Source organism: Cytobacillus gottheilii, from assembly GCF_900166665.1.
In the GTDB taxonomy this organism is placed as follows: Bacteria; Bacillota; Bacilli; order Bacillales; family Cytobacillaceae; genus Cytobacillus; species Cytobacillus gottheilii_A.
On sequence record NZ_LT800494.1, the window covers coordinates 2,797,169 to 2,852,305 of the forward strand.

The 55,137-nt window shown below is 40.0% G+C and carries 52 protein-coding genes and 2 pseudogenes (1 of these 54 running past the window's edge); all 54 read right to left on the reverse strand.

Translation table 11 applies throughout. The features are described 5' to 3' along the window. Nucleotides 1-3,200 carry the 5' portion of a PolC-type DNA polymerase III gene (locus B7E07_RS13815; RefSeq protein WP_080846414.1) on the reverse strand. 1,171 nt of this gene lie to the left of the window's left edge, so only the first 3,200 of its 4,371 coding nucleotides appear in the window; the start codon lies at nt 3,198-3,200; its stop codon lies beyond the left edge, outside the window. A 114-nt stretch (nt 3,201-3,314) separates the two neighbouring features. Then, nucleotides 3,315-3,495, reverse strand: a pseudogene (locus tag B7E07_RS25265) (hypothetical protein). A gap of 351 nt (nt 3,496-3,846) precedes the next feature. Further along, the gene (locus tag B7E07_RS13820; protein ID WP_080846415.1) at nt 3,847-5,556 is read right to left on the reverse strand and encodes a proline--tRNA ligase; all 1,710 of its coding nucleotides are present in this window, start codon (nt 5,554-5,556) and stop codon (nt 3,847-3,849) included. A 377-nt stretch (nt 5,557-5,933) separates the two neighbouring features. Further along, a complete protein-coding gene (rseP, locus tag B7E07_RS13825) occupies nt 5,934-7,196 on the reverse strand; it encodes an RIP metalloprotease RseP (RefSeq protein ID WP_080846416.1) in 1,263 nt (420 codons plus the stop codon). A 52-nt stretch (nt 7,197-7,248) separates the two neighbouring features. Next, nucleotides 7,249-8,391: a 1-deoxy-D-xylulose-5-phosphate reductoisomerase gene (locus tag B7E07_RS13830; RefSeq protein ID WP_080846417.1), complete on the reverse strand. Its 1,143-nt coding sequence runs from the start codon at nt 8,389-8,391 to the stop codon at nt 7,249-7,251. 32 nt (nt 8,392-8,423) lie between these two features. Beyond that, nucleotides 8,424-8,588: pseudogene (locus tag B7E07_RS13835) on the reverse strand (phosphatidate cytidylyltransferase); the annotation flags it as partial. Between the two features lie 83 nt (nt 8,589-8,671). Continuing rightward, on the reverse strand, nt 8,672-9,934 hold the full coding sequence (gene rseP / locus B7E07_RS13840; RefSeq protein WP_080846416.1) for an RIP metalloprotease RseP: 1,263 nt from the start codon (nt 9,932-9,934) through the stop codon (nt 8,672-8,674). A gap of 52 nt (nt 9,935-9,986) precedes the next feature. Beyond that, nucleotides 9,987-11,129 carry a 1-deoxy-D-xylulose-5-phosphate reductoisomerase gene (locus B7E07_RS13845; RefSeq protein ID WP_080846417.1) on the reverse strand — a complete coding sequence of 381 codons (1,143 nt, stop codon included), beginning with the start codon at nt 11,127-11,129 and terminating at the stop codon, nt 9,987-9,989. A gap of 32 nt (nt 11,130-11,161) precedes the next feature. Then, nucleotides 11,162-11,956, reverse strand: a complete 795-nt coding sequence (locus tag B7E07_RS13850; protein ID WP_080846419.1) for a phosphatidate cytidylyltransferase — start codon at nt 11,954-11,956, stop codon at nt 11,162-11,164. A 20-nt stretch (nt 11,957-11,976) separates the two neighbouring features. After that, nucleotides 11,977-12,753: an isoprenyl transferase gene (locus B7E07_RS13855; RefSeq protein ID WP_080846420.1), complete on the reverse strand. Its 777-nt coding sequence runs from the start codon at nt 12,751-12,753 to the stop codon at nt 11,977-11,979. A 678-nt stretch (nt 12,754-13,431) separates the two neighbouring features. Beyond that, a complete protein-coding gene (gene frr / locus B7E07_RS13860) occupies nt 13,432-13,989 on the reverse strand; it encodes a ribosome recycling factor (protein WP_080846421.1) in 558 nt (185 codons plus the stop codon). A gap of 2 nt (nt 13,990-13,991) precedes the next feature. Then, nucleotides 13,992-14,714, reverse strand: coding sequence for a UMP kinase (gene pyrH / locus B7E07_RS13865; protein ID WP_080846422.1), 723 nt, complete (start codon nt 14,712-14,714; stop codon nt 13,992-13,994). Nucleotides 14,715-14,828: 114 nt separating this feature from the next. Next, nucleotides 14,829-15,710 carry a translation elongation factor Ts gene (gene tsf, locus B7E07_RS13870; RefSeq protein ID WP_080846423.1) on the reverse strand — a complete coding sequence of 294 codons (882 nt, stop codon included), beginning with the start codon at nt 15,708-15,710 and terminating at the stop codon, nt 14,829-14,831. A gap of 290 nt (nt 15,711-16,000) precedes the next feature. Then, nucleotides 16,001-16,702 carry a 30S ribosomal protein S2 gene (gene rpsB, locus B7E07_RS13875; protein WP_080846424.1) on the reverse strand — a complete coding sequence of 234 codons (702 nt, stop codon included), beginning with the start codon at nt 16,700-16,702 and terminating at the stop codon, nt 16,001-16,003. Between the two features lie 144 nt (nt 16,703-16,846). Beyond that, complete coding sequence (locus tag B7E07_RS13880; RefSeq protein WP_080846425.1) at nt 16,847-17,638, reverse strand: hypothetical protein; 792 nt, start codon at nt 17,636-17,638, stop codon at nt 16,847-16,849. Nucleotides 17,639-17,650: 12 nt separating this feature from the next. Then, on the reverse strand, nt 17,651-17,992 hold the full coding sequence (locus B7E07_RS13885) for a hypothetical protein (protein ID WP_257391455.1): 342 nt from the start codon (nt 17,990-17,992) through the stop codon (nt 17,651-17,653). Between the two features lie 153 nt (nt 17,993-18,145). Then, nucleotides 18,146-18,901, reverse strand: coding sequence for a FliA/WhiG family RNA polymerase sigma factor (locus B7E07_RS13890; RefSeq protein ID WP_373886056.1), 756 nt, complete (start codon nt 18,899-18,901; stop codon nt 18,146-18,148). A gap of 81 nt (nt 18,902-18,982) precedes the next feature. Further along, nucleotides 18,983-19,480, reverse strand: coding sequence for a chemotaxis protein CheD (locus B7E07_RS13895; protein ID WP_080846427.1), 498 nt, complete (start codon nt 19,478-19,480; stop codon nt 18,983-18,985). Continuing rightward, nucleotides 19,473-20,114, reverse strand: coding sequence for a chemotaxis protein CheC (locus tag B7E07_RS13900; RefSeq protein WP_080849197.1), 642 nt, complete (start codon nt 20,112-20,114; stop codon nt 19,473-19,475). The genes B7E07_RS13895 and B7E07_RS13900 overlap by 8 nt, the downstream gene beginning before the upstream one ends. Beyond that, a complete protein-coding gene (locus tag B7E07_RS13905; RefSeq protein ID WP_080846428.1) occupies nt 20,114-20,587 on the reverse strand; it encodes a chemotaxis protein CheW in 474 nt (157 codons plus the stop codon). Before B7E07_RS13905 ends, B7E07_RS13900 begins: the two co-directional genes overlap by 1 nt. A 285-nt stretch (nt 20,588-20,872) precedes the next feature. Further along, nucleotides 20,873-22,942: a chemotaxis protein CheA gene (locus B7E07_RS13910; protein ID WP_080846429.1), complete on the reverse strand. Its 2,070-nt coding sequence runs from the start codon at nt 22,940-22,942 to the stop codon at nt 20,873-20,875. Nucleotides 22,943-22,961: 19 nt separating this feature from the next. Continuing rightward, on the reverse strand, nt 22,962-24,062 hold the full coding sequence (locus B7E07_RS13915) for a protein-glutamate methylesterase/protein-glutamine glutaminase (protein ID WP_080846430.1): 1,101 nt from the start codon (nt 24,060-24,062) through the stop codon (nt 22,962-22,964). An 8-nt stretch (nt 24,063-24,070) separates the two neighbouring features. Beyond that, nucleotides 24,071-24,937 (reverse strand): MinD/ParA family protein, encoded by an 867-nt coding sequence (locus B7E07_RS13920; RefSeq protein ID WP_080846431.1) that lies wholly within the window; start codon nt 24,935-24,937, stop codon nt 24,071-24,073. Further along, complete coding sequence (gene flhF, locus B7E07_RS13925; protein WP_080846432.1) at nt 24,930-26,084, reverse strand: flagellar biosynthesis protein FlhF; 1,155 nt, start codon at nt 26,082-26,084, stop codon at nt 24,930-24,932. The genes B7E07_RS13920 and flhF overlap by 8 nt, the downstream gene beginning before the upstream one ends. After that, the gene (gene flhA, locus B7E07_RS13930; protein ID WP_080846433.1) at nt 26,081-28,117 is read right to left on the reverse strand and encodes a flagellar biosynthesis protein FlhA; all 2,037 of its coding nucleotides are present in this window, start codon (nt 28,115-28,117) and stop codon (nt 26,081-26,083) included. Before flhA ends, flhF begins: the two co-directional genes overlap by 4 nt. A 61-nt stretch (nt 28,118-28,178) precedes the next feature. Continuing rightward, entirely contained in the window at nt 28,179-29,261 is a 1,083-nt protein-coding gene (flhB, locus tag B7E07_RS13935; protein WP_080846434.1) for a flagellar biosynthesis protein FlhB, read from the reverse strand. A 1-nt stretch (nt 29,262) separates the two neighbouring features. After that, the gene (gene fliR, locus B7E07_RS13940; RefSeq protein ID WP_080846435.1) at nt 29,263-30,039 is read right to left on the reverse strand and encodes a flagellar biosynthetic protein FliR; all 777 of its coding nucleotides are present in this window, start codon (nt 30,037-30,039) and stop codon (nt 29,263-29,265) included. A 1-nt stretch (nt 30,040) separates the two neighbouring features. Beyond that, nucleotides 30,041-30,310 (reverse strand): flagellar biosynthesis protein FliQ, encoded by a 270-nt coding sequence (fliQ, locus tag B7E07_RS13945; RefSeq protein WP_066446570.1) that lies wholly within the window; start codon nt 30,308-30,310, stop codon nt 30,041-30,043. A 13-nt stretch (nt 30,311-30,323) separates the two neighbouring features. Further along, entirely contained in the window at nt 30,324-30,989 is a 666-nt protein-coding gene (gene fliP, locus B7E07_RS13950; RefSeq protein WP_080846436.1) for a flagellar type III secretion system pore protein FliP, read from the reverse strand. Then, nucleotides 30,986-31,675 (reverse strand): flagellar biosynthetic protein FliO, encoded by a 690-nt coding sequence (locus B7E07_RS13955; protein WP_257391456.1) that lies wholly within the window; start codon nt 31,673-31,675, stop codon nt 30,986-30,988. Before B7E07_RS13955 ends, fliP begins: the two co-directional genes overlap by 4 nt. Before the next feature lie 29 nt (nt 31,676-31,704). Further along, nucleotides 31,705-32,067 carry a response regulator gene (locus B7E07_RS13960; RefSeq protein ID WP_080846437.1) on the reverse strand — a complete coding sequence of 121 codons (363 nt, stop codon included), beginning with the start codon at nt 32,065-32,067 and terminating at the stop codon, nt 31,705-31,707. 30 nt (nt 32,068-32,097) lie between these two features. Continuing rightward, nucleotides 32,098-33,357 (reverse strand): flagellar motor switch phosphatase FliY, encoded by a 1,260-nt coding sequence (gene fliY / locus B7E07_RS13965; RefSeq protein ID WP_080846438.1) that lies wholly within the window; start codon nt 33,355-33,357, stop codon nt 32,098-32,100. Further along, on the reverse strand, nt 33,347-34,345 hold the full coding sequence (gene fliM / locus B7E07_RS13970) for a flagellar motor switch protein FliM (RefSeq protein ID WP_080846439.1): 999 nt from the start codon (nt 34,343-34,345) through the stop codon (nt 33,347-33,349). The genes fliY and fliM overlap by 11 nt, the downstream gene beginning before the upstream one ends. Nucleotides 34,346-34,388: 43 nt before the next feature. After that, nucleotides 34,389-34,820 carry a flagellar basal body-associated protein FliL gene (fliL, locus tag B7E07_RS13975; RefSeq protein WP_080846440.1) on the reverse strand — a complete coding sequence of 144 codons (432 nt, stop codon included), beginning with the start codon at nt 34,818-34,820 and terminating at the stop codon, nt 34,389-34,391. Then, nucleotides 34,810-35,028, reverse strand: coding sequence for a flagellar FlbD family protein (locus B7E07_RS13980; protein WP_080849199.1), 219 nt, complete (start codon nt 35,026-35,028; stop codon nt 34,810-34,812). The genes fliL and B7E07_RS13980 overlap by 11 nt, the downstream gene beginning before the upstream one ends. A gap of 53 nt (nt 35,029-35,081) precedes the next feature. Then, a complete protein-coding gene (locus B7E07_RS13985) occupies nt 35,082-36,251 on the reverse strand; it encodes a flagellar hook protein FlgE (protein ID WP_080846441.1) in 1,170 nt (389 codons plus the stop codon). Nucleotides 36,252-36,330: 79 nt separating this feature from the next. Then, on the reverse strand, nt 36,331-36,717 hold the full coding sequence (locus B7E07_RS13990; RefSeq protein ID WP_080846442.1) for a TIGR02530 family flagellar biosynthesis protein: 387 nt from the start codon (nt 36,715-36,717) through the stop codon (nt 36,331-36,333). Nucleotides 36,718-36,731: 14 nt separating this feature from the next. After that, nucleotides 36,732-37,376 carry a flagellar hook assembly protein FlgD gene (gene flgD / locus B7E07_RS13995; protein ID WP_080846443.1) on the reverse strand — a complete coding sequence of 215 codons (645 nt, stop codon included), beginning with the start codon at nt 37,374-37,376 and terminating at the stop codon, nt 36,732-36,734. 8 nt (nt 37,377-37,384) lie between these two features. After that, nucleotides 37,385-38,674, reverse strand: a complete 1,290-nt coding sequence (locus B7E07_RS14000) for a flagellar hook-length control protein FliK (RefSeq protein ID WP_080846444.1) — start codon at nt 38,672-38,674, stop codon at nt 37,385-37,387. A 33-nt stretch (nt 38,675-38,707) separates the two neighbouring features. Continuing rightward, nucleotides 38,708-39,325, reverse strand: coding sequence for a MotE family protein (locus B7E07_RS14005; RefSeq protein WP_080846445.1), 618 nt, complete (start codon nt 39,323-39,325; stop codon nt 38,708-38,710). A gap of 8 nt (nt 39,326-39,333) precedes the next feature. Next, nucleotides 39,334-39,777 (reverse strand): flagellar export protein FliJ, encoded by a 444-nt coding sequence (gene fliJ / locus B7E07_RS14010; protein ID WP_080846446.1) that lies wholly within the window; start codon nt 39,775-39,777, stop codon nt 39,334-39,336. A 5-nt stretch (nt 39,778-39,782) separates the two neighbouring features. After that, the gene (gene fliI, locus B7E07_RS14015; protein ID WP_080846447.1) at nt 39,783-41,099 is read right to left on the reverse strand and encodes a flagellar protein export ATPase FliI; all 1,317 of its coding nucleotides are present in this window, start codon (nt 41,097-41,099) and stop codon (nt 39,783-39,785) included. Further along, entirely contained in the window at nt 41,099-41,863 is a 765-nt protein-coding gene (gene fliH / locus B7E07_RS14020; protein ID WP_176215206.1) for a flagellar assembly protein FliH, read from the reverse strand. Before fliH ends, fliI begins: the two co-directional genes overlap by 1 nt. Further along, entirely contained in the window at nt 41,856-42,872 is a 1,017-nt protein-coding gene (gene fliG / locus B7E07_RS14025; protein ID WP_080846449.1) for a flagellar motor switch protein FliG, read from the reverse strand. The genes fliH and fliG overlap by 8 nt, the downstream gene beginning before the upstream one ends. A 13-nt stretch (nt 42,873-42,885) precedes the next feature. Continuing rightward, a complete protein-coding gene (gene fliF, locus B7E07_RS14030; protein ID WP_080846450.1) occupies nt 42,886-44,484 on the reverse strand; it encodes a flagellar basal-body MS-ring/collar protein FliF in 1,599 nt (532 codons plus the stop codon). A gap of 138 nt (nt 44,485-44,622) precedes the next feature. After that, entirely contained in the window at nt 44,623-44,931 is a 309-nt protein-coding gene (fliE, locus tag B7E07_RS14035; RefSeq protein WP_080846451.1) for a flagellar hook-basal body complex protein FliE, read from the reverse strand. 15 nt (nt 44,932-44,946) lie between these two features. Further along, the gene (flgC, locus tag B7E07_RS14040) at nt 44,947-45,396 is read right to left on the reverse strand and encodes a flagellar basal body rod protein FlgC (RefSeq protein ID WP_080846452.1); all 450 of its coding nucleotides are present in this window, start codon (nt 45,394-45,396) and stop codon (nt 44,947-44,949) included. Nucleotides 45,397-45,398: 2 nt separating this feature from the next. After that, on the reverse strand, nt 45,399-45,791 hold the full coding sequence (flgB, locus tag B7E07_RS14045) for a flagellar basal body rod protein FlgB (RefSeq protein WP_080846453.1): 393 nt from the start codon (nt 45,789-45,791) through the stop codon (nt 45,399-45,401). A 774-nt stretch (nt 45,792-46,565) separates the two neighbouring features. Then, nucleotides 46,566-47,345, reverse strand: coding sequence for a GTP-sensing pleiotropic transcriptional regulator CodY (gene codY / locus B7E07_RS14050; RefSeq protein ID WP_080846454.1), 780 nt, complete (start codon nt 47,343-47,345; stop codon nt 46,566-46,568). A 196-nt stretch (nt 47,346-47,541) separates the two neighbouring features. Continuing rightward, entirely contained in the window at nt 47,542-48,948 is a 1,407-nt protein-coding gene (gene hslU / locus B7E07_RS14055) for an HslU--HslV peptidase ATPase subunit (protein ID WP_080846455.1), read from the reverse strand. Nucleotides 48,949-48,963: 15 nt separating this feature from the next. Next, nucleotides 48,964-49,506, reverse strand: a complete 543-nt coding sequence (hslV, locus tag B7E07_RS14060) for an ATP-dependent protease subunit HslV (protein ID WP_080846456.1) — start codon at nt 49,504-49,506, stop codon at nt 48,964-48,966. 103 nt (nt 49,507-49,609) lie between these two features. After that, nucleotides 49,610-50,509: a tyrosine recombinase XerC gene (gene xerC, locus B7E07_RS14065; RefSeq protein ID WP_080849200.1), complete on the reverse strand. Its 900-nt coding sequence runs from the start codon at nt 50,507-50,509 to the stop codon at nt 49,610-49,612. Between the two features lie 55 nt (nt 50,510-50,564). Beyond that, complete coding sequence (gene trmFO, locus B7E07_RS14070) at nt 50,565-51,872, reverse strand: FADH(2)-oxidizing methylenetetrahydrofolate--tRNA-(uracil(54)-C(5))-methyltransferase TrmFO (protein ID WP_176215207.1); 1,308 nt, start codon at nt 51,870-51,872, stop codon at nt 50,565-50,567. A gap of 425 nt (nt 51,873-52,297) precedes the next feature. Beyond that, on the reverse strand, nt 52,298-54,373 hold the full coding sequence (gene topA / locus B7E07_RS14075; RefSeq protein WP_080846458.1) for a type I DNA topoisomerase: 2,076 nt from the start codon (nt 54,371-54,373) through the stop codon (nt 52,298-52,300). Nucleotides 54,374-55,137: the final 764 nt, after the last annotated feature.

A 55,137-nucleotide genomic window follows, 5' to 3' on the forward strand; every position in this document is an offset into this window, starting at 1 on the left:
ATAATACCGCCCGGGTGCTGACCAGATGTCCGTTTTACCCCTGTACACCCTGAAGCCAATCGGTCAATCTCCGCACCTCTTAGTGTTAAATTATTATCAGATTGATAGGCCTTCACGTATCCAAAAGCAGTCTTATCCGCAACCGTACCAATTGTACCTGCACGGTAAACATATTCATCACCAAACAGCACCTTTGTATAGTTATGTGCTTTAGGCTGATATTCTCCGGAAAAATTCAAATCAATATCGGGTACCTTATCCCCTTTAAAGCCAAGGAAGGTTTCAAACGGTATATCATGTCCATCTTTTTTAAAGACGCCGCCGCAATTCGGGCAATCTTTATCAGGCAAGTCAAAGCCTGATCCGACAGATCCATCATCAAAGAACTCTGATGTTTTGCAGTTCGGACAAACATAATGAGGCGGCAGCGGATTCACCTCTGTAATTTCGGTCATGGTTGCAACAAACGAAGATCCGACAGATCCCCTTGAACCTACCAGGTATCCGTCATTAAGCGACTTTTTAACAAGCTTATGAGAGATCAGATAAATAACGGCAAATCCATGTCCAATGATACTTTTCAGTTCTTTTTCAAGTCTTGCCTCAACAATTTCAGGAAGCTCGTCTCCGTAAATGCTTTTCGCCATATCGTAACTCATGGTCCGCATTTCTTCGTCGGCGCCTTCGATCTTTGGTGTATACAGATCGTCTTTAATCGGTTTGATTACATCGATCATATCCGCGATCGCATTTGTGTTTTCAACGACAATTTTTTTCGCCTTTTCTTCTCCCAGGAAGGAGAAAGAGTCAAGCATCTCATTTGTTGTCCTGAAATGTACATCCGGCAGATTATGACGATTGAGCGGATTGGCACCACCCTGTGAGTTCACGAGAATTTTGCGGTAAATTTTATCATTTGGATTTAAGTAGTGAACATTACCAGTAGCTGCTACTGGAATATTCAGCTTTTCACCCAGTTCTACTACCTTGCCGATGATTTCCTTCAATGCTTTTTCATCGCGTACAAGCTCAAGCTCAATTAGGTGTGAATACACTTCTTTCGGATGAACCTCTATATAATCGTAAAATTGCGCAGTATCTTCCACTTCATCTGGAGACTTCTGCATCATGCCTTCAAACACTTCACCTTTATCACAGCCAGATCCGACTAATAGTCCTTCCCTATACTTCTGCAGCAGGGACCGCGGCATTCTAGGCACACGATAAAAATAATCAATATGAGAAATCGATACAAGTTTAAATAAGTTTTTTAAGCCTGTTTCATTTTGAGCAAGCAATGTGCAATGATAAGGGCGCGCTCTTTGGAAGGCGTTTCCTTTCCCCATATTATCATTGAACTGGTCATGGTATTCGATGCCTTGTTTTGCGGCGTCTTTTAACATTTTTAAAAGCAAGTATCCTGTCGCTTCCGCATCGTAAATCGCCCGGTGATGCTGTGTTAACTCAACATCGAATTTTTTCGCTAGTGTATTTAAACGGTGATTTTTCATGTCTGGATACAAAAATCTTGCCAGCTCGAGTGTATCAACAACAGGATTTGGTGACTTTCCGAGACCTATTTTTTTGTAGCCGACATTAAGAAAGCCCATATCAAAGGATGCGTTATGAGCAACAAGCACTGCATCCTGTGTCCAGTCATAAAACTTTTTAAGGACATCTTCCACTTCTGGCGCGTTTTCTACTAAGTCATCGGTAATACCTGTTAAATTAATGGTTGTGGCCGATAATTTATGATGAGGGTTTGCAAATGATTCAAAGCGATCAATGATTTCTCCATCACGGATCTTCACGGCTGCCAGCTCAATAATGGTATCGTACACGGCAGAAAGACCGGTTGTTTCAACGTCAAAAACAACAAACGTATCTTCTGCAATCAGACGATGTGCATCATTATAGGCAATTGGCACACCATCATCCACCAGATTAACCTCTACGCCGTATAATATTTTAATATCGTTTTTCTTACCGGCACCAAAGGCTTCCGGAAAGGATTGTACAACCGCATGATCGGTAATCGCGATTGCTTTATGACCCCATTTTTTCGCTTGGGCAACAAGTGTGCTTACTGATGTTACGGCGTCCATCTGACTCATTGGTGAATGCAGATGGAGTTCAACGCGTTTTCCATCTTCCGGTGCCGTATCTTGGCGCTGAACTGGTTTGATTTCATTAATATCATTCCCAATCATTACCAGGTCACGAACAAAGGTATCGTTTTGAATGCTGCCTCGAACCTTTAGCCACATTCCTTTTTGCACCAGCTGGAATAATGCTGCATCTTCTTTATCGCGCGAAAACATTTTAACCATAATGGAGCTAGTATAATCCGTTATTTTAAACGTTAGAAGTGTTCGGCCGCTCCGTAATTCCTTCGTTTCAGCTGCAAAAACATACCCTTCAACCGCTACTCTTCTTTCCTCATCGATAATATCGATGAGCTTGCGGTAATCTGCATCATCTTTAATCGTTAAGCCGATTGTGAGAGGACCTGAAAGTACAGGGGTATCCGAGTTTTCAGCTTCCTGCTCCTTCTTCTGCATTTCAAGAGCAGCCTGCAGGCCTCTCTCTTGATCTTCTTTTTGCTTCGCTTCCAGGAATTTTTCATATTCATCATTCGAAGCGGATTCTTGAACTGCTGTATCAATTGTCAGTAAAGGAAAACCAAAGGATTGAAAAATAGTTGAAAGCAGTGCGGCATACTTGCTTTTAATTGACATTCCTTCCATTTCATTACGGACAGAAATGGTTACTTTGGTACCATGAACAGCGGGAGTTTGTTCATTTAATAGCTTTAATAGCGGCGGAGAGATTCCTTCCAGCTCTTGTACACAATGATTCCAATAATCGAGAACCAATTGTTCGGTATATTGCTGATTGAGTACCTTTATGGAAAAGGATGTATGAGCAATATAAGAAAAATGCTTCGCAAGCTGAGCGGATAATCTGCTATAGACCGTACATGGCAGAATGTTTTCAAATACAAATTGAAAGTGCCATTTGCGTGCTTTTTTCTCGAGAATTACCTTTTCTATTTCAGCATTTTGAAAATAGGGCAAAAGAGCATCTTCAGTTAACTCCAGCTGCTGCATTAACAGCAAAAACTGCTCTTTTGTAGATTTTTGCTCTCCCAACAGTTCACACTCCTCTCTAAATAGATTGTCTCTGTTAGCTTCGGACATTTTTCGACGGTCTTCATTATATCACATGTCCTATATTCTGAATGTATTTTTTATACTGGTAAAATGATTTCATTGACTGTGAAGTAAAAGAACTATGTCATAGCCTTTTTCACTTTACTTAAAGAAAGGCTGTTTTCGTAAACCTTGTTGCTGTGAACTTAAATGAGTAGAAGTTGATTTCCGCTCCAGATGCTCGCTTTCCGCGGGTGGGCGCTGAGCCTCCTCGTCACTTACGCTCCTGCGGGGTCTCACCTGTCCCACTTCTCCCGCAGGAGTCTCGCACCTTCTGCTCCAATTCAAATAGAAAACTTATCCAAAAACAACAAACTTTAGAAAATAGCCTAAAGAAAAGAGATTAATATATCTAAAACACGAATATTCAATATTTTGATTTAGATATGTTCCACCTGCGCTGCGGACCCTGTTTTTTCGTGCGATCACAAACTGAGCCTCCTCGGAGCAAAGTCCTGCCGGGTCTCACCTTTTCCTTTATTGCCACTGGAGTCGACGGTCCTCCCCTCCATTTCACTCATGGTATAAAATTATAAAAAAACCGAATGATTAGAAAGATGACTTCCTAACCATTCGATTCTATGAGAGTGTTGATACATATGTCCCAGCCTCTTTGACTGCAAATAAAAAATGCTTATTTTTTCAGCTCTTTTGTAATTTCTTCGATTTTTGCCAGCAGTTCTGATTGGTGCACTTCGTACATGTCTCCATTGCTTCTTACTTTGATTTCTACGATGCCTTCAGAAGCTTTTTTGCCGACTGTGATTCGAATTGGCAAGCCGATTAAATCAGAGTCTGCAAATTTGACACCTGCACGCTCAGCACGATCGTCGAATAGAACTTCATAGCGTGCTTCTTTTAGCTGTCCGTAAAGTTCTTCCGCCAGGGACACCTGTTCAGCATCCTTCGTGTTTACTGCGATAACATGCAAATCGTATGGAGCAACCTCCACCGGCCAGACGAATCCTTTTTCATCATTATACTGTTCAGCAACAGCAGCGACTAAGCGTGAAACACCAATGCCATAGCAGCCCATAATCATTGGCTGGTTTCTGCCGTTTTCATCTAAATACATCGCATCCATAGCTTCGCTGTATCTTGTTCCAAGCTTAAACACATGCCCTACTTCAATTCCTTTAGCAAATTGAATAATGCCTTTTCCGTCTGGAGAAGGATCTCCCTCTTGGATGAAGCGAATGTCTTCATAAGAAGTTACTTCAAAGTCTCTGCCAGGATTCACATTTTTGTAGTGGTAATCTTGTTCGTTTGCGCCGCAAACAGCATTTACAAGCAATTCAACCGCTTGGTCTGCAATAATTTCCACATCTTTCAGACCCATCGGACCAACAGAGCCAACTGGCGCATTAAAAACTGCCATAGATTCTTCAGCTGTTGCTAATTCGACATCGCTAACATTCAGTACATTTTTCAGTTTAATATCATTCACTTCATGGTCGCCGCGCACAAGGACTGCCACAAACTTTTCATCAGCTTTGAATAAAAGCGTTTTAATGCATTGTTCAGGTGAAACCGATAAGAAGGAAGAAACTTCTTCAATCGTTTTTTGGTTTTCTGTTTTTACCTTTTCCAGCGGCTGTAATGCTTCATCACTCTTTTTATAATGAACAGCAACTGGTGCCATCTCGATATTCGCTGCAAAATCTGATTCGTTCGAATAGGCAATTGTATCTTCGCCGATTTCAGATAAAACCATAAATTCATGTGTATCCTTGCCGCCCATTGCCCCAGAATCGGCAATAACCGCTCTAAAGTTTAATTGCAGGCGTGTAAAAATGCGATTATACGCTTCAAAAAGCTGGTCATACATTTGATCCAGACTTTCTTTTGATGCATGGAAAGAGTATGCATCCTTCATTATAAACTCACGGCCGCGCAGTACTCCAAAGCGTGGACGTTTTTCATCACGGAATTTCGTTTGAATTTGATAAAGAGCAAGCGGCAATCTCTTATACGATTTTACTTCGTCTCTAACCAGGCTTGTGATCACTTCTTCATGTGTTGCTCCTAATGCAAAGTCGCGCTCATGGCGGTCCTTCATCCGCATTAATTCTGGTCCATATGTATACCAGCGTCCTGATTCCTGCCAAAGCTCTGCCTGCTGCATGGCTGGCATCAATAATTCAACAGCTCCTGCATTGTCCATCTCTTCGCGGACAATCTGTTCAATCTTCTGCAGCATTTTACGTGCTAATGGCAAGTAGCTGTATATGCCGCTTGCATTCTGGCGAATATACCCTGCTCTTAAAAGAAGCTGGTGGCTTTTAATTTCTGCATCTCCTGGAATTTCTCTTAAAGTAGGAATTAGTGTCATACTCTGTTTCATCTCAATAGCACCTCTTTTATTATCATAAAGAAGGGTTAAATTCCTTCCCCAAAGCTTAACTGAACGCTTAAAAAGGCGAGGAATTTAACCCAACTCAGTCTTAATTTTTATATTGCTCGAAGGCCATATGCCCCCGTTTTTATAAAAGGCTGTTTTCGTAAACATTGTTGCTGTGAACTTAAATGAGCAGAAGTTGATTTCCGCTCCAGGCGCTCGCTTTCCGCGGGTGGGCGCTGAGCCTCCTCGTCACTTACGCTCCTGCGGGGTCTCACCTATCCCACTTCTCCCGCAGGAGTCTCTCACCTTCTGCTCCAATCAACTAGTCTGTTATCAATAGAAACTTATTCAAAAACAACAAACTTTTAGAGAAAAGAGCTTTATAAAAAGAATCTTTGAATATCGTTCCATGTAACCACAATCATCAGCAGCATCAATAAGGCAAAGCCGACAAAATGGACCATTCCTTCTTTCGTGCGGTCCAAAGGTTTTCCTCTGACTGCTTCAATTGCGAAGAATAATAATCTTCCTCCGTCTAACGCAGGAATTGGCAGGAGATTCATAATACCTAAGTTGATACTTAGAATGCCGGCCCACTTCATTAGATTATAGATCCCTGTTTGAGCAACTGTATCAACTGATACATAGATGCCAACCGGACCCGATAAATCATCAATCGAGAATTGGCCTGTCAGGATTGTTCCAAGGATGACAAAAATTTGTTTTGTCCAATTATATGTTTCCTGTGCACCATAAACAATTGATTTTAACGGTGATTTTTCCATAGGCTGATAAACGCCTATGACACCGCGTGAACCTGTCTCATCCTCTTGAAGAGCTGGTGTAACTGGAACCGTTAGCTCCTCGCCATTCCGGTCGATATGAAAATCAATTTCTTCATTCGGACTTACACGAATAATTTCAACAATATCTTCCCATGTTGATACCTCCGCTCCATCCACACTATGAACAACGTCCCCTTGCATTAAGCCGGCCTGTTGCGCTGCACCATCAGCTGTTAACTTTCCTAAAACCGGGTCGCTTGTTGGCATGCCCTGCAATAAAGCAATAATGACAAACACGACAAAAGCTAGGACAAAGTTCATCATCGGCCCTGCAAAAATGGCCATTGTTCGCTGCGGAAGTGTCTTTGAGGCAAATTGACGATCGTATGGAGCGATGAGCGTTTCAACCGCATCTTCGACGATCATTGCTTTTCGGTTTATTTGGAAGGTTTGCAGTAATTCTTCGTCTTCACCTTCCACATAGCCTTTAATAAAAAGTTTATGCTCAAGATCAGCCTCTTCAACTTCAATAATGCGTGCATCCGGATATTTATCTTTTCTGTTGAGAATCAATTTTTCTACTTCATTTTTATCGTTAAATAAAAGTCCAACCCGATAGCCTGGTTTAATTTCCACCATTTCTGGATCTTCTCCAGCCATTCGGACGAAACCTCCGATTGGCAAAAGACGAATGGTATACACGGTATCATTTTTCTTATGCGTGAACACTTTAGGACCAAATCCAATTGCGAATTCACGGCACAGAATTCCTGCTCTCTTCGCAAAAATCAAATGACCTAATTCATGGAAAAAAACCAATGCTCCAAAAATAACGATAAAGGCAATAACTGTACTCAAGATTTAACCACCTTTTCTATAACGCCCTCAATTGAATCCAGGTGACGTATTTTTAAATGAGAGAAGCCACATATTTTCTTGCCTCAGCATCAGCTGACTTAATCTCAGCCAAATTTGGATTGGCAATATGCTGATGGGCTTGTAATGCCCGATCAATATACTCCTCAATTTGCAGAAATGATATTTTCCCTTCTAAAAAGGCGGCTACTGCTGCTTCATTTGCAGCATTTAAAACTGTTGGCATGCTTCCCCCAGCTTTGCCTGCATCATATGCCAGCTGCAAACAGCGGAACCGGCTGAAATCCATCGCTGTAAAGTGGAGCTGGCCAATTTCAGCTAAATTCAAGCGATTTGCTGAAGCTAGAGGCAGACGATCCGGATACGTCAGCGCATATTGGATGGGCACTCTCATGTCCGGTGTTCCAAGCTGTGCCATAACACTGCTGTCATGAAATTCAATCATAGAATGAATGATGCTCTCTTTATGTAGCAATACTTCAATTTTTTCATATGGCATTGAAAACAGCCAGTGGGCCTCAATGACTTCGAGTCCTTTGTTCATCATCGATGCAGAGTCAATCGTAATTTTTGCGCCCATCGACCAGTTGGGATGGTTTAAAGCTTGTTCGACTGTCACATGCTTAAGTTCTTCCCGGGATTTATCACGAAAGCTGCCGCCTGATGCTGTCAAAATCAGTTTTTCTATATTTTTCTCTTTTTCACCTTGTAATGCTTGGAAAATAGCAGAATGCTCACTATCCACTGGAAGTAAGGACACACCATGCTTCTTCGCAGCATCCATGACAAGATGTCCTGCCGTTACAAGTGTTTCCTTATTAGCAATTGCAATGGTTTTCTTTTCCTCGATCGCTTGCAATGTCGGCTCTAAGCCCACACTTCCCAGGACCGCATTTACTAACACATCCGCTTTATGATAAACGGCCACTTCTGTTAACCCTTGTTGTCCATATGTAAAAGATATGCCGGGAAATTCACTTTTCAGAACTTCTGCATCATTTTTTTCTGCTACTGATACAAGTTCCGGCTGAAAATCAACAATGATTTTTCTAGCCAGATCTATATTTTTGCCGACAGAAAATGCCGATAATCTAAATTCCTCAGGATGCTCTTTTAACACATCCAATGTTTGAGTACCGATTGAACCGGTAGCTCCCATTAAACTAATATGCTTCAACTCTACCTCTCCTATCAATCCATGCTAGCACTTTAAATGAAATGCAGTAAATGTATTAATGGCCAAACAAACAGCAAGCTGTCGAAGCGGTCCAGTACACCGCCATGTCCAGGCATGATTTTGCCAGAGTCCTTCACTCTATAATGACGTTTAAATGCAGACTCTGCTAAATCGCCCACTTGTCCAAAAACAGACAATACANTCACCTTCTGCTCCAATCAACTAGTCTGTTATCAATAGAAACTTATTCAAAAACAACAAACTTTTAGAGAAAAGAGCTTTATAAAAAGAATCTTTGAATATCGTTCCATGTAACCACAATCATCAGCAGCATCAATAAGGCAAAGCCGACAAAATGGACCATTCCTTCTTTCGTGCGGTCCAAAGGTTTTCCTCTGACTGCTTCAATTGCGAAGAATAATAATCTTCCTCCGTCTAACGCAGGAATTGGCAGGAGATTCATAATACCTAAGTTGATACTTAGAATGCCGGCCCACTTCATTAGATTATAGATCCCTGTTTGAGCAACTGTATCAACTGATACATAGATGCCAACCGGACCCGATAAATCATCAATCGAGAATTGGCCTGTCAGGATTGTTCCAAGGATGACAAAAATTTGTTTTGTCCAATTATATGTTTCCTGTGCACCATAAACAATTGATTTTAACGGTGATTTTTCCATAGGCTGATAAACGCCTATGACACCGCGTGAACCTGTCTCATCCTCTTGAAGAGCTGGTGTAACTGGAACCGTTAGCTCCTCGCCATTCCGGTCGATATGAAAATCAATTTCTTCATTCGGACTTACACGAATAATTTCAACAATATCTTCCCATGTTGATACCTCCGCTCCATCCACACTATGAACAACGTCCCCTTGCATTAAGCCGGCCTGTTGCGCTGCACCATCAGCTGTTAACTTTCCTAAAACCGGGTCGCTTGTTGGCATGCCCTGCAATAAAGCAATAATGACAAACACGACAAAAGCTAGGACAAAGTTCATCATCGGCCCTGCAAAAATGGCCATTGTTCGCTGCGGAAGTGTCTTTGAGGCAAATTGACGATCGTATGGAGCGATGAGCGTTTCAACCGCATCTTCGACGATCATTGCTTTTCGGTTTATTTGGAAGGTTTGCAGTAATTCTTCGTCTTCACCTTCCACATAGCCTTTAATAAAAAGTTTATGCTCAAGATCAGCCTCTTCAACTTCAATAATGCGTGCATCCGGATATTTATCTTTTCTGTTGAGAATCAATTTTTCTACTTCATTTTTATCGTTAAATAAAAGTCCAACCCGATAGCCTGGTTTAATTTCCACCATTTCTGGATCTTCTCCAGCCATTCGGACGAAACCTCCGATTGGCAAAAGACGAATGGTATACACGGTATCATTTTTCTTATGCGTGAACACTTTAGGACCAAATCCAATTGCGAATTCACGGCACAGAATTCCTGCTCTCTTCGCAAAAATCAAATGACCTAATTCATGGAAAAAAACCAATGCTCCAAAAATAACGATAAAGGCAATAACTGTACTCAAGATTTAACCACCTTTTCTATAACGCCCTCAATTGAATCCAGGTGACGTATTTTTAAATGAGAGAAGCCACATATTTTCTTGCCTCAGCATCAGCTGACTTAATCTCAGCCAAATTTGGATTGGCAATATGCTGATGGGCTTGTAATGCCCGATCAATATACTCCTCAATTTGCAGAAATGATATTTTCCCTTCTAAAAAGGCGGCTACTGCTGCTTCATTTGCAGCATTTAAAACTGTTGGCATGCTTCCCCCAGCTTTGCCTGCATCATATGCCAGCTGCAAACAGCGGAACCGGCTGAAATCCATCGCTGTAAAGTGGAGCTGGCCAATTTCAGCTAAATTCAAGCGATTTGCTGAAGCTAGAGGCAGACGATCCGGATACGTCAGCGCATATTGGATGGGCACTCTCATGTCCGGTGTTCCAAGCTGTGCCATAACACTGCTGTCATGAAATTCAATCATAGAATGAATGATGCTCTCTTTATGTAGCAATACTTCAATTTTTTCATATGGCATTGAAAACAGCCAGTGGGCCTCAATGACTTCGAGTCCTTTGTTCATCATCGATGCAGAGTCAATCGTAATTTTTGCGCCCATCGACCAGTTGGGATGGTTTAAAGCTTGTTCGACTGTCACATGCTTAAGTTCTTCCCGGGATTTATCACGAAAGCTGCCGCCTGATGCTGTCAAAATCAGTTTTTCTATATTTTTCTCTTTTTCACCTTGTAATGCTTGGAAAATAGCAGAATGCTCACTATCCACTGGAAGTAAGGACACACCATGCTTCTTCGCAGCATCCATGACAAGATGTCCTGCCGTTACAAGTGTTTCCTTATTAGCAATTGCAATGGTTTTCTTTTCCTCGATCGCTTGCAATGTCGGCTCTAAGCCCACACTTCCCAGGACCGCATTTACTAACACATCCGCTTTATGATAAACGGCCACTTCTGTTAACCCTTGTTGTCCATATGTAAAAGATATGCCGGGAAATTCACTTTTCAGAACTTCTGCATCATTTTTTTCTGCTACTGATACAAGTTCCGGCTGAAAATCAACAATGATTTTTCTAGCCAGATCTATATTTTTGCCGACAGAAAATGCCGATAATCTAAATTCCTCAGGATGCTCTTTTAACACATCCAATGTTTGAGTACCGATTGAACCGGTAGCTCCCATTAAACTAATATGCTTCAACTCTACCTCTCCTATCAATCCATGCTAGCACTTTAAATGAAATGCAGTAAATGTATTAATGGCCAAACAAACAGCAAGCTGTCGAAGCGGTCCAGTACACCGCCATGTCCAGGCATGATTTTGCCAGAGTCCTTCACTCTATAATGACGTTTAAATGCAGACTCTGCTAAATCGCCCACTTGTCCAAAAACAGACAATACAACGGTCATAACAATCAGTTGGACTGCTGAAATATTTAAATCAGTAAAGACCATAAATAAAATGGCGACAATTAATGCACAAACCACCCCGCCGAGTGATCCTTCTATGGTTTTGTTTGGGCTAATTTCCGGCCACAGCTTTCTTTTCCCAATCGCTTTTCCAATCAGATAGGCTCCAGAGTCTGTTGCCCACATAAGAAACAAGGAATAAAAAATAAAAATAAGACCATTATCAGCAAATCTTGTTTCAATAAAGAAATGAAATCCTACCCCTATGTATAAAACGGACAAAATGACAAAACCCGCATCATCAAAATGAAACTTGTTCTTAGATACAACAGTATAGGTAAGAAATAAGAAAAGAAACAATATAATTATATCAAAGCGTGAGCTATTCCAATTGGTTAAAATATATTGATACTCAGCCGGCAATAAGATGGTCCATAATAATAACGTCGATAGGACTCCAGGTACAGACCAAATATGTAAATGGCGCATTTTTAAGAGTTCATAGAGGCCAACTGTTGCGATTATATACGTAAAAACGGTAAGAGGAAGTCCTCCAAAGATGACGATAGGCAATAAAATTGCGACAAAAACCACTGCTGAAATACTTCTTTGCTTCATTGTTTATTCAACATCCTTTATTATACTCCTCCAAAACGCCTTTGACGACTTTGGAATGCTTCAATTGCATCAGTCAGATGCTCTTCTGTAAAATCCGGCCATAAAACATCCGTAAACCAAAATTCAGAATAAGCAAGCTGCCATAGCATAAAATTGCTCAGACGAATTTCACCGCTAGTCCTAATTAACAAATCCGGATCCGATAATTCACTTGTCATTAAATATTTTGAGAACAGTTCATCATCAAGCTGAGTTTCATCTATTATACCACTTTTACAATCTTTTAAGACATTCTGAACTGCATTGATGATTTCAGCTCTGCTTCCATAATTCATAGCAAAATTTAAAATGAGGCCATCATTATCTTTTGTTTCATTCATAGCCTTTTCTATTGCGTTTAAAGTATGCTTGGGCAATAGATTTTTATCTCCAATCATACGAACCTGCACATTTTCTTCAATTAACTCCGGCAAGAAGGTACCTAGAAATTCTTCTGGGAGCTTCATTAAATATTCAACTTCCAATTTAGGACGCTTCCAATTTTCAGTTGAGAAAGCATAAAGGGTCAGTGTATTGATCCCTAGTAGATTCGCAAAACGAGTAATTTTCCGAACAACTTTCATTCCTTCATGATGCCCTGCTACTCTTGGCAGCGCTCTTTTTTTAGCCCATCTTCCATTTCCATCCATGATGATGGCAACATGTGAAGGAACTGCACCTTCCTGTATTTTATCTGCTCGTTCTCTCAAACTGGAAGAGCTGATGTTATTCTTCCAAAACTTCATCTTATCGAACATATATATACTCCTTTAAAATAGGGTACTTGCCTTCAGTAAACTTACGTCATATTCATGTTTCCTAAAAGGATTGATGATGATCAAAATGCTGAAAGGAATAATCCTATTTATTATAGGCTAAATTCAATCGCAAATAAAATAATATATAAAAATGCGGTATCACCATTATGTTTCAATTGTTCAGCTTTTAAAAGCTTTTTTTATCATACCAAATTTTTATGGTTTTATCTTTAAAAATTACGCGTAAAGGATGTTTTCTATTCATCTATGCTAAAAAAATTTCATGAATTGGATAAAAAACAGCTGTTTCTATTTGCGGTTTATATCACATCGTGTAAAAAAAAGGTGGGACAAGACTAAAATGTCCATCGCCTAATACAAATAACCATACTATCCGTTAAGTTGATAAAGGAGCCCGTTCCGCTGCTGAGACTGTTTTCTCACGGTATCACAGTGCTCTGGCCTTCTCGTCGCAGTTTCACTAGCGTGCCTCATCGCTTCCTCTATGAAGCGCAGAAGTTGAGAGGTATACTCCATCTTACTCAGGAATGGCAAATTTCATTTTAAAAGCAATAATAAAAAAACCGAATGATTAGAAAGTGTTGTTTTCTAATCATTCGGATGTATCACTAGACTGAATACTTTGACTCAGCCTCTTTAACACTATTTGCGAAGTGATTAAACTTCCATAATCTCTTTTTCTTTATCTTTTGTGATATTGTCAACTTTACTGATGTATTCATCTGTTAATTTTTGAATATCATCTGAGTAACCGCGAAGATCATCCTCAGTAATCTCACCGCTCTTTTCGTTCTTTTTCAGATCATCATTGCTGTCGCGGCGGATATTACGAATCGCGATCTTTGCTTCCTCAGCTTCTTTTTTAACAAGTTTCACTAGTTCTTTACGACGCTCTTCGGTTAGCTGTGGAATGGCTAATCGAATAATGCTGCCATCGTTTGAAGGTGTTAAGCCAAGGTCAGATTTTAGAATCGCCTTCTCAATCTCACCTAGAACAGATTTATCATATGGCTGAATAACAAGAAGACGAGCTTCAGGAACAGATACACCAGCCAGCTGATTGATTGGAGTTGGTGCTCCATAATAATCGACCGTTACTCGATCAAGCAAGGATGCATTGGCTTTTCCGGCACGAATGGACGCCAATTCACGTGTGTAAGCTCCAATTGCTTTTGTCATACGCTCTTTTGCATTATCAATGGTTTGCTTTGTCATTATCATTTCCCCCTTACAATTGTTCCAATTGGTTCACCCATCACAGCGCGGTTAATATTGCCCTCTTCCATGATTGAAAACACAATTAGTGGTATATTATTGTCCATGCATAAAGAAGATGCTGTAGAATCCATTACAGCCAGACCTTCTTTTAAGACATCCAGATATGAAAGCTCATCATATTTTTTTGCATTTTTATCAACGCGCGGATCTGCTGAGTATACACCATCCACATTGTTTTTAGCCATAAGGATAACCTCTGCTTCAATCTCAGCAGCACGCAAGGCAGCCGTTGTGTCAGTGGAGAAATAAGGATTGCCTGTACCAGCTGCAAAGATCACAACACGTTTCTTTTCCAGGTGACGAATCGCTCTTCTGCGTATGTATGGTTCTGCAACTTGTCTCATTTCAATGGATGTTTGTACACGCGTCTCAATTCCCAGCTGCTCAAGGCTATCTTGAAGTGCAAGTGAGTTCATGACCGTAGCCAGCATGCCCATATAGTCAGCATTGGCTCTGTCCATGCCCATCTCTTCACCGATCTTACCGCGCCAGATATTTCCGCCGCCCACAACTACAGCGACTTCAACACCAAGCTCAGCCAAATCCTTTACCTGAACTGCAACCGATTTAATAACGGATGGATTTATCCCGAAGCCTTGCTCACCTGCTAAAGCTTCACCACTTAATTTCAATACAACACGTTCATATTTAGGCGCGCTCATAAAAACCTCCACATTCTTTTTCCACTAAGAAATACATGCTATTTTAGAAAAAAGTCTTGAAAAACAGGGAACACAACGTGTTCCCTGAGTTTTCAAGATTTGCATCAATGCAAATTATTTTTTCACTTGGCTCATAACTTCTTCAGCGAAGTTATCTTCACGTTTTTCGATTCCTTCTCCAACTTCGAAACGAACGAATTCACGGATTTTACCGCCTTTAGATTCAACAAACTTGCCAACTTTTTGATCAGGGTTTTTAACAAACGCTTGATCGTTTACACAAACATCTTCGAAATACTTGCTTAAACGGCCTTCAACCATTTTAGCAACGATGTTTTCTGGCTTGCCTTCATTTAATGCTTGTTGAGTAAGAACTTGACGCTCACGCTCAACTTCTTCAGCAGATACTTCATCACGAGATACATATTTAGGGTTTAATGCAGCAATGTGCATAGAAACGTCTTTCGCAGCATCTTCATCAGTAGTTCCTTCAAGAACCGTTAACACACCAATGCGTCCGCCCATGTGAAGGTATGCACCGAATGCATCGTTATCTGTTTTTGTTAATACAGAGAAACGGCGAAGAGATAACTTCTCACCAATCTTAGCGATTGCAGAGTTGATGTGTGATTCAACAGTTGCACCGTTTGCCATTGTTTGAGTTACTGCCTCTTCAGCTGTAGCAGGTTTGCTTGAAAGAAGGTGATCAGCAAGCTCTTGAACTAATGTTTGGAAACCTTCGTTTTTTGCAACGAAATCAGTTTCAGAGTTTACTTCAAGAAGAACAGCTTCGTTGCCTTCAACTTTAATTGCTGTTAAACCTTCAGCAGCGATACGATCGCCTTTTTTAGCAGCTTTTGCAATCCCTTTTTCACGAAGGAAGTCAACCGCTTTTTCCATATCACCATCAGTTTCTTGTAGAGCCTTTTTACAATCCATCATACCTGCGCCTGTTTTTTCACGCAGTTCTTTTACCATTTGTGCAGTAATCGCCATTATGAAATCCTCCTTAAAAATTGAAGTATGTAATTTTATCATTTCCATTTATTCTTGCTGTGAAACGAATTTAGAATTTTTCGCAAGAAAAGATGGCTGAATCTCTTGAAAAAAAGGTGATAAAAGGGTGCTCCCTGTTATCACCTTTTTAAATGTAATCCAGTGGAGTGATCCACTTTTTCATCATGTTCACTTGATACGGCTTAACCTGCGGGAAAAGGAGGCAGGACAAATCTTTGTCCTGCTGACCTTCTCCGCATCAAGCCGAACAAGCCGTTTAGAGTGTTTAATTAAGCAGTTGTTACTTCTTCGCCTTGTTTAGCTTCAAGAATAGCATCTGCCATTTTGCCTGTTAATAGTTTAACAGCACGGATTGCGTCATCGTTTGCAGGAATAACTACATCGATTTCATCCGGATCACAGTTTGTATCAACGATCCCAACGATAGGGATGTTTAATTTGTGTGCTTCAGCAACTGCGATGCGCTCTTTACGAGGGTCAATGATGAACAATGCATCAGGAAGACCTTTCATATCTTTGATTCCGCCTAAGAATTTTTCTAAGCGCTCATGCTCTTTGTTAAGCTGAACAACTTCTTTCTTAGGAAGCACTTCGAAAGTTCCATCTTCAGACATTCTCTCGATATCTTTTAAACGTGCAATACGTTTTTGGATTGTTTCAAAGTTTGTTAAAGTACCACCAAGCCAGCGCTGGTTTACATAGTACATACCAGAACGGATTGCTTCTTCTTTAACAGAATCTTGAGCTTGTTTCTTTGTACCTACGAAAAGGATTGTTCCGCCGTTTCCAGCAAGCTCCTTAACGAAGTTGTACGCTTCTTCAACCTTCTTAACAGTCTTTTGAAGGTCGATGATGTAGATGCCGTTACGCTCAGTGAAAATATATCTTTTCATCTTAGGGTTCCAGCGGCGAGTTTGGTGACCGAAATGTACACCAGCCTCAAGTAATTGCTTCATTGAAATTACTGACATGTGTGTTTCCTCCTAATGGTTTTGATTTCCTCCGCTTATATCATCTTTAGCCGCCAACTGTTATACAGCACCATTCGACTAAATCAATAAGCGTGTGTAATAACACCATTTGTTAATATAGCATAATCATCCTGCATATTCAAGTTATTCTTGTTGTTTTTCGTGAAATTTCAACAATAGCTGTATTTCTGTTTTTCCTTTGCTGAGCTTTTTGGCGATCTCTTCATTCGAAAGTCCAAGATTCTTTAAGACCAGCACCTGGCTTAGTAGGGTTGGCTGCTGGGATTTAGGCATTTCTTGCTGACCTTTGGCAATTGGCAGGTCAGCCTTATCAGATTCCGCTTGGATGAATGGTTCTTTTTGTTCGTGATTTACTGTCTTCTTAGTGTCTATGGCTTCTTTCGATTGCTGATAAACTTTCGCCGCTTGATATGCAGCGACCTTGCCGATTCTTGTTTGAAAAGCAGCCGGGTCCTCGAGCTCTGTTTTGGATTCTGATTTCGGATCAGGTTTTGGTTCTGTTGCTGGTTTAATTTCAGATTTGGCACCCTGTGCTGTCTTCTGAACTTTTTCAGCTTTCGTTCCCGCTTCTGTCTTCTGATCTGTTTTAGGTTTGGTGCTTGATTTGGCTTTTGGCTCTGTCTTCCGTTCATTTTTCGATGTTCTAGTGTCGGGTTTCACTGCTGTATTTTTTTCTAGAGAGGTTGTGCGGACGTGATTAGAATTGCTCAGATCAGAAAGCTTTTGTAAAAACTCATCGTTTTCTTCCTTCATTTGCGTTAAATAGGTGGAAATAATGTCTTCCATTTCCTCTGTAGCTTTTGCCTGTTTTTTTTCACTTTCAATCAGACGCGACTGTCTCAAATACAAAGTTATAATCGCCACAAAGGCCAATATGTTTAAGAAAAGGCTTAAAACTAATAGCATTACTGTCATTTTTAATACCCTCTATCCGCTATAATCAATTAGCTGTCCTTTATAAGGATGAGATTCTTTTTCTAATTTATGCTTCTTCTTGTGATTAGATTGCGGCTGCTGCTGTTCATTTTGCTCCTTGTCAGATAATGATACGAAGGTTGTCTCTCCATTTTCAATCACTGATCTTCTTTTCCGCTCTTCTTCCTTCAAGGAGGCTTGAGAGGCGATATCATTCATCACCTGACCTCTTTGCTGCAGCTGTTCCTGCAGCTTGCCCGCATCCTGTGTTCTAGGAAGAGCTACCTGCATTTCAATTGCCTTAAGACTCAACACTCTCACTTCCTCTAGTGAAATGATAAAGTTATTCCACAAATTCAGTATACACTTTGCATATGAAGGTTTTTCTTATGTAAAATAAAAAAGTGGATTTCAAGCAAATGATGCTTTTAAAAGCGCATTTGTCTCAATCCACTTTTAATGGGGATATTATACCATTTTCTGCTGAATATACAGGCTATAAATCAGTTATATTACTTTATCGAGGCTTTTTCTTAACTTGAAAATGGCTTTAGAATGGATTTGAGAGATTCTGGAGGTTGATAAGTTCATCACTTCACCAATTTCTGTTAAGGTCAATTCCTCTTTATAAAAGAGACTCAGAACAAGCTGTTCTTTGTCATTCAGATTTGTAATTAATTGAGTCATTTCATTTAATGCTTCATCTTTTAAAACCTTTTGCTCAGGTATTAATGCCTTTTCATCTTTAATCATATGTGAAAAGCCTTCATGATCATCATCACTTGGCTGTTCATCAATAGATAATAGATTGGAAAAGAATTGTTCATTGACAGATGAATACACATCTTCAACGGGCATATCCAATTCTCTTGCGACTTCCTCAATGCTTGCATTGCGCATGAGCTGCTGTTCAAGCTTTTCAGAGGCTGCTTCTATTTTCTTCGCTTTTTCTCTTGTACTTCGAGGAAGCCAGTCTTCTTTCCTTAATCCATCTATAATGGCTCCTCTAATTCGAAAAGAAGCATACGTATCAAATTTCAAGTCCCGTGCAGGATCAAATTTCTGCAGGGCATCATAAAGACCCATTAATCCAAGGCTTTTAATATCATCTCTTGAGACATTTTTAGGCAGTGTGGCAGATATGCGCTGTACATGATAACTGACTAGCGGCATATATTTCTTTACAAGATAGTCGCCAGCTTCTGGATCCCGTACATTTACCCAATTTTGCCAAGACATTTGCTCCTCAGTCGTTTGATGCAAAACAAAACCCTCCTCGGGACGCTTCTGTTCTATTTCCATGGACATGATTACAAAGTGACCGGCACCGTAATTGCTCAGCCATTAAATTTCTGCTGTTCCTTTATGAACAGTTCGTATGTTTAGAAGTGCAGTTTCAGGATTAAATTCTATTGTCCTGCCGCTGCTCCCTCCAGTATCTTCAGAGATAATTCTAATATTGAATCTTGCTAATTCTTTTTTTACTGCCTCTACATTACGCGGTCCAATCCTCATTAAGTCGCTGCTTCCGGAAAAGGTAAACATTTGGGCACCGCCTGCTAATTTTGCTCGGAAGTGCGATTTATTTGCTCCCATTTTCAATAACATATCAATGAGTTCTGTAATAGCCGTATCTGCATATTTCGCTTTATTCAACTTCTGTTCTCTTGCTAATGAAGATTCGGGGAGCATGACATGTGCCAAACCCGCGATTTTTTTTAGATCATCATAAATAACTACACCTACACAAGAGCCAAGCCCTGAAGTTCGTATCAGTTGGGGAGCTTTAACCGTGTTCATGTCAGCTATTCCTACTTTAATCACTTCCATAGTACTAGTCATGTGCCGATACTCCTAATGCTTGAAAAATAATGGAAAAGGAATCGGGGTCTGGCAGGAGAAAGAAATGCCCTCTTACCTCCTGGTTCACCACATTTTGCTCTTCATTTAAAGCAGTATCAATGACAATCGCATAATCACTCACATGAGATAGCTCTACAAGCCCAAAGCTTACAATGGCCCCCACCATGTCAATGGTTAGTGCAGGCACTGATGGATAGAGGGAAAGTTTTGTAAAATCAGATAAACTGGAAAGATAGGAGCCGGAAAGAATATTCCCTAGCTCCTGCAAGGCTGATAATGCTAGTTCGCTTGATTGCCATGTTTGCTGATCGAAGTCCTCATCGTCCAGCATTGCCTGAATAAAAGCAGATGCCTGTTCGATCGGAAGTAAGAAAAACATGCTTCCAGGTGCCTCTCCCTCTATTCTTAGAAAAACACCAGCAACAATATTCTCAGGGCCGCCAGCCATGTCCATCATCTCATCAAACGTTACAATCCTGACATCAGGTACAGTCATATCAATTTTTTTATTTAATAGGGTGGAAAGAGCTGTCGCTGCATTCCCTGCACCGATATTGCCAATTTCTTTTAAGATGTCAAGATGAACAGACGAAATGTTATTCATGTAATTCATCATTCTTCCATGCTTCCGCTTAATCCAGAGACCTCATCTACATGTAAGACCTTTTCTAGATCGATAAGAATCAGCAATCTTTTTTCGATCTTTGTCACCCCTAAAACATAATCGGCTTCCACGTTTCCAACGATTTCTGGTGATGGCTCAATCGAATCCTCAGATATATCAATGACATCATTTGCAGAATCAACAATAAGTCCTACTTCCATGTCGTGTAATGCCACTATAATGACACGTGTATGATCATTGTACGTTTCTTCCTCTAAATCAAACCGGCTTCGAAGATTGATAATTGGTGTTACAATGCCTCGCAGATTAATAACACCTTTTACATAGTTAGCTGTACCTGGAACTCTTGTAATATGTTCTACTTTTTCAATCGAAAGCACTTGACTTACTGGAATCGCATATTCCTTCTCTTTTAGCTGAAAAACGATCAATTTTAAATCAGCTGTCATCTCTTCAACCATGCATGTCCACTCCTCTTATTAACCCCTTATCATCAGCTTATATTCATAATAGGAAAGCAACTTTAATGAAAAAGAAAGCGCCTTGCTCAGCTCTGACATGCTTAAAGCAAGATGGCCAGATGCTGTTCTTTAACCTTCTGGACAGATTACCTTAAGTACTCAATGAGCTTGCGTGCCGGGGCTAGATACTTTCCAAGTGTAAAACAATTTATATTTCCTATAAATGATTTCTGTTCTTTTAACATACGAGTACTTCTTTATAGGATACTTGCTGTAGCTGCCTGCTTATTTAATCAGCGCATTGCAATCTACGATTAATGCTACTTGTCCATCTCCAAGGATCGTTGCTCCGGAAATGGCAAATACATTTGATAGATAGCTGCCAAGCGATTTTAGAACCACTTCCTGCTGGCCGATAAATGAATCGACAACAAGACCTGCCATTTTATCTCCTTTGCGAACAATAACAACCGAGTAAAACTCGTCTCCTTGGTCATTAACAGGCACTTCGAAAATATCCTTCAAGAATAAAAGCGGAACAACTTTTCCTCTGAAATCAATTACCTTTTGATTGTGTGCATTTAAAATATCTGACTCTTTTACAATGGCTGTCTCAATAATCGATGAAAGCGGAACAGCAAATTTTTCTTTTTGAATTTCAACAAGCATGACCGAAATAATGGACAGTGTTAGTGGAAGCTGGATAGAAAAAGTGGATCCTTGTCCTAGTTTTGAATCTATTGTGACAGAACCGCCTAAAGATTCAATGGTATTTTTTACAACATCCAGACCTACACCGCGACCCGACACATCTGAAATTTTATCTGCTGTCGAGAAACCTGATGCAAAAATAAGCTCAAAAACCTGCTTATCCGTCATCGCAGCTCCAGCTTGCTCAGTGATGATTCCATTTTTCAATGCTTTTGCCAGTACTTTATCTCTGCTGATGCCTGCTCCATCATCGTCTATTTCAATGAAGACATGATTTCCGCTATGGAATGCCTTTAAGACTACATTGCCTTCTTCATTTTTTCCTTTTGCTTTTCTTTCCTCTGGAGTTTCAACACCATGATCAAGAGCGTTTCTGATTAGATGAACAAGCGGATCGCCAATTTCATCGATAACCGTACGATCTAATTCGGTTTCCGCTCCGATAATTTCAAGGTTGATCTTTTTGTTTAAATCACGCGCAAGCTGACGCACCATGCGCGGAAAACGGTTGAATACCGTTTCAACAGGAACCATGCGCATATTGAGAATGATATTCTGCAGATCACCCGAAATGCGGGACATATGTTCAACGGTTTCTTGAAGCTCCTGATTATTTAAATCACGGGAAATTTGCTCTAATCTTCCGCGATCAATTACAAGTTCTTCAAACAGATTCATTAAAATATCTAATCTTTCAATATTTACACGAATCGTTTTATTGCTGGCTTGCTTTGCAGATGGTTTTTTCTCATCTTTTTTGTTATCAGTAATAGCTGTTACTTCTGCATCAGCTGCAATCACTGGTGCTTCTTCCACAGGTGCCAGTGCAGCTTGCGCTGTATCATCTTCGTCAGCTGCCTGCTTCTTTAGATCTTCAACCGAAATTGCATGAACATCTGCTCTTTCCACCTCTGACACTTTCATAACTTTTTTCTGAATGTCTTCAACTGATTCTTTGGTCACAATCGTTACAGTGAATTCATGATCAAATTGTTCTTCTTCAAGCTGATCTGCAGCCGGACTTGATTTAATCACTTCTCCAGCTGTTTCCAGAACTTCAAATACCATGAAAATTCGAGCGGCCTTCAAGAGGCAATCTTCACGCAATTGAACCGTAATTTCATAAGCGTTGAAGCCTTGTTCATTTGATTGCTGTATAACGGTTAATTCAAATTCGTCGTAATTGCTTTTAGGAGCGCTGAACTGTGGAGGCTCTGCTACTGCAGCTGCTGCTTCAGCAGCCGCTTGAGCTCCGGCAGGACTTTTTCCTTGCTCAATTAACTTCAGCTTCTCGACCACAGAGGAAACATCCCGTTTTCCATCTCCGCCGCCAGCAATAGACTCTACCATTGCTTCAAGATCATCGACTGATAAAAAGACAACATCGAGAATTTCTGAAGTCACTTTTATTTTTTGATTGCGAATGGCATCAAGGACATTTTCCATTTGATGTGTCAAACTTGCCAGATCCTCATAGCCCATTGTTGCAGACATTCCCTTAAGTGTATGAGCAGAACGGAAAATATCATTAACAATCTTTAAGTCATCAGGACTTTTTTCTAATTCAAGCAATTGTTCATTGCATGCTTGTAAATGTTCTTTGCTTTCTTCAATAAATACTTCTAAGTATTGGCTCATTTCCATGCGAATGCACCCCTTGGCATCATACATATTTGATTATAGCTTCAGCTATATGATCTACTTTTGTTACTTCATCAACTAAACTTGTTGCAATGGCAGACTTCGGCATTCCAAAGACGATTGATGATTCCTCAGACTCTGCAATTGCTTTAACATTTCCTTTTTCCTTTAGCGCCATTAAACCCTTTGAACCATCAGATCCCATTCCTGTCATAATGACAGCTACCTTTGCAAAGCCTTCAATCGTGCTTAGAGATTCAAACATTACATCTACCGATGGTCTATGGCCACTTCTTGCTGCTGTTTGATCCAGCTTTGCCTGTAAAGAAGATCCTTTCTTTACAATTCGCAGGTGATAGCCTCCTGGTGCTATATAGGCTGTTCCATTTTGTAAGGTTTCTCCATCTTCTGCTTCCTTCACATTAATCTGTGAAAGCTGATTTAATCGATTGGCAAGAGAATGTGTAAACCCTGCAGGCATATGCTGGACGATCACTATTGGTGCATTAATCAAGGCAGGTAATCGGGTAAGGACAGCCTGCAGTGCACGAGGTCCTCCAGTTGAAGTTCCAATACAGACAATTTTACTATCCGATTGTTTCCATAACGGGAGAAAACCATCCTTTTGACCTAAATCTTTCGGTGATTCTATTTTACTATAACTTTGTGGTGAATTAGTAGGTATTTTCTTTTCCAGTGGAAATTTCACCAGATGCCTTATATTTGCACCGCTAACGGAAATAACTTTATCGATTAGCTCTTTCTTTATTTTGTGAAGATCTAAAGAAATAGCTCCTGATGGTTTGGCAATAAAATCAACCGCTCCATAGGCAATCGCCTGCATGGTATTTTCTGCACCTTCTTTCGTCGTGCTCGAGAGCATTACGACAGGAACAGGATTTCTTTCCATAATTAGCTTTAGAGCATCCAGGCCGTTTAATATAGGCATTTCCACATCCATCGTTACAACGTCCGGTTTAAGCTCAATTGTTTTTTTAAGTCCTTCTTCTCCATTTCGGGCAGTACCGATTATAGAAATACGAGGATCTTCAGTGAGAAAATCAGCTATCAATTTTCTCATAAACGCTGAATCATCAACGATAAGCACGTTAATTCTCTTCATTTATAACACTACCTTTCAAAGAGAAGCCGCTTTAGGTTGGCAACAAAATTGAACCGTTTTTCCACAGACTGCACGCCGTTAGTTTGTCTTAGTAAAAGACCAGTCAGCTCCTTAATTCCCTTTGCCGCTGGTGATCTTTCGTTATAAAGCACAAGTGGTATCTGTCTCTTGACCGCCAATGAAATGTTTTTATCATCTGGAATTGCACCAAGAAAAGTTGTATCAATACCAAGAAATTTTTTTAAAGCATCATTGATGCGCTGAAACGTTTCCTTACCTTCTTTTTCACTTTGAACTCTATTAATAATCAAATGAAATGGGATCTGATCATTCAGCAGCTTCACATGCTTAACAGCTGCGTATGCATCTGTTATGGAAGGCGGCTCTGTTGTTGTAACAACTATGACATCTTCTGCAGACAAAATAAATTTCGATGAATGCTCGGAAATACCGGCACCCATATCAAAAAAAACAAAATCATATTGATACAGCAATTGCTGGAATTCATCCATAAACCGATTCATATGCTCAGGATCAAAATCAATAAAATGGGATAATCCAGTGCCGCCAGCGATGTAATCCAATGACCTAGGTCCTGTAACAATAATTCTTTCTAAGCCTACATTGTTTTGAAAGAAGTCTGCAATGGTAAAAGGCGGAGAAGTTCCCATTAGAATATCAATGTTCCCCATGCCGATATCCATATCAATCAGCAAGACTTTATGACCGCTCCCACTTAAGGTAAGTGCCATATTTAAAGAGATGTTTGATTTTCCAACTCCGCCTTTGCCGCTCATAACTGCAATGGTTCGAGTCTTCCTCTCTAAGCCTTTGTTTTCAAGTCTGGAACGAAGCTTGGCAGCTTGATCATTCATTTGAATCGACCCCGATTATTGTTTTTGTTATCACTTCTGGTGTTGCATAGATCAAATCATCTGGAACATCTTGACCATTTGTAATATAAGCGGCTCCCTTTTGATGCTTATAAATGATATTAAACATAGCTCCAAAGCTCGAAGTCTCATCCGCTTTTGTAAAAATAAGCTTATCAATCTGTATGAGAGAAAATTGCCTGTAAATATCCTCCATATCACGCTGCTTCGATGTCAGCGAAAGAACAAGAAAGGTTTCCATGTCATTTTCAAAATCAATCGTCCGCTTCAGATCTTCAACATATTTTTTATTTCTGAAATTTCTTCCCGCTGTATCAATAAAGACAACATCATAATCTGAGAATTTCTCAGCGGCTATATTAAATTCTTCCAGGGAATAGCACACTTCAAGGGGTACATTTAAAATTTTCGCATACGTTTTCAGCTGCTCGATTGCCCCAATTCGATAGGTGTCAGCGGTGATAAAAGCAATCTTTTTTTGATGTGTCATTACGCATTCCGCTGCCATCTTTGCAAGTGTTGTCGTTTTGCCTACACCCGTTGGACCAATTACATTCACATATTTTTTCTGAAAAGAAATGCCTCCGAATGGAATATTTGCTAACTTTTCCTTCAGTTCGGTTTCAAGCCAGCTTTGTACAGATGCAGGAGCATGATCACCAGCTGCATACCATTTTTCAAGCAAATTTTGTTCAATTGAAAAAAGTACTTGCTGATCTAATTCCTGCTCACTTAACTTATTATGTATTTGGAGCAAAGGAGGAGGGAGATGGCCAATATTGCGATTAGCTTCACCGCCCATGGTACCAACAAGCTTTTTTAATTCATTTAATTCTTTTATAATTTGTTCGTTGTTATTTTCAGGTTCACGGGTTTTTTCTGCTATTTTTGCAGTACCTGCAAGGTCAATCTGATCCGGACGTTTATTTTTAATCATTGGTGTCTGTTCTCGTTCAGGCTTTGGATCAGCAGCTGCCAAAACTTCAATATTCCTTTTTTTAAAAAAACCTAAAAATCCACCTGTATGAATGACTCTAGAATTTAAAATGACCGCATCATTGCCCAGCTCGGCTCTGATTTTTTTCATTGCTTCCGGCATGGACACGGCAACGTATTTTTTCACCTTCATTCAGCATTCACCACCCCTACACTTTGCACTTCCGCATTTGCTTCAAGTTCATTATAAGAAAGGATTGGAATTTGCGGAAAGTATCTTTCCGTCAGCTGCCGAACGTACATTCTCACCGCAGGAGAACAAAGAACGATTGGCGTCTGTTCCATTAAAGATAATTGTTCCACTTGTGAGGCAATTGATTCTAGAATTGATTGCGAAATTCCTGGGTCAAGCGATAAGAATGAACCATGTTCTGTTTGCTGAACAGCTTCTGCAATCAGCTTTTCAACCCTGCCTGACAGAGTGACAACCTTTAAAGATTCTCCAGGCTGATAGTATTGGCTTGTAATTTGGCGAGCCAGCGCCTGACGCACATATTCTGCGAGTATATCTGTATCACTTGTAGACTTCGCATAATCTGCAAGAGTTTCAAATATAATCGGCAAATTACGAATTGAGATATTCTCTTTTAATAACTTCGCCAATACCTTTTGAACCTCTCCGACAGATAAAGGACTAGGTGATACTTCTTCAACAAGAATTGGATAGCTTTCTTTTAGATGGTCAATTAATTGCTTTGTTTCTTGTCTGCCTAAAAGTTCATGCGCATTATTTTTTATCATTTCTGTAATATGTGTTGAAACAACTGAAGGCGGATCAACTACCGTATAGCCAAAAATCTCTGCCTGCTCCTTCATTTGCTCTGTAATCCATTTAGCCGGAAGCCCAAAAGAAGGTTCAACCGTATCAATTCCCTCAATCGAGTCATCCTCAATACCAGGGCTCATAGCCAGATAATGATCGAGCAGCAATTCGCCGCGTGCCATTTCATTCCCTTTGATCTTTAAGCGATATTCGTTTGGCTGCAGCTGAATATTGTCGCGTATGCGCACAACAGGAATGACAAGCCCTAATTCAATTGCAAGCTGCCTTCTGATCATAACAATCCGGTCGAGCAAATCACCGCCCTGGTTGGCATCTGCCAACGGAATCAGCCCATAGCCAAATTCAAACTCGATAGGATCGACATTTAACAGATTCACAACACTCTCAGGGCTTTTCATTTCACTGCTTTCAATCTCTTCTTCCATTTCCTGAAGCTGTTCTTTGTCCGTTTCAGGCACACGGGAGATCATATATCCCGCAAAAATAAGCAAGCCGCTGATTGGCAGTGTAAGCAAAATGCCAATTGGCGTAAAAATGCCCAGTAAAAGAATCGTTCCGCCTGTTACATATAACATTTTTGGGTAAGCAAACAGCTGTGATGTAATATCTTTGCCGATATTCCCATCAGAAGCAGCTCTTGTCACCACAATACCTGTAGCTGTGGAAATCAATAAGGCAGGTATTTGGCTTACTAATCCGTCCCCGACCGTTAACATTGAATACGTTGTTGCTGCTTCACCAATTGGAAGGCCTAGTTGAACCGCTCCAATAATGATTCCGAAGATTAAGTTTATGATGGTAATAATAATTCCAGCAATGGCGTCTCCTTTAACAAACTTACTCGCACCGTCCATTGCTCCGTAAAAATCGGATTCACGGCTAACTTTTTCCCGTCTTTCTTTTGCTTCTGTTTCGGAAATCATGCCGGCATTTAAATCGGCGTCAATACTCATTTGCTTTCCTGGCATTGCATCGAGCGTAAATCTTGCCGCTACTTCAGATACCCTTTCAGAACCCTTTGTAATGACGACAAATTGGATAATGACAAGGATTAAGAAGACAACCATTCCGACTAATATATTGCCGCCCGTCACAAAGGAGCCAAATGTTTCAACAACCTTTCCTGCATCACCTTCAGAAAGAATGGAGCGAGTTGTTGAAACGTTTAATCCAAGTCTGAAAAGCGTCATCAGCAAAATTAATGAAGGGAAAATCGAAAATTCAAGTGCTTCCTTCATGTTCATTGCCGTCAATAATACCATGAGCGCTAAGGCCATATTCACAATGATTAATATACTTAATAACCAATGCGGAAGCGGGATAATGAGCATCGCGACGATCATTATGACACTCAGCAGCACTGTTAAGTCTCTTATTGCCATTTTTTCTCTCTCCTAACATTACAAACACGAAGCCATTTCAATAGGGCTATAGAAGCTTCTATTAAATTTTGTGCTTAATTCGATAAACATAAGCAAGTATTTCAGCTACTGCTTTAAAAAATTCTTCAGGAATTGCCTCGCCAATTTCTGCCTGACTATATAATGCCCGGGCAAGGGGACGGTTTTCTACAGCTGCAATATCATGCTCTTTTGCGATAAGTTTGATTTTTTGAGCGACAAAGTCGACCCCTTTTGCTACAACAATCGGTGCATCGGATTTTGCTTCGTCATACTTTAATACAATGGCATAATGGGTAGGATTGGTAATAACGACATCCGCATTGGGCACCTCCTGCATCATTCTCCGCATCGCCATTTCTCTTTGCTTTTGCTTGATTTTTGATTTAATGAGCGGGTCCCCTTCCGAGTTCTTATGCTCATCTTTAATATCCTGTTTAGACATGCGGATATTTTTTTCAAAATCGTATTTTTGATAAAAGTAATCAAGAACAGCAAGAAATAGCAGTGCGATGACAGCAAATAGGCCCATTTGTACAGTCAAACTGCCAATGGTAGCCATCGCGGCTCCAATTGATTTCTGAGATAAGTATAGAATCTCGTCAATCCGCAGCCATAAGACCGCGAAGGCAACCGCTCCAACAAAGCCAATTTTCAGCATGGATTTGAGCAATTCTACAAGTGCTCGTACCGCAAAGATTCGCTTAAAACCTTTAATAGGATCTAATTTTTCAAGCTTTGGCTGAATCGCCTCTGTAGAGAATAAAACCCCTACTTGAGCATAGTTGGCGATGATCCCCCCCACCATCGCAACCGCCATAATCGGTCCAAGAAAGATGACAAGCTCTTTTATTACATCCAGGAAAATAACCACGATTGACTCTTCTGTTAAATCAAGCATCATATATTCCTGAAAAGAGTGCCTCATAATATAAATTAAAATATTAATTAAATAAGAGCCGGCAAAGAATAAGAATAAAAAAACAGCTAACAGGACAAGCGCAGTATTAATATCCTGACTTTTTGCTACCTGTCCCTTTTTACGTGACTCTTGTTTCTTTTTCGGAGTCGCTTTCTCCGTTTTTTCACCAGCAAAAAGCTGCAGGTCCAAGGATAAAAGCTTCATATCATGAACCTCCTATCAATTCCATCAATCCGCGCATCGTAGATAATGTTGCTTCAAAAGCCTGAGAAACAACAACCATCATTACGCTCATGACAACAACCAAAACAATAAAGCTAACACCAATTTTTAAAGGCAGTCCTACAACAAATACATTCAACTGCGGCACTGTTCTTGCCACAATACCTAACGCCACATCGACAAGAAACAGACTGCCTACTACAGGAATCGACATTTGAAAAGCAATAATAAACATCGAGTTAAACGCTCTTATCACAAATTCAGCCATATTGGCATTTCCAAATGGGATTGTCAGCTGATCAATCGGGATAAACTGATAGCTGTAGAAAATTCCATCCAGCAGCAAATGATGACCATTGACCGACAATAAGAAAAGAAGCGCAACCGTGTACAAGTATTGTCCAGTCAGCGGACTTTGTGCACCTGTTTGCGGATCAATGACATTTGCAATCGCAAACCCCATCTGAAAGTCGATAAATCCGCCGGCAATTTGGATCGCAGCCATCATTAGATAAGCACTAAAACCAACCATTAAGCCAACTAATGCTTCTTTTATAATCAGCATGAAATAATTGGCATCAATCTCTAATTCTGGAACGTCCATTGTGTAAAACATAATCCATGCCATAAAAAAACCTAAACCAATTTTGTGGGAATTTGGAATGGAACGATATGAAAAAAGGGGCATCATTAAGAAAAATGATGTTACCCTTACAAGTACAAGTAAAAATGCAGGAAAAGAAGGCAAATTCTCTAACATGTTAGCCAACGTACCTTGTTAGATTTGTAAATATTTCATTTGCATAGGATATTAAGTGACTTAGCATCCATGGAGCGAAAAAGATTAAGCCAACAAATACGGCCACAATTTTCGGGATAAAAGCTAATGTCTGTTCTTGGATTTGCGTGGTTGCTTGAAAAATACTGACAACCAGCCCGACAACCAGCGCTAAGATTAGCAATGGCCCGCATATTAATAAAACTGTCATTACACCGCGTTCGGCAATTGAAATTACTGCTTCTGGCGTCATTTTCTTCACCTGCTTAAAAACTTTGTAGAAGCGATTTTACAACGAGATACCAGCCATCCACGAGAATAAATAAAAGAATCTTAAACGGCAGAGAAATCATTACAGGAGGCAGCATCATCATCCCCATCGACATAAGCACACTCGCTACCACCATATCAATCACCAGGAATGGAATGAAAATCATAAAACCAATTTGAAAGGCTGTTTTGATTTCACTAATGGCAAAAGCAGGCACAAGTGCAGTCAGAGGAATATCCTGGATGCTTTCCGGTGTATCTGCTCCAGAGTAATCTAAAAATAATGCAAGATCTTTTTGTCTCGTATGAGCACTCATAAATTCTTTAAAGGGGACAGCAGCAAGTTCGTAGGCTTCTTCTAAGTTAATTTCTTCATTAAATAATGGAGTTAGCGCCTGTTCATTTACCTCATAAAATGTAGGTGCCATGATAAAAAAGGTTAAAAACAAAGATAACCCGATGATGACTTGGTTTGGTGGCATTTGCTGTGTAGCAAGCGCCGTTCTGACAAAGGAGAGAACAATAACAATTCTTGTAAAACAGGTCATTAAAATAAGAATGCTTGGCGCTAAAGACAGGACGGTCAGCAATAAGACAAGTCTTACAGATGTTGACACATTCTCAGGCGAACTTCCATTGAAAATTTCCATAAACTCATTCATTGTTCGTCTGATCCTTTCTTTTTCATTTCATCGAGGATCTTTTTTCTGCTTTGCGCCATATCATCCATTTGTTTTTTCAGGATTGATTGAAAGCTGTTCCCTTTCCCCTTTTCCGGTTGAGTATTTCTCATCCGGTTCATTACCTTTGTCACAATATCGCTTGGCTGAACAAGCTGGTCGATCTTGTCATTATAAACAGCTAGCATTTTGCTGTATTCTTCAGGGTCATTAATTTCCTTCAGAACCTGAATATTTTCACCAACTCCAACAATGAGCAATGATTCTCCAGTTTTAATCACTTGAATAGAACGATTATTGCCCAAAGAGGCTCCCCCAAGGTTTTCTACTAATTGCGTTGATTGAAAGGTTCTATTTCTCTTATTAATAACTTTTAAAAGGGCATATAAGAGACCGATCACAAAGATGGTAGCAGCAATCATTTTAAAAACATCCCAAAAGTTGATGCCAATATTGTCTGATTCCAGCACTTCATCAGGACCTTCGGCTTCTGTCCCCGTATTTGCTTCCTCTTGCTCTTCTGTCGTTTCGGTCGTACCCTTATCACCTTTTTGTTCCAAATAGTCCTTCACACTTTCAATTTGCTCGGCTGAGGCTGTTAATGGCAGCCCCAGCGCAGCAAAGATGAAAAGAACGAGCATGACTATTTGCTGTCCTTTATTAAACACCGCTTTGCACCCTCTAAATGTTCTAGTCTTTACCCTAATGCTTTAGAAATAGCTTCAATGACACGATCTGCCTGGAATGGCTTAACAATAAAATCTTTAGCACCAGCTTGAATCGCATCAATAACCATCGCTTGCTGACCCATTGCAGAGCACATGATAATTTTTGCATTCGGATTAATTTGCTTAATCGCTTTTAAAGCTGCAATTCCATCCATTTCCGGCATTGTGATATCCATTGTCACTAAATCTGGAGCTGTTTCTTTATATTTCTCAACAGCCTGCGCACCGTCTGCAGCTTCTCCAACTACTTCGAAACCATTTTTTGTTAAGATATCCTTAATCATCATTCTCATGAATGCTGCATCGTCTACTATTAATATTTTGTGCGACATTTCCAACATTACCCCCATTATTCTAATTGTTTATTTCAGTTTTTTAATCCGATCTGTCTGGCTGATAATATCTGTCACCCGTACTCCAAAGTTTTCATCGATCACGACAACTTCCCCTTGGGCAATTAAGCGATTGTTGACTAGTATATCAACCGGCTCTCCAGCAAGTTTGTCCAACTCGACAATCGAGCCTGCAGAAAGCTCAAGTATTTCCTTTACAGATCGCTTCGTTCTACCAAGCTCCACCGTTACCTGCAGTGGGATATCAAGCAGCATATTCAAGTTTTTTGTTTCAGCCGGCTGATTTTGATAAGGCTCAAAATCGGAGAAAACTGCTGGCTGAACACTTGGCTGACTTCCTCCTTGAAAACTTGTCCCGATATGCTGAGGCTCTGCTTGATACGTATGCTGCGGTGCCTGTTGAGCTTGCGGCATACTTTGATGGTTCGGCATTTGCTGTGTTTGCGGCAGGGGCTGCTGCTCTGGCGGCATTGTATATGGCGCATGCTGATTTGTCTGTTGCATCTGTTCTGGCTGCTTGTTCATATCAACAGCAGCAGGAGCAGGCTGTTCAGGACTGCTTGTTGGCTCTGGTGCAGAACCAGGATTCATTAGTTCATGAACCAGTTTAGTTCCAAAGCTTAATGGAAGAAGCTGCATAATATTTGAGTCAATCAGATCCCCAATCTTTAATCGGAATGAGATTTTAATTAATTTATCATCAGGCGGAATGGTTTCCATTCCCTCACCATCTGGTAAATTTAATAAATCAATTGATGGAGGTGAAATATCAACCTTTTTCCCAAAAATCGTCGACATAGATGTCGCAGCAGAGCCCATCATTTGATTCATGGCTTCCTGCACAGCACTTAATCGTATTTCATCCAATAACTCAGATGGGTTTTTCCCATCACCGCCAAGCATTAAATCAGCTATGACTGCTGCATCATCTTGGTTAATGACCAATAGGTTACTTCCTAAGAATCCTTCCGTATAGCTAACTTGAATGGCCACATATGGATGAGGAAATTCCTCAACTAGCCTTTTTTTAAGAATGACAGAGACAGTTGGTGTTGTAATATCGACCTTTTGATTTAACAAAGCCGACAAAGCCGTAGCTGAGCTGCCAAAAGAGATGTTTCCGATCTCTCCTAATGCGTCCTGCTCCATTGGTGAGAGGAAATCGTCCATATTTAACTCTTCAGCATCTTTTCCTGCTGGCTCATCACTATCTGTTCCTCTTAAGAGTGCATCAATCTCATCTTGTGAAAGCATGCCATCACTCATCATTCTCTTCTCCCCCTTTCACAATGTCCAAAATTTGCACAGCAAGCTTTTTGTTTAACTTTCCAGGCTGAGCTGTAAATTTAGGTACGTCACCAATTTTGATTACTAGCGGCTGGTCAATGGTTCTGTCCAATTCAATGACATCACCGACATCCAGCATGAGGAAATCCTGGATAGAAATATCTGAACTTCCGAGTTCACTTATTACAGGGACCTCTGCTCGCTCAATATTCTTTTCCAGACGCTCTAGTTCTCCTGGTATACGATCCTTTTTCTCAGTCTGCATCCAATAGTGAACAGATAACCTCGGAATAATGGGTTCTAGAACAACATGCGGAATACATATATTGATCATTCCGCTTGCATCTCCTATCGTCGTATTCAATGATATAACAACTACGGTCTCATTGGGAGACACCATTTGCAAAAATTGCGGATTTACTTCAAAATCCGACAAAATCGGGTCAATATCTGCGACTGTACTCCATGCTTCCTGCAGGTTTTCAAAAGCTTTTTCAAATGTATTAGACATAATCTTCGTTTCAATTTCAGTTAAATTGTCTACTTTGTTTAAACTTGCTCCACGCCCGCCCATCATTCGGTCCATCATGGCATAAGCGATGTTGGGGTTGACCTCTATTAAAACTCTTCCCTCAAGCGGCGGTACTTCAAATACATTCAATATCGTCATTTTCGGGATTGAGCGAATAAATTCTTCATAGGGAATTTGATCGGCTGATGCAACTGAGATTTGCACATAAGTTCTAAGCTGAGCAGAAAAAAAGGTTGTTAATAATCTTGCGAAGTTTTCATGTATTCTAGTTAAACTTCTGATTTGATCTTTCGAAAAGCGGAGGGCTCTTTTAAAGTCGTAAACCTTGACCTTCTTTTCACTCTGCTCTTTTTTCAGCTCATCTGCGTCCATCTCACCTGTCGACAAAGCTGACAGCAATGCATCAATTTCATTTTGCGACAGAACTTCACTACTCATTTTCCCACCTCCATTTAGAATGTTAGTAGATGATTTCAATTATTTATTGGAGGAGGGATTCTGTAATATACACTTTCACGATTTGTCCCTCTTGCATTAATTCATTTACTTTTGCTTTCAAGCCTTCCTGCAGAGCAAGCTGGCCCTCTTTCCCTTGAACTTCTGCTGCATCCATATCCGCAAGTTCTTGAATAATGATATTCTTCACTTGAAAATTGCGTTTTTCCAACTCTTCTTTTGCTTTTTTATCGTCTGTCTGCATGGTAAATGAGATTTTCAAATACTCTCCGCTTGCTAAGTTGGTCGTAATCTCAGGAATCTCAACTGATGCTTCAATAACCTCATCAATGGAAGGCTCCTTCTCTTCAGCTGGATCCGAATTAAGTTTTGTAATCGTAAAATATACAATTGCCCCAACAAGTGCTATGGCAATTAGTATAAAAATCATAATCATTAACAGTTTATTATTCTTCATCATTGCCTCCCGCATGCTGCATTCCTGCAAGGCCAATTCCTTTATAAAGTGATGTAATCATGTCATATACTTGCTCTTCCGATTCTTTCACCACATACTTACGTCCATTCGTCAGCATGATCGTTGTATCCGGAAATGATTCAATCGTCTCAATTAACAGGGCATTAAGTATAAATGTTTTTCCATTTAAACGAGATACTTTTATCACTGTGATTTTCAGGGTTAAAAGCACGGTGCCTCTAACCCTGTCCCTCCCTTAATCTATCGTTTTAGGTTGACAAGTTCCTGCAGTATTTCATCTGATGTTGTAATGATACGCGTATTGGATTGGAATCCACGCTGTGCTGTAATCATTTCTGTGAATTCCTCTGAAAGGTCAACGTTTGACATTTCGAGAGAACCAGCTGCAACAACCCCACGGCCTTCACCGGCAACGTTGATGTTCGCAACACCTGAGTTTACTGTCTCCTGGAATAAGCTGTTTCCTGCTTTTAGTAGACCTGAACCATTGCTAAACTTAGCAATGGCAAGTTGGCCTAGTGTGCCAATTTCACCATTCGAATATACACCATTAATTTCACCCAAAGAACCGATATTAAAGCTTTCCAGCATTCCGGCAGTGTTTCCGTTTGGATTAGCCATTGCTGTTAGAGAGCCAGGTGTATTTGTTAAGCCGCCAAAATTAAGCGTTACATCTTGTGCAGGATTGAGTCCATCAATCGAAATTGTTGTGTTCGCCTGATCAGGAAATGTAATGGCTTGTGGAGTAGCTGGGCTCGGTACAGCTGGGTCTACATTTCTGTTCCATAATTGTACAGTCCAGTTGTTTCCAGTTCCTTTAAATTCCACGTCAAGAACCTGTGCATCACCATTTGCATCCACAACTTTAATCTGCTGTGTTAATTCATTGGCACCACTTGCATCAGATGGCAAGTTCCCTTCAAGCGTGATTTCATCTGTTACCACTGCGGGCAGCATCGCATTTACATTCACTGTGATGTCACTAAGAACGCCATTCTCGTATGATTGAACCTTTAATCCGTCCGCATTGACAAGTGTACCATTATCATCTAAATAAAAGTTTCCTGCTCTTGTGTAGTACTGTGACTGGCCTTGACTTACAACAAAATAGCCATCGCCATCAATTCCTAGGTCCAATGAACGTCCTGTTGTTTGCAAACTTGAACCAGTATGAATTGTGTCAATTGTAGCGAGTGTAGAACCAAGTCCAACCTGCATAGCATTTTTACCGCCGCGGTTTTCCTGAGCAGCACTTGCGCCTGCAACCGTTTGGTTCATTGTGTCCTTAAATGTAACGCGTCCTTTTTTAAAGCCGTACGTACTTACGTTTGCAATATTATTACCAATTACATCTAGCTTTGTTTGAAAGTTTTTCATTCCGCTTATTCCTGAATACATTGAACGTAACATTTGTTTTTTTCTCCTCTCATATTACCTGCGTCTGTCAGTCAGCAGGTGTATGGCTTCCTTTTTTAGGTCCAGCCATTCGTTAGTCCATTACAATTGTGCCATTGATGTTTGTAAAAATTTGTGATTCGGCTTCTGCCCGATCCATTGCGGTAATAACGGTTTGATTTTTCGCACTAACGATAAGTGCTGCATCTTTCAGCAATATAAGTGCTTCTTTTACACCCATTCTTTTGGCTTCCGACACTTTACTTTCAATGCTTGACCACTTTTCATCGCTTATCGTGATGCCACGCTGCTGCAGTCGTTCTTTAGCATGTTTGCTAATAATTAACTTCTCATTGACGCCTAAGGCCGTTTTTAAATGCTCAGTAAATGGCTTTTCAGCAGTCTTTTGCTGTAGTTTCTGTTGTGGCTGCGGTTTTATAACCGGCTGAGTATGAATCGGACGAAACATATAATTGCTCATCCAATCGCTTCCTTTTATGCTTCAATTTTTACTATTTGTGAAGATGAAATCGCTGTTTTAGCTTCATCATCAAGCTGGAATAACGTTTTGCCATTTTTAAAAGAGACAGAGTGAATGGCAGCTGTTTGCTCTTTTTTGTCAGCATCCAGATAGGTTACTGTTTTTCCAATCATGTTGCTCGCTTGAAGCATGGCATTTTCCTGTGATACTTCATTTACTTGCGAAATATTGGCTGGTGAAAGCTTTGTACCGTCTTCAAGTATGAAAGTGACATTATTATCCTTAAACTGAATGGAAGACACTCTGCCAGTTCCTTCTTCAATAACGGGTGCTGTGTTTTCATTTCCTGCCTCGCTTACCTTATGCCAGCTTACATTTTTACCAATAAAGGCGTTGTAAGAAATCATCTGACTTTGCTCTTGCATCTTTATAAAGCCCTCGAGCGTTGAGTTCATGTTTGTCATCTGCTCTAATGATGAAAAAGTAGCCATTTGCGCAATAAAGTCTTTATCCTCCATAGGACTTGAAGGATCCTGATTTTGAAGCTGCGCCATTAATATTTTCATGAAATCATCTTTTCCTAATACATCACTGCCTGTTTTTCTCGTTTTATTTTGATAGTTTGACAGCAATAAAGCAGAATCAATTGAATTTGTCATATTTTCACCTACACTTCCGTATTCAGCAGAGCTTGCTCGAATGAATCTCCAAAGCTACTTTCAGTCTCCTGCTGCTGTTTTTCTGGCTGATGGGATTGCTGTTTCTCTTGCTCAGACTGCTGGTCTCTGTTTAAGAACCTTTCCTGCTGATTCATCTGCTGTGTGATTTCTACCTTCTCTACTTGAATATTTTGAGAAGAAAAGGCATGCTTCAGCCCATTCAGATTTGAATCCAGCGCTTCTTTAGCGGCAGCTGTCGAAGTTAAAATTCTTGCAATCATGGTTGAATCTCTTTGAATTAATTCAATTCTTAAAGCACCTAAATGCTCAGGGTTTAATTTAATAAATAGTCTTTGCGTGTCACCATTTTTCATTAAATGGCTTTTGGCCAGAATTGACTCAAACTGCTGCATAAGCTGCTGGGAGGATACCGGCTTTCCGTTTTGCCCCATCATTATGGTCAGCTGCTCTGCTTTTGCCATTTGCTGAAACGTCAGAAAGCCTGCAGACAGTCCTTCTGTTTTTGCTTTAAAGTTTTCTAATCCTGTTCCAGAACTAGAACCATTCTGATCTGATAATTCCTCTGAAACAGTAGAAAATAGTTTAAAAGCCATCTCACGATTGTTTGTTGATTTAAGATTCGCTAATTCTTGCAGCTGATTATGAAAGCTTTTCAAGAAATCTTTCAAATTTACATCTTTGCCAGCCAGATCCTGCTGCGCTGTTAAAAGTTCAAAAAGCTTTACCGCCTTCATGCCCATTGCAAAGTCACGATTCAAATTTCCAGAAAATGCATCGGTATTCACTGCAGCAAGAGATTCAAGCAGCTGCATGATCGCCAACTCCTGATTTTGCAGTTCCTCACTATCTTTTTCGCCATTCAATACTGGAACAAGTTCAGCTTCTGCATCGGCAGATATATGGCCGTTTCCTTGCTGATTAAATGAAGCCAATAGCTTGGAAAGCAATTCTCCGAGTTCTTCTAAAGAAATCCCAAGCTCTTCTGATAGAGTTTCAAGAGAAGATTGATCGGACTCAAGCATCATTTTCGAATATAACTCAAGGCCATTTTCTAAATCCAGCAGCTGATCTGCATTCATAAATGCAAGAAAATCAGCTAATTCTTCTTCTGTTAACTCATCTATTCCAGCACCTGCCTGATCGTTATGCTGTACTGGCTGATCGCTTCCCATTAACCCGGACAGCATCGACGTAAAACCGCCTTTTCCTGCTTCTGCCGCTTTTGCATCAGCAGATTTTATGCTGTTTATAAATCCTAAACCTGCGATTTGCATCATTTCACCCCCCTTCTATCGATCGGAAAGCAAGGATTACTCGTCAGCTTCTTCATTCTCCTTAGCAGCTGTCAGCAAACCTGTCATACGAGCAGCATTTGCCGGATCCAAATTTTCCATAATGGCTGCTAGTGTATCTGGCTTAACATTTGCCAAGATGCGCACTGCTTCAGCATCATCCATTTCTGTCAGGATCGGTGCAGCTTTTTTAGCAGAAATTGTTTCATAGGTTTTAATGATATCTTTAAAGGCTCGTTTATTTTCATCACGAATCGCTCTAAGTTCATCTACTTCCTGCTGAAGCCTTTCTTTCTCCAGCTGCGCCCGCTCAATGTCTAAGTCCTTTGTCTCCAGCTGACCTTCCAGCTGAGTAATTCTAGCTTCCCTGTCTTTTATATCGGCTTCAAGCTCAATCACTTTGTTTTCAAATTCTTCCATACTGGAGATTTCCTCTTCACTAAAGAGCGAAGACAGAAATGGTATTTTTTGGCCATATTCTTTTGTGACTTGGAAAACGTTGTGGCCAAGCAGTGTTAAGACAAGAAGCATAACGGCAAGAGCAAAAAGCAGCGGAATCAGAAACCAGTATAGAAACTTTTGAAATTTGCCCGTCTTATTGTGATTTCCTTCAAGTTCTTCTTTATTTTTCCCCATTCGACCACCTAATTTCCTCGATTGACGAAATGCTGTATCGAAATATCATCCATTTGTCTGCCCTCTAGCTGTTTTAATTCTTCATAAAAAAGTTCTTTGCTTTTTTCTTTCATTTTTTCATATTTTTTTACTTCGATATTTTTTTCCATTAAGCGTTCTTGAAAATAGTTCATTTGACTTCTAGTGTTCATCACCATTTTTTGAAAATGATGAATCGTTTTTTCAAGATTGCCAACAAATTGCTGGTGATGCCTAATCTCTTGAACAGGCAATCCGTTCAGCAGGCGCTCTGATTGAAAGGATTCTAGATCCTCTTTTTTCTTAAGCAATTCATATAGCTTTTCAGCTGCATCTTCAAATCGTTTAACAGATTGGTTATACAGATCAAGGGCTTCGTCTTTTTCCCGTTCACGAATTGATAATACTTTATTGAATTTAAATTGAAACTGCATTTGGGTCAGTCTCCTTTGCCGGTAATGCGATAAAGTTGCTGAATGCTTTCGTCAATCGATATTTTTTCATGTGTTCTTTGTTTCAAAAAGGCTGTAATCAGCGGGTAAAGTCTAATGGCTTCATCAATTTCTGCTGAGGATCCTTTTTTATAAGCACCAATGTTTATTAAGTCTTCTGAATTGATATAAATACTTAAAAATTGCCTCAGCCTCTCAGCTGCCTGCACATGGGCCGGTGCTGAAATCTGATTCATAACCCTGCTCACACTCTTTAGAACATTAACAGCAGGATATTGGCCCTTATTGGCTAATGCACGATCTAACACAAAATGTCCATCTAAGATTCCACGGACTGTGTCAGCGATCGGTTCATTCATATCGTCACCATCAACGAGCACCGTGTAAAATGCCGTAATAGTGCCGGCTTCATTTGTGCCTGTCCGTTCAAGAAGCTTAGGCAAAATAGCAAATACAGAAGGTGTATATCCTTTTGTGGTTGGCGGTTCGCCGACTGCCAGTCCAACCTCACGCTGTGCCATTGCTACACGAGTAACGGAGTCCATCATAAGCATGACATTTAAGCCTTTATCCCGAAAATATTCGGCTATTGCTGTGGCTGTATAGGCACCTTTAATCCTCATTAAAGCGGGCTGATCCGAGGTGGCTACAACAACAATTGACCTTTTCAGTCCCTCTGGACCTAGATCTTTCTCAATAAACTCGCGAACTTCACGGCCACGTTCTCCTATAAGAGCTATTACATTTAGATCGGCCGTTGTATTTCGGGCAATCATTCCGAGCAATGTGCTTTTTCCCACACCACTTCCTGCGAAAATCCCGACACGCTGCCCTTTTCCAACGGTTAACAAGCTATCAACCATACGAACTCCGACTTCAATAGGCTCATGTATAGGCGGTCGTTTTAGAGGATTCGGCGGATTTTGATCTGTTGGAACACTTGTTAACCCTCTCGGCAAACTGCTTTCATCAAGCGGTCTGCCTAATGAATCAATCGCCTTGCCGATTAATGCTGCACCAACTTTTATTTCCAATGGATTGCCTGTTGCTTCCACTAAACTGCCAGGTGCAATTTCATTCAATTCTGTATAAGGCATGAGAATAACATTCTCGTCCTTAAAGCCGACGACTTCAGCTAATATTTTTGTTTTTCTTTTTTTTCCAATATGAATATAACAGACATCACCGATTGAACTCTCTGGACCTTGTGACTCGATCATAAGCCCCACAACCCGTTTTACTCTTCCATAGCGCTTAAAGCTATCGATCTCATCCAGATAATCTAGTGCAATATCCAACTGCATTAATGGTCACTCTCCAATTTCTCAAATAGCTTGACCTTTATTTCATTAAGCTGGCTGTCAACAGCTGCATCAATACGGCCGCTGTCAGATTCAATTACACAGCTTGTTTCTGCTAGTTCATCGTTAGGAAAAATATATAATTTCGTTTCTTTAGGAAAGACAGCCATTAATTCATCTTTATGTTCTACAAGCAGCTCATATTGAGTTGGGTGAACATGCAGCTGAACGTCACTTTGTTCTCTAGCCTCTTTAAGAGCACGTATTACATAAGTTAAATAATGCTCTTCATTTGCTGTTAGCTCTTCATTGATAATTTTCCCGGCAACCTTCATGCCAATTTGCAGAATGGTCCGGTCAGCTTGATCAACAGTTGTTTCGTAATCCTTTTTACTTATATCAACTGTCTGTTTTGCTAGCGCAATGTATTCAGCATAATCATTATAGCCCTGCTGCCTGCCTTCTTCGTAGCCGGCAGCAAAGCCTTCAGACTGAGCCTGTTCAAACAGAGCATGTTTTTCCTGCTGAAGAGACTCTCGCTCCTGGTTCATATGCTTTTCTAACATACTGACTTCTTGTCTGGCTGAATGGATCATTTGCTCAGCCTCATTTTGTGCATTCATTAAAAGCTGCTGAATTTGCTCCTCAGTGTGAGCGGGTGTTTTTCTAAGCTCAGGACCGGTTTCTCCATGATCAAACGTTTTAATCCTGATAATCTTCTGGTCTTTTTCAGGGATGTCATTTATAGCCTTATATAATCTAGACAATAATGTCATCTCCTCCGCCGCGAGCTACAATAATTTCGCCGGACTCTTCCAGTCTGCGAATAATACCAACAATTCTTGACTGTGCTTCTTCTACTTCACGCAGTCTTACAGGACCCATATATTCCATTTCGTCTTTAAATGTTTCGACCATTCGCGATGACATGTTGCTAAAGACAATTTCTTTCACTTCGTCACTGGACACTTTCAGTGAAAGCATAAGATCTTCTGTTTCACAATCACGGATAATTCTCTGAATTGCTCGATTATCAAGTGTAACAATATCTTCAAATACGAACATTCTTTTCTTAATTTCTTCTGCTAATTCAGGATCTTGAATTTCAAGTGCATCCAGGATGGTTCTTTCTGTCGCACGGTCAACACCATTTAGTACATCAACAACTGCTTCCACTCCGCCTGTTTGTGTATAATCTTGCGTGACAGTAGCAGAAAGCTTTCTTTCAAGTATTTGTTCCACTTCATTAATGATCTCTGGTGATGTGCTATCCATTACTGCAATTCTTCTTGCAATATCCGCCTGCATTTCCTGAGGCAGCTCAGAAAGAATTTGCCCAGCTTGTGCTGAATCTAAATAAGAAAGAATAAGGGCAATGGTCTGGGGATGCTCATTCTGAATAAAGTTGAAAATTTGTCCAGGATCAGCCTTGCGTGCAAAATCAAAAGGACGGACTTGAAGGGAAGAAGTTAATCTGTTAATGATGACAGATGCCTGATCTTCTCCAAGTGCTTTTTCCAAGACGGTTTTTGCGTAGCCAATTCCGCCTTGTGAAATATAATCTTGAGCAAGTGCTATTTGGTGAAACTCTTCAAGGATTTCCTCTTTTGCCTCTGATTCTACTTTCTTAACCCCTGAAATTTCCAAAGTGAGTTTCTCAATCTCTTCCTCACTCAAATGCTTGTATACCGATGAAGCAACATCAGGCCCAAGGGAGATTAGCAGAATAGCTGCTTTTTGTTTGCCTGTTAATTCTTTTTGATCATTTCTTGCCACGTATAAGCCCCCCTTAGTCTTCTGCGATCCATGTTCTTAATAATTTAGCAAAATCTTCTGGCTTATCTTTTGCCATTTTTTCTAATTGCTTACGTCGTAAAGTACCTTCTGTTTCAGTCTCTTGGTTTACATCCGGAACATTAAATAATTTTTGTTCTGCCAGCACTTCTTCTTCTTCAGCAATATCATTTGCTTTCTTTCTTGCTCTGATAAATAGGAAGATTAGGACAAGGATAATCAGAAGCAATAGTCCGCCAACCACGAAGATCCACCAAGGAAGACCAGCTGCCACTTCATCAGGAAACTCTACCTTGCCGTTAAATGGCTGGACAGATACAACGATCTTATCCTGTAATGCTTCATCCGTAATTTCACCATCTACTGAATCTTTGTTAATCGTTGTTCTTACAATCGTTCCTAACATTTGTGTAATGTCATTTATACGTTCTTGCGGAAGTGAGTTAGGATCATCTGCTGTAGGTGGCTCCACCATAACCTGGATGCCTAAATCTCTAATTTTATATGGGCTTTCAACAATTTCTCTGCGAATTTTATTTACTTCATTGTTAATTGTCTCTTCAATTCGTTCGTAATCGCCATTTCCTTCAGCACCTTCGACATACGTTGTCCCCAGTGCATCAGCTGGATCTTCTCCTTGAGGGATTCCCCCAGCCTGGTCTGCATTTCCTGTGAACGTCTCTGTCACTCTCTGTGCACTAATTGCGATGCCTTCCATATTTTCTTCATCAACAGGCTGAACTAGGTTTTCTTCTCTGTTTTCTTGGGTAAAGTCTATATCAGCAGTAACAGAAACAACAACCTTTTCCTGGCCCATCAATGTTCCCAGCATACTTTGAACTTGTCTTTGCACATCACGTTCAATTTCTTTTTTAATCTCATGCTGTGCTGCAAATGTAGTGCCTGGAGAATTTTCATTATTTTTTTGATCAAAGTACTCAAAATATTGGTTCATGATGACGATATTATCTGTAGGCAAGTTTGGAACACTTTTTGAAACAAGATGATACAAAGCCTGGATTTGTGAGTCCTCAAACTGATAACCAGGTTTTGTATCAAGCACTATAGAAGCAGAAGCGGCTTCTGCAGAGTCATTAACAAAGATGCCTTTCTCCGGCAGGTTAATCATCACCTTTGCATCACTAACCCCTTCAACGCCTTTAATCAGCGTTGCAAGCTCCGTCTGCATAGCATCCAGCTTCAATACATTAAATTCATTTTCAGTCATCCCAATCCCAGCATTCTGGCTAAAGAAGGAATAATCAATCCCGCCTGATTTCGGCAGACCTTCAGCAGCAAGCTCAACAAGCAAAGTATCAGCCATCTCCTCTGGAACAAGGATGGTTGTCCCATCATTGGCTATCTCAGATTGAATGCCCCTTGCTGTTAAGTTCTCTTTAATGGCGCCAGTCTCTGAAGGAGACAAATTGCTATATAAAGGCACAAAACTTGTAGAAGATGCCCATATTGAAGCCACAATAATTACTATGATTAAAAGAACAGAAGAACCGATATACAAAGTTTTTTGCTTATTTGAACGCGATCTCCAAAACTCTTTTATCTTCGTTATAAAATTTTGAAACGATTCTTTCATCATTACCCCCCGATGGTCTGCCATAGCCTCTCAGAAAAAATTTATTTACCTATCCTCAACTAGTTAAATTCATGTCTTCTCAGGTGCTATGGCTGTTTATGCATTGTGGGCGCATAGTCCAATTAATATATTTATCTATTAAACTTGCATTCTCATCATCTCTTGATATGCTTCAATCACTTTGTTGCGTATTTCAAGAGTAGCTGTCATGGTTACACTCGCTTTTTGCGATGCAATCATTACCTGGTGCAAATCAACATTCTCTCCACGAGCTAATTTCTCAGTTAGCTTGTCCGATTGAATTTGTGTCTCATTTACTTTATTAATAGAATCCTTTAGGACGGACGCAAAATCCTTCTGCGCTTCGAATGGTGTAGTACGATTTACTGTTGTATTGTTTAAAGTCTGAACAGATTGCGACACAGGTGAAAATGTTACATTATTCATGTTCTAGTTCCTCCCTTATTTCCCGATCTCTAATGACTTCATCATCATATTTTTCGATGCATTAAACACCGTTACGTTCGCTTCATACGATCTGGTTGCACTAATTAGGTCCACCATTTCTCTAAGCGGGTCTACATTTGGCATTTCCACATACCCATCCTCATTTGCATCTGGGTGTGTTGGATCATAAACCATCTTAAATGGAGTTTCATCTTCAACTACTTCAGTTACTTTTACTCCATTTCCGATCCCTGTTTGACTGGATCGTCCCATTGCTTTATTCAGAAAGGAAGAAAATTGGCCTTCTTTTGGCTGCATGACAACTGATTTTCTGCGATATGTTTCGCCGCCATTCACACCTCTTGTTGAATCAACATTTGCCATATTAGATGAGATAACATCCATACGGAGCCTTTGAGCAGTTAAGGCAGAAGATGTCGTATTCATGCTATGAAAGATTGTCATGTTTATCTGCCTCCCTTAAGAACGTTTTGCAAACTTGATAATTTCCCGCTCATGCGATCAACCAAAGCATTATAATAGATCTGATTTGTCGCTAAATCAGACATTTCTTTGTCAATATCTACACTGTTTCCGGAGTGGTTATAAGATACATTACGTTGTGAGACTATTCCGTTCGGCGTGGAATTCGTTTTAAAATCGTAATGTCTAACATCTGTCCGATATGCCTTTTGAGAACCTGCCACAGCTTCATTTAATGTTTCCTTAAAGCTGACATCTTTCGCCTTATATCCAGGTGTGTCTACATTTGCTATATTTTGTGAAATCACTTTTTGTTTTAATGAAGAGTAATTTAATGCACCTTCAAGCGTCGAGATTGTTCCTGAAAATAGTTTCATCTTTGCCACCTCGTATTCCTAATCATTAATTTTCCTCATTTTTCCTACTCTCCGACGAAATACGACAATTTTCAACTTAAATCTAATTGTAATGAATTTGAAATAATAAGTCTATGTGCTTTCTGTTAATTTTAGTGATTCATTCGGACTATTTTCCTTCATTTTCACATATGACTTTTCTCTCTGCTGCCAGAAATCAACAAACTCGTTTTTTGTCGAATAATATCCTTACTGAGATTATATGCTGTTATACACAGAAACACAATATAGGAGTTTTTACTCAATTGGATAATAATTCACCTTGAAATAAGACTAAAATACTATTTTTAAGAATTTTATGCTCTCATTAGCATTTCGTAATAATTGAAATATATCAGCCAGTTGGCTTGTAAGAAAATTTATTACAATCTTTTTAAAAGCTTCTAATGAAAATAGAGGTTAACACTTAAGTGTCTAACCAAACTACCTTCTAACAGTCGTTATTTATATTAAGTTTACTTTTTAAACTTGAGTGAAATGAAGCGGAGGACACTCAACTCCTGCGGGAAGTAGAGGAAAGGGTGAGACCCCGCAGGAGCGTCAGCGACGAGGAGGCTCAGCTTCCTCCCCGCGGAAAGGGAGTGTCCGCAGCGCAATGGAACGGGCTTGTATTGGAAAATCACTGTATCTACAGAAGAAAGAACATTTTATTTAAATGTATTTAAGTTCGTGATCTACAATCTCGATAGTATAAAAAAAAAGCATCCAGTTCAACTGGATACTTTTTGAAATTTTTTAGTTTGACTTCAATTTTTCAAGCTCGAATAAGAATTTATCATTGAGAACTTTAATGTAAGTTCCCTTCATTCCTAATGAACGGGATTCAATGACACCAGCACTTTCAAGCTTTCTCAAAGCATTAACAATGACAGATCTTGTGATGCCGACACGGTCCGCAATTTTAGAAGCAACAAGCAATCCTTCATTACCATTTAATTCTTCAAAAATATGCTCGATCGCTTCTAATTCACTATAAGATAGAGAGCTAATTGCCATTTGAACAACTGCTTTGCTTCTAGCTTCTTCTTCGATTTCTTCTGCTTTTTCACGCAGAATTTCCATACCAACTACAGTAGCTCCATATTCTGCTAAAATTAAATCGTCATCATGGAACTGTTCTTCAACACGAGCCAAGATCAATGTGCCAAGACGTTCTCCACCGCCAATAATTGGTACAATTGTCGTTAAGCCTTCACGAAAAAGATCTTTATTTTCTACTGGGAACGCTGTGTACTCGCTGTTAATGTCCAAGTTAGAAGAAGTTTCTTGGATGCTGAATAAGTTTTTAGTATACTCTTCAGGAAATTGACGTTCTTCAAGCATTTTTTTCATACGCTCATTTTCAATTTGCTGATTGGCAGCATAACCTAGCAGCTTACCGCGGCGGCTAACAACGAAAATGTTCGCTTCAATGACTTCACTTAACGTTTCAGACATCTCTTTGAAATTAACCGGTTTTCCAGCAGCTTTTTGAAGCATTGCATTAATCTTTCTTGTTTTTGATAATAAATCCATTCTTACTTCCTCCTATTTGCTAACACAATTAACAATTATCATATTTTGAGGCTGTTTTCGTGTATATGGTTATCGGTCCCTTTAGATTTTGGTCAAAAGGGATCGATGAAAATAGCCGTAGTAAAAACTCTGCGCTAAACGTTTATTCAATGCAGGAGTGTTTTCATAATACCCTTACTAATCACTTTAAAACGACTTATAGAATGAACTGGCTTAAGTCCTTGTTTCTAGAAATGGCACCCAGTTTTTCCTCCACATATTGCGGAGTGATTGTGATTTTTTCCATAGTCACGTCTGGCGCTTCAAAAGATAAGTCTTCAAGCAGCTTCTCCAAAATCGTATGAAGTCGTCTAGCACCGATATTATCCGTATTTTGGTTCACATCAAATGCAAATTGAGCAATCCTACGAATAGCATCGTCAGAAAATTCAATTTGTATACCCTCTGTTTCTAATAAAGCCTGATATTGCTTAATAAGGGCATTATCCGGTTCAACGAGGATTTTAAAGAAATCATCAACCGTAAGCTTTGTAAGCTCCACACGGATTGGAAAACGACCCTGCAATTCCGGTATTAAATCAGAAGGCTTTGCAATATGAAACGCTCCAGCCGCCATAAATAGGACATGATCTGTTTTAACAGAACCATATTTGGTTACAACCGTTGACCCTTCCACAACTGGAAGAATGTCTCTTTGCACACCTTCTCTTGATACATCTGCAGAAGATCCGCCGCTATTTTTACTGGCAATTTTATCAATTTCATCAATAAAAATAATTCCAGACTGTTCCGCTCTAAAAACAGCTTCCTGGCCAACCTCATCCATGTCAATCAGCTTTTGTGCCTCTTCATTTGTTAGAACCTTTCTTGCTTCTCGTACCGTCAGCTTGCGCTTCTTTTTCTTCTTTGGCATAAAGCCGCTAAGTGCGTCCTGCATATTCATGCCCATTTGTTCCATACCTGAACCCTGGAGCATATCAAACATTGATGGCTGCTGTTCTTCAACCTCAACAGTGATCATTTCATTTTCAAGTTCGCCAAGCTCTAGCTTCATTTTGATGACTTTGCGTTTTTCCTGTAAAGAAATGTCTTCATTATTTGACTGTTCTTGTTCAGTTTGGTCATTTCCGCCTCCAAATAGCATCTCCAGCGGATTTTTATAAGCAGTATTTTTCTTACTGCTTGGCACCAGCAGAGAAACGAGCCTGCGGTTTGCATTTTCTTCTGCACGCTCTTTTACACTGGCCATCTTCTCTTCTTTTACAAGCCGTACAGACGTTTCGACCAGATCTCTTACCATTGATTCAACATCTCGGCCAACATAGCCTACTTCCGTAAACTTAGTTGCTTCGACTTTAACAAATGGTGCACCAACTAATTTAGCCATTCTTCTTGCAATTTCAGTTTTCCCGACACCAGTAGGCCCAATCATCAAAATATTTTTTGGACTGATTTCATCGCGAAGCTCTTCATCTAATAGTGCTCTGCGATAGCGATTGCGCAAAGCAACAGCGACTGCTTTCTTTGCATCCTTCTGCCCAATAATATACTGATCTAAACGATCCACAATTTGCCTTGGTGTTAAATTTGTTCCTTTTGCCATTTTGAGCACTCCCCTCTATAATTCTTCTACAACGATATTATGGTTTGTATATACACAAATTTCTGCAGCCATTTCGAGCGAAGCTTTGGCAATTTCTTTAGCAGTTAAATGTTCTCCTGCATACCTCTTTAAAGATCTGCCGGCAGATAGAGCATAGTTACCGCCTGAACCAATAGCTAAAATACCATCATCCGGTTCTATAACTTCCCCTGTGCCTGAAATAAGTAAGAGGCTTTCAGCATTCATGACGATCAGCATTGCTTCCAGTTTTCGAAGCACTCTGTCACTTCTCCACTCTTTTGCAAGCTCTACAGCCGCTCTTTGCAAATTCCCATTATATTCTTCAAGTTTCCCTTCAAACTTTTCAAATAATGTAAAGGCATCAGCAACAGATCCAGCAAATCCGGCAACCACTTTCCCATTAAAAAGCTTTCTAACCTTTTTGGCCGTGTGCTTCATCACAACCGCATTACCGAATGTAACCTGTCCATCACCAGCCATTGCGCATTCACCATTATGCTGTACAGCAAAGATTGTTGTTGCATGAAATTGAGACATCCTAATTCCTCCTTCTGGAGAGTCATTTATTTAATAGGGTAAAACGCCCATTAAAAGATCTATATTCATTAATAACCAAAAAACAAAACAGTTATGACAAATTTTAAGCTCTAGGATGATGTGTCATGTATGTATTTCGCAAGTATTCATTCGTTACATGTGTATAAACTTGAGTAGAAGATAAGAAAGCATGCCCTAATAGCTCTTGTACGGTCCGCATATCTGCTCCATTTGCCAGTAGATGAGTAGCAAAGGTATGACGCAGCATATGGGGATGAATTTTCCCTGTTAGAGATGATTTTTCAATCAATTTATCAAGGACATTGCGGATGCCTCGTTCGCTGATAGCATTCCCGCGGTAATTTAAAAACAAATAATCATTTTCTCCGCCTTTAAGCAATTCTTCTCTGCCATTATGTATATAAGTCTGCAGTGCTTCATGAGCAAAACTGCCAAAGGGAATATAACGATCCTTGCTTCCTTTCCCATGGACAAGCACAGTAGAAATGTGAAAATCCAAGTCTTTCAAGCGGATCTTCGTACATTCACCTACACGCATGCCTGTTGCATAAAGCAGCTCCAGCAGCGCTTTATTACGCTGTCCTAGGGCTGTGTCCGTTTCACAGGCTTCAAACAAGACCCGAAGCTCTTCTTCGTAAAAAAACTGCGGCAGTCTTTTCTCGCTTTTTGGAATAGACACAAGTGAAAATGGATTCTCTTCAATGATCTTTTCCCTTACAAGGAATTTAAAAAAGCTGCGGAGACAAGAAATTTTTCGGGCTACCGATTTTCTTTTCAGCTTCTTATTATAAAGATCTGTTAAAAAAATTCTCACGTCACTATATTGAACCTGATTGATTGTTTCAATCCCTTGTTCAGACATGAACAAGAAAAATTCACGAATATCATAGTGATAATGTTCAATAGTGTATTGTGAATAATTCTTTTCGATTTGTAAATATTCAATAAATAGATTTAAAGAAACGTTTACATTCAATGGAATCACCTCGCAAGAGCTACTAAATATTATCACACATCAGCAGCTCTTGCAAGGAACTTTACAAATTTTTCACAAAGTTCTGAATTGTTTGTAATGCTCTATTTGCATGCTGTTCATTTCTTTCACTTTTCCCTTTTATTTTCACAGGTAAATCAGGGAATAAACCAAAGTTAGCGTTCATAGGCTGGAAGTTTTTCGAGTTGGCTGTTGTAATATAACGAGCCATGCTGCCAATCGCTGTCTCATGCGGGAATTCAACAGGATCCTTGCCTTCGACGAGTCTTGCTGCATTAATCCCAGCAACTAATCCGCTCGCTGCCGATTCAACATAGCCTTCTACTCCAGTCATTTGGCCTGCAAAGAACAGATCCGAACGATTCTGGAATTGATATGTGGCACGCAGAACTTTAGGCGAATTAATAAATGTGTTTCTGTGCATTACACCGTAACGGACAATTTCAGCATTCTCCAGCCCTGGTATTAAGCGAATAACTTCTTTCTGAGGTCCCCATTTTAAATGCGTTTGGAAGCCTACAATATTATAAAGAGTTCCTGCTGCATCATCCTGGCGCAGCTGTACAACTGCAAATGGACGTTTCCCTGTTTTAGGATCCTCTAAACCAACTGGCTTCATGGGACCAAAAAGCATTGTCTTTTTCCCGCGGCCCGCCATTACTTCAATCGGCATGCAGCCTTCAAAAAAGATCTCTTTTTCAAATTCTTTTAAAGGAACCGTCTCCGCTGATACTAACGCCTGATAAAAGGTTTCAAATTCCTCTTCAGTCATTGGGCAGTTCAAGTATGCTGCTTCCCCTTTGTCATAACGGGATTTTAAGTATACTTTGTCCATATTAATGGAATCTTTTTCAATAATTGGTGCGGCTGCATCATAAAAGTATAAATACTCTTCACCTGACAGCTGCTTTAGTTTTTCGGATAAAGCAGGACTTGTCAGCGGACCGGTTGCAATTACGGTTGGGCCTTCAGGAATTTCGGTTACTTCTTCTTGAATAACAGTTACATTCGGATGATTTTTCACTTGCTCAGTAACACGGCCCGCAAAGTCATGACGGTCAACCGCAAGCGCTCCACCAGCAGGAACAGCACTTTGGTCGGCAGAGTTAATAATCACCGAGTTCAGATTTCTCATTTCTTCTTTTAGGACACCTACTGCATTGGTTAAATTGTTCGCACGCAGAGAGTTGCTGCAGACCAGTTCAGCAAATTTATCAGTATGGTGAGCAGGCGTCTGTTTAACTGGTCTCATCTCATATAAGCGAACCTGGATTCCGCGGTTTGCAATCTGCCATGCTGCTTCACTTCCAGCTAAACCGGCTCCAACTACATTTACGACTTTATTTTCCAATTTAAATACCTCCAATATCGAACAATCATGCTGACGAAGACAATCTATAGCATGCATAATCATCCCAACTATACTTTAAAGCGATAAAGCGTGTGATATACTCAAAGAAAACTTTTGCAAAATGCTTTATACAGAAGATCATCTATGTAAACCTTTGATTGGATATAAATTACGATCCAATGTCTTATATACGTTTTAGATCGACGATTCGTTTCATTTTGTTTTAATACGCTCATTTTCGGTTTTAAAAGCATTTACTATTCCTTTTTCAACAGGAATATGTTAAATATCCAATCTGCATTGTACAACACGATTCGGAAAAAGGAAAGCAAGAGCTCTCTTTTCTCTGAAATTCTCCTCAACAGCCCCATAAATACAGGTTTTATCCTCCTAAATAATTGAAAAGAGCAGGCGTTTGCCTGCTCTTACTTTTGAGGTTCTTCTTTATAGTCACATTCAACACATTGTACTTGGACGCCTTTTTTAAGCTTTTTCTCCACTAGTGTGTTTTCACATTTTGGACAGCTGCGGGCAAGCGGCTTATCCCAGGAAATAAAGTCACACTCCGGAAAACGATCACAGCCATAGAAAATACGTTTCTTTTTACTTTTTCTTTCTATTATATTGCCTTCCTTACACTTCGGACACTTCACACCGATTTCTTTTACAATTGGTTTTGTGTTCCGGCAATCTGGAAAATTGCTGCAAGCCATAAACTTTCCGTATCGTCCCATTTTAAAGACCATTGGGCTGCCGCACATTTCACAGTCTTCACCGGCAGGTTCATCTTTAATCTCGACAGATTGCATTTCCTTTTCTGCTACTTCTAAATGTTTTTCAAAGTCCCCATAGAAATCGTCTATTATTTTCACCCAGTTTATTTTGCCTTCTTCAATGTAATCAAGATCCTGCTCCATCTTGGCAGTAAACTCAACATCAAGGATGTCAGGGAAAAATTCCAATATAAGCTCTAAAACGATTTCGCCGAGCTCAGTCGGAATAAAGCGCTTATTATCGAGTGAAACATAGCCTCGCTTTTGAATGGTATCCAAGGTCGGAGCAAATGTGGATGGGCGGCCAATTCCCAGTTCTTCCATTGTTCTTACAAGCCTTGCCTCTGTATATCTTGGCGGAGGCTGTGTAAAATGCTGCTTCGGTTCAATATCTTTTTTAAGAACCTCGTCTCCTTCCTGAAGGTTTGGCAGCATATTATTTTTCTCTTCTGATTGGTCATCCGAACCTTCCACATAAACTTTCATGAAACCCTGGAATTTCACTTTTGAGCCTGTTGCTCTAAAAATAACCGGGCCATTTTTTAAATCAACACTCATCGTATCCATAATCGCTGGAGCCATTTGACTGGCAACGAACCGCTCCCAGATCAGTCTGTATAACCGAAGCTGATCTCGAGATAAATACTCCTTCAATCCGGATGGCTCTTTTAACGTGCTTGTCGGTCTAATCGCTTCATGGGCGTCTTGAGTATTGGCATTCTTCTTTTCTTTCTTTTTATCTGCTGAAAGGAATTCCTTCCCAAAGGTCTGTTCGATATAATTAGCAGCTTCTGTTTGAGCCACTTCGGATATTCTTGTCGAGTCTGTTCTCATATACGTGATGAGACCTACTGTGCCTTCTTTGCCTAAGTCAATTCCCTCATACAGCTGCTGAGCAAGCATCATTGTCTTTTTGGCACGGAAGTTGAGCTTACGCGCAGCCTCCTGCTGAAGGGAAGAAGTTGTAAAAGGAACAGCGGCATTTCGTTTTCTTTCTTTTTTCGTTACGGAAGAAACTGTAAAGCTGTTTCCTTTCATTTTCTTCAATACATCTTTTACCTCAGCCTCTGAACCTAATTCAACTTTTTTCCCATCTATTCCATAAAAAGAAGCTTCAAAAGCCGTTTTCCCTTTAAGGAATTCACCATCTATTGACCAATACTCTTCTGGAGTAAATTGCTTAATTTCATTTTCACGGTCAATAATTAATCTTACTGCAACAGACTGAACTCTTCCTGCGCTTAAGCCCTTCTTTACCTTTTTCCATAATAGCGGACTAATATTGTAGCCTACCAGTCTATCTAACATTCTTCTGGCCTGCTGAGCATCAACGAGGTCCATATTAATGGCACGCGGATGCTTGAAGGACTCTTTTATTGCATCTTTTGTAATTTCATTAAATACAACTCGGCAATCAGAAGCAATATCGATATCCAGACTATGTGCTAAATGCCAGGCAATTGCTTCCCCTTCACGATCCGGGTCAGCCGCGAGGTAGATTTTTTTTGCTTTTTTGGCAGCTGTTTTTAATTCTTTTAGAACAGGGCCTTTGCCGCGAATAGTAATATATTTAGGTTCGAAATTATTTTCAACATCTACACCCATTTGGCTTTTGGGCAGGTCTCGGACATGTCCCATCGATGCTTTCACTTTATATTTTTTGCCGAGATAACGCTCGATCGTTTTTGCTTTTGCTGGTGATTCTACTATTACTAAAAACTCAGACATCTATTGTCCTCCTTAAGAGGGGTTAATTTTTTCATTATGATCATGATTCCCTTATTTATCGATTTTTTTAAGCTGTTTTCGTAAACATGGTTGCTGTGAACTTAAATGAGCAGAAGTTGATTTCCGCTCCAGGCGCTCGCTTTCCGCGGGTGGGCGCTGAGCCTCCTCGTCACTTACGCTCCTGCGGGGTCTCACCTATCCCACTTCTCCCGCAGGAGTCTCGCACCTTCTGCTCCAATCAACGAGTCTTTTATCCAATAGAAAACTTATCCAAAAACAACAAACTTTTAGAAAAGAGCCTTTTTTAACTATATTTTGATTTACATTTATTCAGAAGTCCATGAAATACTCATTATTATTCATCATGTTATTCAGCTTTGTCAAATTTAACCTTAAAACTGAATAATCATTTCATTGAATATTCACTCTACATTCATCTAATTAAGCATCATATTACAGTCTTTAAGAAAATGAAATCGGTGACAAACATCTGTTGCAAAATGTATAACAGTTTTTATAGAAATTCAAGCTTTTTACACAAATTCCTTTATTTTTGACTGTAATTATTTATAAAAAGTTCTATTTTAGCTAAAAAAGACTATTTGCTCTCAAAGATTTTCACTTGTAATTAAGCTCTTCCAGAATGTCTTCTGCCTTCATAATTAACTTTGCTCCTTTTTGGATTAGCTCGTTTGTTCCCTCGGATTGCGGATCAGCTACATTACCTGGAATTGCAAACACGTCTCTGCCTTCATTCAGTGCGG

Bases quoted from the DNA above. Each gene is read 5' to 3' on its own strand.
- B7E07_RS13820 (WP_080846415.1), bottom strand. From the start codon at position 5,556: ATGAAACAGAGTATGACACTAATTCCTACTTTAAGAGAAATTCCAGGA.
- B7E07_RS13850 (WP_080846419.1), bottom strand. From the start codon at position 11,956: ATGAAGCAAAGAAGTATTTCAGCAGTGGTTTTTGTCGCAATTTTATTG.
- B7E07_RS13855 (WP_080846420.1), bottom strand. From the start codon at position 12,753: ATGTTCGATAAGATGAAGTTTTGGAAGAATAACATCAGCTCTTCCAGT.
- frr (WP_080846421.1), bottom strand. From the start codon at position 13,989: ATGACAAAGCAAACCATTGATAATGCAAAAGAGCGTATGACAAAAGCA.
- pyrH (WP_080846422.1), bottom strand. From the start codon at position 14,714: ATGAGCGCGCCTAAATATGAACGTGTTGTATTGAAATTAAGTGGTGAA.
- tsf (WP_080846423.1), bottom strand. From the start codon at position 15,710: ATGGCGATTACTGCACAAATGGTAAAAGAACTGCGTGAAAAAACAGGC.
- rpsB (WP_080846424.1), bottom strand. From the start codon at position 16,702: ATGTCAGTAATTTCAATGAAGCAATTACTTGAGGCTGGTGTACATTTC.
- B7E07_RS13880 (WP_080846425.1), bottom strand. From the start codon at position 17,638: ATGACAGTAATGCTATTAGTTTTAAGCCTTTTCTTAAACATATTGGCC.
- B7E07_RS13895 (WP_080846427.1), bottom strand. From the start codon at position 19,480: ATGACTAGTACTATGGAAGTGATTAAAGTAGGAATAGCTGACATGAAC.
- B7E07_RS13900 (WP_080849197.1), bottom strand. From the start codon at position 20,114: ATGAATTACATGAATAACATTTCGTCTGTTCATCTTGACATCTTAAAA.
- B7E07_RS13905 (WP_080846428.1), bottom strand. From the start codon at position 20,587: ATGGTTGAAGAGATGACAGCTGATTTAAAATTGATCGTTTTTCAGCTA.
- B7E07_RS13910 (WP_080846429.1), bottom strand. From the start codon at position 22,942: ATGGAAATGAGCCAATACTTAGAAGTATTTATTGAAGAAAGCAAAGAA.
- B7E07_RS13915 (WP_080846430.1), bottom strand. From the start codon at position 24,062: ATGAAGAGAATTAACGTGCTTATCGTTGATGATTCAGCGTTTATGAGA.
- B7E07_RS13920 (WP_080846431.1), bottom strand. From the start codon at position 24,937: ATGAATGATCAAGCTGCCAAGCTTCGTTCCAGACTTGAAAACAAAGGC.
- flhF (WP_080846432.1), bottom strand. From the start codon at position 26,084: ATGAAGGTGAAAAAATACGTTGCCGTGTCCATGCCGGAAGCAATGAAA.
- flhA (WP_080846433.1), bottom strand. From the start codon at position 28,117: ATGGCAATAAGAGACTTAACAGTGCTGCTGAGTGTCATAATGATCGTC.
- flhB (WP_080846434.1), bottom strand. From the start codon at position 29,261: ATGAAGCTTTTATCCTTGGACCTGCAGCTTTTTGCTGGTGAAAAAACG.
- fliR (WP_080846435.1), bottom strand. From the start codon at position 30,039: ATGTTAGAGAATTTGCCTTCTTTTCCTGCATTTTTACTTGTACTTGTA.
- fliQ (WP_066446570.1), bottom strand. From the start codon at position 30,310: ATGACGCCAGAAGCAGTAATTTCAATTGCCGAACGCGGTGTAATGACA.
- fliP (WP_080846436.1), bottom strand. From the start codon at position 30,989: ATGAATGAGTTTATGGAAATTTTCAATGGAAGTTCGCCTGAGAATGTG.
- B7E07_RS13960 (WP_080846437.1), bottom strand. From the start codon at position 32,067: ATGTCGCACAAAATATTAATAGTAGACGATGCAGCATTCATGAGAATG.
- fliY (WP_080846438.1), bottom strand. From the start codon at position 33,357: ATGATGAGTGATGGCATGCTTTCACAAGATGAGATTGATGCACTCTTA.
- fliM (WP_080846439.1), bottom strand. From the start codon at position 34,345: ATGAGTAGTGAAGTTCTGTCGCAAAATGAAATTGATGCATTGCTGTCA.
- fliL (WP_080846440.1), bottom strand. From the start codon at position 34,820: ATGAAGAATAATAAACTGTTAATGATTATGATTTTTATACTAATTGCC.
- B7E07_RS13985 (WP_080846441.1), bottom strand. From the start codon at position 36,251: ATGTTACGTTCAATGTATTCAGGAATAAGCGGAATGAAAAACTTTCAA.
- B7E07_RS13990 (WP_080846442.1), bottom strand. From the start codon at position 36,717: ATGAGCAATTATATGTTTCGTCCGATTCATACTCAGCCGGTTATAAAA.
- flgD (WP_080846443.1), bottom strand. From the start codon at position 37,376: ATGACAAATTCAATTGATTCTGCTTTATTGCTGTCAAACTATCAAAAT.
- B7E07_RS14000 (WP_080846444.1), bottom strand. From the start codon at position 38,674: ATGATGCAAATCGCAGGTTTAGGATTTATAAACAGCATAAAATCTGCT.
- B7E07_RS14005 (WP_080846445.1), bottom strand. From the start codon at position 39,325: ATGGGGAAAAATAAAGAAGAACTTGAAGGAAATCACAATAAGACGGGC.
- fliJ (WP_080846446.1), bottom strand. From the start codon at position 39,777: ATGCAGTTTCAATTTAAATTCAATAAAGTATTATCAATTCGTGAACGG.
- fliI (WP_080846447.1), bottom strand. From the start codon at position 41,099: ATGCAGTTGGATATTGCACTAGATTATCTGGATGAGATCGATAGCTTT.
- fliF (WP_080846450.1), bottom strand. From the start codon at position 44,484: ATGAAAGAATCGTTTCAAAATTTTATAACGAAGATAAAAGAGTTTTGG.
- fliE (WP_080846451.1), bottom strand. From the start codon at position 44,931: ATGAATAATGTAACATTTTCACCTGTGTCGCAATCTGTTCAGACTTTA.
- flgC (WP_080846452.1), bottom strand. From the start codon at position 45,396: ATGACAATCTTTCATAGCATGAATACGACATCTTCTGCCTTAACTGCT.
- flgB (WP_080846453.1), bottom strand. From the start codon at position 45,791: ATGAAACTATTTTCAGGAACAATCTCGACGCTTGAAGGTGCATTAAAT.
- codY (WP_080846454.1), bottom strand. From the start codon at position 47,345: ATGGATTTATTATCAAAAACAAGAAAGATTAATGCAATGCTTCAAAAA.
- hslU (WP_080846455.1), bottom strand. From the start codon at position 48,948: ATGGCAAAAGGAACAAATTTAACACCAAGGCAAATTGTGGATCGTTTA.
- hslV (WP_080846456.1), bottom strand. From the start codon at position 49,506: ATGTCTCAATTTCATGCAACAACAATCTTTGCTGTACAGCATAATGGT.
- topA (WP_080846458.1), bottom strand. From the start codon at position 54,373: ATGTCTGAGTTTTTAGTAATAGTAGAATCACCAGCAAAAGCAAAAACG.